Raw genomic sequence first — 57,671 nt, 5'->3', positions numbered from 1 at the left:
AAGCCTACGATGACTTAAAGAAGAAGATGGATGCCCTGGAGGGGGATCTCCCGGACGACTGCAATGCCCCGGTCATCATGGAGATGAACATTGACGAGATGGATACCATGTCTCTGTCGGTCAATAACAAGGCGCAGTCCGACCTTTACAACTATGTAAACAACAAGATCGTTCCGGAGTTTGAGAAGATCACCACCGTTACCGATGTCAGCATCAGCGGCGGACAGAAGGAGTACATTCAGGTACAGCTGATTCCGGAGAAGCTGGAGCAGTATCATTTAAACCTTGCTTCTGTTGCCACCGCCATCGGCAGCGCAGACTTTACCTATCCGGCCGGTGATACCATTGTGGGAGGCCAGAAGCTTTCCGTCAGTGCCGGAACCCAGTATGACACAGAAGAATTATTAAAGAGCATTCCGCTAAATCTTGGAAATGGCAATGTGATCTACCTGTCTGATGTCGCAAACGTTCAGATGGCGAAAGAGGATGCCAGCAGTATTGCGCGTTATAACGGCGAAGATACCATTTCCATCGGTATCAAGAAGCAGCAGAGCGCTTCTGCGGTGGATGTTTCCAAGGCAGTCAAGCAGACCATCAAGAATCTGACCGATGCAGATGAGAATCTGGAGATCATCACCGTAAGTGATACCAGTGATGAGATCAACTCTTCCTTGAAGAGTGTTATGCAGACCATGGTGATGGCAGTTGTGGTTTCCATGCTGATCATCTTCCTGTTCTTTGGTGAGATCAAGGCATCCCTGATCGTTGGTACCTCCATCCCGATCTCCATCCTGGCTGCCCTGATCCTGATCCAGGTTATGGGCTTCTCCTTAAACGTAGTTACCTTATCGAGTCTGGTGCTTGGTGTAGGTATGATGGTAGATAACTCCATTGTAGTGCTGGAGAGCTGCTTCCGTTCCACCAAGGGAAAAGGCATTGTGGGATACCGGGAGGCTGCCCTGGAGGGAAGCGGCATTGTGCTGCAGTCCATTATCGGAAGTACCGTGACCACCTGTGTTGTATTCCTGCCGCTGGCTCTGCTTCAGGGCCTGACAGGCCAGATGTTCAAGCCGTTAGGCTTTACGATCATCTTCTGTATGGTGGCATCCCTCATCAGTGCAATGACCATCGTTCCGCTTTGTTACTGCTTCTACCGCCCGCAGGAGAAGGAGGAATCTCCGGTCGGTGCTTTGATCCGTGCCATGCAGAATGGCTATCGCAGTATCATGAAGGTGCTGCTGAAGAAAAAGAAAACCGTGATCTTCACTTCTGTTGCATTGCTGGTGGCTGCCTTCTGGATGGCTTCCCAGCTGCGCATGGAGCTGATGGTTTCCGATGATACCGGTGAGATCGCTGTCAGCATTGAAACCCGTCCGGGCCTGACCCTGGAGGAGGAAGACAGGATTTACGAGCAGGTAGAGAAGATCGTTACCGCAGATGAAGACCTGGATTCCTATATGTTAACTTCCGGCGGAAGCGGTATGTCTGCCATGACCAGCTCCGGCGCAACGCTGACTGCTTACTTAAAGGATGACAGAAAGCGCGAGACCAATGAGGTCATCAAGGAGTGGAAGCCGCTGTTAAACCAGATCGCAGGCGCAAACATTTCCATGGACATCGCGTCCTCGTCTACGATGACCAGCAGCACCAGTGGTATTGAGTATATTTTACAGGGTACCCAGTACGATGAGCTCAAGAGCGCATCTGACCAGATTACCAAAGAGCTGCTTGCACGTCCGGAGGTTTCCAAGGTGCACAGTACCCTGGAGAATGCGGCGCCGGTTGTCAAGCTGAACATTGATGCCGTGAAGGCAAACGCGGAGAATATCACTCCGCTTCAGATCGCAGGCACCGTCAGCAGCATGCTGGGCGGCAAGGAAGCAACCACCTTAAACGTAGACGGTGATGATGTCAGTGTTATGGTCGAGTACCCGGAGGATGAGTACGACACCATCGACAAGCTGAAGGGCATTGTCCTGACCGGAAATGCAGGCGGCTCCGTGGCACTGGCAGATGTGGCAGATATTGTTTTCCAGGACAGCCCGAACACCATTACCAGAAAGGATAAGCAGTATCAGGTAACCATCACCGGTGATGTTCCGACCGATGATGCCCGCCAGATCGATGCGATCGAGAATAAGTTATACAATGAAGTAGTAAGCAAGCATTTAACTTCGACCATCACCCGTGGATTAAACTCCCAGGATGAGAGCATGAAGGAGGAGTTCGGAAACCTGGGCACCGCGATCATCACGGCAATTTTCCTGATTTTCGTAGTCATGGCGGCACAGTTCGAGTCACCGAAGTTCTCTCTGATGGTCATGACCACCATTCCGTTCTCCCTGATCGGTTCCTTCGGACTTCTGTACCTGGCGGACTGCCCGATCAGTATGGTATCCCTGCTGGGATTCCTGATGTTAGTCGGAACCGTAGTAAACAACGGTATCCTGTATGTCGATACCGTAAACCAGTACCGCAGTGAGATGGACCGCGACACCGCCCTGATCGAGGCCGGCGCGACCCGTCTGCGCCCGATCCTGATGACAACGTTAACGACCATTGTATCCATGATCCCGATGGCGCTGGCCTACGGTGACAGCGGTAAGAGCATGCAGGGCCTGGCCCTGGTAGATGTGGGAGGTCTCGTGGCTTCCACTGTGCTGGCACTCTTAATGCTGCCGATCTACTATGAGGTTATGAGCCCGAAAAAGAAACCGGAACCCCATTACGATTAATAAGCCAGACGGCTTCGGAGGATGTTAGATGAAACGATTAAAACAGGCATTATCTCTGGGAATGGCCGGAGTGATGATGACAGCAGCGCCGGTCACGGCGTTTGCTGCCAGCCCGGAGTTTTCACGCAGTGCGGAGGAGTGGGCCAGATTACAGGACAATAAGATCGAGTACGATGAGATTGCAGATCTGATCCACGAATACAATGCGACCGTCCAGAAAAATGCCATTGACTTAAGCAAGTTCCGTAAGGATTACGGCGAGAGCAATGACGAATGGGCCGACCGCTACCGGGAACTGGCAGACGATCTGGAAGCCAGCTTAAGCTACCCGGATGTGGATGATACTTCCTACGCAAGTATTATGACGGCCATTGTGACAAGTGAGATGCAGATCGATAACTGGAGAAAATCCGCCGATGAAGCGGTGGATGATTACATGACCTACTATTATAATTATGCTTCCGCGGAGGCCATGCTGACCTCCAACGCGCAGCAGATGATGATTGCATATTATGTAAATCAGCTGCAGCTGGAGCTGGATCAGAAGAATCAGGAGCTGCTGACCGAGACGTATCAGAGCGTTCAGACCCGCCAGTCCTTAGGCATGGCAACGGATGTGGATGTCCTGTCTGCGGAGGAAAATTTAAGAAATGCCAACAAGGCGATTCTGGATGATCAGAATACCATTGAGAACAACCAGGAAAAGCTGTTTGTTGCTCTGGGCTGGAAGCATGATGACCGGCCGGAGATCGGCACGCTGCCGGAGCCGGATCCGGACCGGATCGCGGCCATGAATCCTGCTGCGGATAAAGCGCAGGCGGTGGAAAACAGCTACACCATGAAGGTAAATAAACGGAAGCTGGAAAACGCAAAGAGCGATGATACGAAAGAAACCCTGGAGAAAACCATCCGGGAGGATACCCAGACCATCGGAGCTTCCGTAACCGGCAGCTATCAGAATGTGCTGGCAGCGAAGGCTTCCATGGACCTGAAGGGAGCACAGGCTCAGCTGCAGGAAAAGACCATGCAGACGACGGAACGCCAGTATCAGCTTGGCATGATCGGAAAGCTGGATTACCTGAACAGAAAGTATGCATACGATTCTGCCATGATCCAGGCGCAGATTGCAAAGTATAACCTGCTCCAGGCGATCCAGTCCTATGAGTGGGTACTGAATGGCCTGGCAAATGCATCATAAGGCGGTGAACAGGATGAGAAAAAATTGCAGCCGGAAGGCATATCTGAAATGTGTGGGAGCAGCAGTGCTTGCAGGCACCATGCTCCTTGCGGCAATGCCGGGCACTGCATTTGCGGCGTATGCCCCGGTCACCGGAAATCCGGAGGACACCTACGATGCAGAGACCTGGGCAAAGCTTCAGGATAATGTGCTGGAATATGATGAGATTCCGGATCTGGTGCATGTCTATAACAGCAGCATTTCGGAAATCTGGAAAAACCTGCGGGAAAGCAAGGAAAAGATTGACCGGAATATCCAGGAGCTGGACAGTCAGCGCGGCAAGATGAAAAATCTGAAGGACGAGGCGAAAGACCAGGGAAACTGGACAGGATACGGAAATTATACTATGCAGGAAATCATTCTTGGCAAGGTTGCATCGGGCCTGCGCAGCACCGATCTGTACAACCAGAAAACGGTGGCCGGTATTCAGAAGGGCGAAAAGCAGATCACGAAAGCGGCGCAGTCTCTGATGATCACGTATGATTCGCTGTTAAAACAGCGCAATACCCTGGAAAAGCTGCAGGAGCTTTATGCGAAGCAGTATGAGATCGCGGTAAATAAGCATGCCCTTGGCATGGCCACAGACCAGGATGTTCTGACAGCCCAGACCAACCGGCTTTCCGCGGCAAGCTCCGTGGCATCTTTGGACGGCGGACTGCTGCAGTTAAAGCCTACGTTATGTACTCTGACCGGATGGACGGCGGATGCTTCCCCGGAGCTTGCTCCGATCCCGGAGACTGATCTGGCCCAGATCGATCAGATGAATCTGGAGGAAGATACGAAGAAGGCGATCGGCAATAACAGCACCCTGATCAGCCAGCGTACCTCCGCAAAGGGAACCAGCAATGCCAGTATCGAGAGTCGTCTCGGTGTGATCGAGGAAGGAGAACAGAAGCTGACTATTGAGATGAAGCGTCTGTACAACGATGTATATACACAGAAAGAGGCATTCGAAGGTGCGAGAGCCGGTTATCAGGCAGCTCAGAAGACACACGACAAATATACACGCATGTATCAGATGGGACTTCTCGGAGAATCCGATTATATTGGCACCGAGATTTCCTATTATCAGGCAAAGAGTTCCTATGAGAGCGCGGATACTGCGCTGCGCCTGGCCATGGAAACCTATAACTGGGGTGTTCAGGGCCTGGCGTCCATAGAATAGCCTGGGCCAAAACAAGCTCAGCCGCTGCTGTGTGATGGCAGCACCGGCTGAAAATCCGGGAAAAAGAAAAAACGAATATTCAGTTCAGGGCGATGATCCTTAAGCAGGGGATAATCGCCCTGATTCAGTTTTTCCTGAAGCTCTCTGCGGCTTTCCTCCGGAATTTCCCTGCAGGCTTCATCGAGAAAACAGAACCGCGGGTAGAGGACGCACCACCAGTTGTGGCCCTTTCCTTTTCCGAGGATGAGACGGGCGGCATCGTAGGTGCCGCAGGGGATCACCAGATCATCGTAGACTCTTGTGGGAAACCAGGTGCGTTCCAGGGAAAGCGCAGCGCTATAGGGCATTTGCTTTTCGGCAAGAAAACGACTGGCGGCAGTCTCCAGGCTGGTTTTGTTTTTGAAAAGCCAGCCGGAAACCTCGTTCTTGCTGTCTGCGCTTTCCGGCAGGTGGTCCCGGATATAGTCTAAAAGAAAACTGCGCACCTCCAGCTTTACGGCCTGATCGGTTTTGGAATCGCTGTTGGCGAGAATGTGGAAGCGCAGAATGGAAGGGGCGATGCGGTCTGCCAGTGCTTCCCGGCGTTTCTGCAGGTTTCCCATGGAAAGCAGCAGGGAAAGGAGAAGAAGGGGAAGAATTAATTTTTGTTTCATGGAAAAAGCCTCCTTCTGCCAGGGGAAAAGATCTATTCTTGTATACCCTGTCACTTCTTAAGTGTTGACAGATATGGTATAATTAATCAGATATTTTGGAAAAGAGAGGGAATCGTTATGAGCAAAAAGAAAATCGCAGTCCTGTTCGGCGGACAATCCTCAGAGCATGTAGTATCCTGTGTGTCTGCGGCCAATGTGATTGACCAGATAAATAAAGAAAAGTATGACCTGCTCCTCATCGGCATTACCGAGGAAGGACACTGGGTGAAGGCAGAGAGCGTGGAGGATATCCGTTCCGGAGCCTGGAGAGAGAGCAGCGTGGAGGTTGTTATCTCCCCGGATGCAACAAAAAAGTGCGCTCTCATTATGGAGAACGGCGTGACCAGAGAAGAGAGGATCGATGTGGCATTTCCGGTGCTCCACGGCCTTTACGGCGAGGACGGTACTGTTCAGGGCCTGTTCGAGCTGGCAAAGATCCCATATGTAGGCTGTGGTGTGCTGGCTTCCGCGGTATCCATGGATAAGCTGTATACAAAGATCATCGTAGATACCCTGGGCATCCGCCAGGCAAAATATGTTCCGGTGATGCGCTGGGAGATGGAAAAGGATATGGATATTCCGGTAGCGGCAGTGGAGACTCATTTCCAGTATCCGGTATTCGTAAAGCCGTCTAACGCAGGCTCTTCCCGCGGTGTAAACAAAGCAGAAACCCGCAGAGAACTGATCGAAGCCTTAAAGGAGGCTGCGAAGCATGACCGCAAGATCCTGGTGGAGGAGACCATCGTGGGACATGAGGTAGAGTGCGCAGTCCTTGGCGGCGGCCAGAAGCCGGTAAAGGCTTCCGGTGTAGGCGAGATCCTGGCAGCAGCAGAGTTCTATGATTTCGATGCAAAATACAATAATGCAGAGTCCCGCACTGTTATCGGACCGGAGCTTCCGGGCGATTCCGCAGAACGCGTGCGCGAGGCAGCCGCAAAGATCTTTAACGCAGTAGACGGCTATGGCCTGTCCCGCGTAGACTTCTTTGTTACCAACGACGGAGAGGTCATCTTCAATGAGATCAACACCATGCCGGGCTTTACTGCCATCAGCATGTACCCGATGCTCTGGGAGGCTGCCGGTATTTCAAAGCCGGAGCTGGTAGACCGCCTCATTGACCTGGCCTTTGAGAGGTAGGAAGCCATGAGTGACAGAAACGCGCCGGTTGGCGTATTCGATTCCGGTGTGGGCGGCCTGACGGTAGCAAGAGAGATCATGCGGCAGCTGCCGAATGAGCGGATCGTTTATTTTGGAGATACCGCAAGGGTCCCCTACGGAAGTAAATCCCGGGATACGGTCCTGCGTTATTCCCGCCAGATCATCCGTTTCCTGCGGACCAGAGAGGTGAAGGCCATTGTCATTGCCTGCAACACGGCAACGGCTCTGACTCTGGATACTGTGGCGGCAGAGTCGGATATTCCGATCATTGGTGTGATCCATGCCGGGGCAAAGACGGCTGTGGAATCTACCAGAAACGGCCGTATCGGTGTCATTGGAACGGAAGCGACCATCGGCAGCGGTATTTACACGGAGGTCATGAAAAAGATGAAGCCGGGCATTCAGGTGTTCGGCAAATCCTGTCCGCTGTTTGTTCCGCTGGTGGAGGAAGGGTGGCTTCATGATCCGGTGACAGATGAGATCGCTTCCCGGTATCTGAGCATTTTGAAGGAGCGCTATATTGACACCCTGGTGCTTGGCTGTACACATTATCCGCTGCTGCGCTCTACCATGAGACGGCTGATGGGGGAGGATGTCACTCTGGTGAATCCGGCTTATGAGACCGCGATCGAGCTTCGCGGACTTCTTGCGGAGCATGGGCTGAGCCGCGATCCGTTCGCACCGTTTGCAGGGGAGAAGTATCAGTTTTATGTCAGTGACCTGGCGGAGAAATTTACAGATTTCGCAAGCTCCATATTACCGGAAGATGTAAAGGAAACGAAGAAGATCAATATCGAAGAATATTAAAAATGCGATAGAAATGCCATAAGAGAGTTGAGGATTATGACAAGAGATGTACTGATTCGCTTAAGCGGCCTCCAGTCCATGGAGGACGATGAGGGCGTGGTAGAGGTGATCACGGCCGGTGATTACTTCTGGAAGAATAACAAGCATTACCTGATCTATGATGAGGTCATGGAGGGAACGGACGGAACGATCCGCAACACCATGAAGCTGACACCAGATAAGCTGGAGATCAGGAAAAGCGGGCCGATATCTGCCAGTATGGTGTTTGAGGTGGACAAAAAGACCCAGACCCATTATGCGACTCCCATGGGAGAGATGCTGGTGGAGATGACTACGAGCCGGATTGGCTTTGAGGAAGAGGATGATCACCTGAAGGTAGAGGTAGAGTATTCCCTCGATATCAATTACGACCATGTATCCGACTGCCGCATTGTCCTGGATGTGACATCCAAGGGCTGTGCGAAGCTGGAGCTTGGGGAAGCGTAAAGAAAAAGAAGAGGCAGGCGCCTGGCGCTTACCTCTTCTTTTGGCGTTCATGATTTAATTGTCTTTTTTAAATCTTGCGAAGAAACCTTTTTTCTTCGGTGCCTGCGGGATCGCTCCGCCGCGGACGCTCTTGATCTCGGTAATGTAAAGACCGCTTACGACTACTTTTGCCTCGGTCTTAACCGGGAGAGATGCAAACACGCGCTCATCTGCCAGCAGGGTCATAACCTTCGGACCTACCTTCGCCTTTACAACCGGAACCTTCGCCCAGCGCATGTACTTCGGAGTCTGCTCATAGACGATTTTCGGAAGACCGGATTCTTTGATCTTCATCTTCTTTTTGTCGATGACCAGCATGGAAACCGTCTGTTTGGACATTTCCAGAAGCTGCTGCTGCTCAACCTGACGTTTTTCGAGCTTCCTTCCCAAGAAGTACAGAACCGCAAGAGCAATGACTGCGATCACCAGAATCACCAGCAAAACGTTTAAAACAAGATGCATTGGGCAATACCTCCATTAGGTTCTTTTGTGTAACAGGACACACCTGTACGAAAAGTATAGCATTTTCGGCAAAAAAAATCAAGGAAAAACTTGACACCTTGACAGGCGTATGATATTATGGAGTGTGCACTATTGTGGCGTTCTGGGCTTTTTGCGCCCAAAAATACGCCAGAAATTAGATTAGAAAACAGGGGTGAAACGTCAATGGAGAAAAGCAGAATGCGCCCGGTCACATCGGGAAAGAGCGTTAGAATGAGCTACTCAAGACAGAAAGAAGTTCTTGAGATGCCAAACCTGATTGAGATTCAGAAAGACTCCTATCAGTGGTTCCTCGATGAAGGATTGAAGGAAGTATTTGAAGATATCTCCCCAATCTCCGATTTCGCAGGTCATTTAAGCCTCGAATTCGTTGATTTTACATTATGTAAAGATGAAGTCAAATACAACATCGAAGAATGCAAAGAACGCGACGCAACTTACGCTGCACCTTTAAAGGTAAAGGTAAGACTTTACAATAAGGACAAAGAAGAGATCAACGAGCACGAGATCTTTATGGGAGATCTTCCGCTCATGACCGATACCGGCTCATTCGTCATCAACGGCGCTGAACGAGTTATCGTAAGCCAGCTGGTCCGTTCTCCGGGCATTTACTACGGAATCGGACACGACAAGATCGGTAAGGAACTGTACACCTGTACCGTAATCCCGAACCGTGGTGCATGGCTTGAGTATGAGACTGACTCCAATGATATCTTCTACGTTCGCGTAGACCGTACCCGTAAGGTTCCGGTAACCGTACTGGTGCGTGCACTGGGCTATGGCACCAATGCGGAGATCATTGATCTGTTCGGTGAAGAACCGAAACTGCTGGCAAGCTTTGGCAAAGATACTGCAGAGAGCTATCAGGATGGTCTGTTAGAGCTCTACCGCAAGATCCGTCCGGGCGAGCCGTTATCCGTTGATAGTGCAGAAAGCCTGTTAAACAGCATGTTCTTTGACCCGCGCCGTTATGACCTGGCCAAAGTCGGCAGATATAAATTCAATAAGAAGCTTCACTTTAAAAACCGCATCAAAGGCCAGATCCTGGCTGAGGATGTAGTGGATGAGACAACCGGAGAGATTCTGGCAGAGGCTGGTACCAAGATCGACAAAGAGCTGGCAACTACCCTGCAGAATGCGGCAGTTCCGTATGTCATGATTCAGACTGAGGAGAGAAACTACAAGGTGCTGTCCAACTTAATGGTTGACCTGGCAGCATATGTAGACTTCGATCCGAAGGAAGCCGGTGTTACGGAATTAGTATATTATCCGGTATTAAAAACGATTCTGGAAGAAGCTGGTGATGACCAGGAAGAGTTAAAGAAGCTGGTTCATAAGAATATCACCGAGCTGATTCCAAAGCACATTACCAAGGAAGACATCATTGCTTCCATCAACTACAACATGCATCTGGAAGGCGGAATCGGTACCCCGGACGATATCGACCATCTGGGCAACCGTCGTATCCGTGCCGTCGGTGAGCTCTTACAGAACCAGTACCGCATCGGTCTGTCCCGTATGGAGCGTGTGGTAAGAGAGCGTATGACCACCCAGGATATGGACGGCATTACCCCGCAGTCCCTGATCAACATCAAACCGGTCACTGCAGCAGTGAAGGAGTTCTTCGGAAGCTCCCAGCTGTCCCAGTTCATGGACCAGAACAACCCGCTGTCTGAGCTGACTCACAAGAGACGTCTCTCTGCACTGGGACCTGGCGGTCTGTCCCGTGACCGTGCCGGATTCGAGGTTCGAGATGTACATTACACCCATTACGGACGTATGTGCCCGATCGAGACTCCTGAGGGACCGAACATCGGTCTGATCAACTCTCTGGCAACCTATGCAAAGGTCAATGAGTACGGCTTCATCGAGGCTCCGTACCGTATTGTAGATAAAACCGATCCGGCCAACCCGCGTGTAACCGATGAGGTTGTATACCTGACCGCAGACGAGGAGGATAACTTCGTTGTCGCACAGGCAAACACCCAGTTAGACGAGAATGGCTATTTCGTACACAATAACGTAGCCGGCCGTTTCCGTGAGGAGACTTCCGAGTTCCAGAAGAGAGCCATCGACTTAATGGACGTATCTCCTAAGATGGTATTCTCCGTAGCAACCTCCATGATCCCGTTCCTTCAGAACGACGATGCAAACCGTGCTCTGATGGGATCCAACATGCAGCGTCAGGCCGTTCCGCTTTTAAGAACCGAGGCTCCTGCAGTAGGTACCGGTATCGAGGGCAAGTCTGCGGTTGACTCTGGTGTCTGCGTTGTTGCAAAGCATGCCGGTGTTGTTGAGCGTTCCGCTTCCAACGAGATCATCATCAAGAGAGATGACAACGGCGCGAAAGATGTTTACCATCTGATCAAATTCTCCCGAAGCAACCAGTCCAACTGCTACAACCAGAAGCCGCTCGTTTATAAGAACGACCATGTTGAGGCAGGCGAGGTCATTGCAGACGGTCCGTCCACCAGCAACGGTGAGATCGCTCTCGGTAAGAACCCGCTGATCGGATTCATGACCTGGGAGGGTTACAACTACGAGGATGCGGTTCTCTTAAGCGAGAGACTGGTTATGGAAGATGTCTACACCTCCGTTCATATTGAGGAGTATGAGGCAGAAGCCCGTGATACCAAGCTCGGACCGGAAGAGATCACCCGCGACGTTCCGGGTGTCGGCGACGATGCGTTAAAGGACCTGGACGAGAGAGGTATCATCCGTATCGGTGCAGAGGTCCGTGCCGGTGATATCCTGGTTGGTAAGGTTACCCCGAAGGGTGAGACTGAGCTGACTGCAGAGGAGAGACTGCTGCGTGCCATCTTCGGTGAGAAGGCAAGAGAGGTAAGAGATACCTCCTTAAAGGTACCGCACGGTGCTTACGGCGTCATTATCGACGCAAAAGTATTTACCAGAGAGAACGGCGACGAGCTGGCTCCTGGCGTAAACCAGACTGTCCGCATTTATATTGCTCAGAAACGTAAGATTTCTGTAGGTGATAAGATGGCAGGACGTCATGGTAACAAGGGTGTCGTTTCCCGCGTGCTTCCGGTAGAGGATATGCCGTTCCTGCCGAACGGACGTCCGCTGGATATCGTGCTGAACCCGCTGGGCGTACCTTCCCGAATGAACATCGGACAGGTCCTGGAGATGCACTTAAGCCTTGCATGTAAGGCACTGGGCTTTAACATTTCCACCCCAGTATTCGAGGGCGCGAACGAGGTAGACATCATGGATACCCTGGAAATTGCCAACGATTATGTAAACACCTCCTGGGAGGAGTTTGAAGAGAAATACAAAGAGATCCTGAAACCGGAAGTTATGGATTACTTAGGCTCCCATCTGGAGCACCGTGAGCTGTGGAAGGGCGTTCCGCTCCGACGCGACGGTAAGGTAAGACTGCGTGACGGACGTACCGGAGAGTACTTTGACAGCCCGGTAACCATCGGCCACATGCATTACCTGAAGCTGCATCACCTGGTTGACGATAAGATCCATGCACGTTCCACCGGCCCATACTCCCTTGTTACCCAGCAGCCTCTGGGTGGTAAGGCACAGTTCGGCGGACAGCGTTTCGGTGAGATGGAGGTTTGGGCTCTGGAGGCGTATGGCGCATCCTACACCCTGCAGGAGATCCTGACCGTGAAGTCCGATGATGTTGTCGGACGTGTGAAGACCTACGAGGCGATCATCAAGGGCGAGAACATCCCTGAGCCGGGTATTCCGGAGTCCTTCAAGGTACTGTTAAAAGAGCTGCAGTCCCTTGGTCTGGATGTAAGCGTACTGCGTGACGACGGAACCGAGGTTGAGATCGGTGAGAACGTAGATTACGGCGAGACCGATCTGCGTCACATCATCGAGGGTGACAGCCGCTACAACCGTGATGAGTCCTTTGGCGACTACGGCTATCAGCAGCAGGAGTTCAAGGATGGAGAGCTGGTTGGCGTCGAGGGTGACGATGACAGCAGCGATGATTTCGAAGGGGAATCTGACGATTACACCGATGATTCCTTTGATGAAGAATAATAGAAGGGAGTAACGCTCATGCCTGAGACAAATGAAACTTATCAGCCATTGACATTTGATGCCATTAAGATTGGCCTGGCTTCCCCGGAGAAGATTCTGGAGTGGTCACACGGCGAGGTAAAAAAGCCGGAGACCATCAACTATCGTACTTTAAAACCGGAGCGCGACGGTCTGTTCTGTGAGCGCATCTTCGGACCGAGCAAGGACTGGGAATGTCATTGTGGTAAATATAAAAAAATCAGATACAAAGGCGTGATCTGCGACCGATGCGGCGTTGAGGTAACCAAGGCTAGCGTCCGCAGAGAGCGTATCGGCCACATTCAGCTGGCTGCTCCTGTATCTCATATCTGGTACTTTAAGGGTATCCCGAGCCGTATGGGTCTCATCCTGGATATTTCCCCGAGAGTACTGGAGAAGGTTCTGTACTTTGCGTCCTACATCGTTCTGGACGCAGGTCAGACCAGCCTGCAGTACAAGCAGGTACTCTCCGAGAAAGAGTACCGCGAAGAGGTGGAAAAGTGGGGCTACGGCAACTTCCGCGTAGGAATGGGTGCCGAGGCTGTGCTTGAGCTTCTTCAGAGCATCGATCTGGAGAAGGAGTCTGAAATGCTCAAACGCGAGCTGAAGGATTCCAGCGGCCAGAAGCGTGCAAGAATCATCAAGAGACTGGAAGTTGTAGAGGCATTCCGCAATTCCGGAAACAAGCCGGAGTGGATGATCATGACCGTGATCCCGGTCATCCCGCCGGATATCCGTCCGATGGTACAGCTGGACGGCGGCCGTTTCGCAACCTCCGACTTAAACGATTTATACAGAAGAATCATCAACCGTAACAACCGTCTTGCCCGCCTGCTTGAGCTTGGCGCTCCGGATATCATCGTCCGTAACGAGAAGCGTATGCTGCAGGAGGCAGTCGATGCCCTCATCGACAACGGACGCCGCGGCAGACCGGTTACCGGTCCTGGAAACCGTGCACTGAAATCCCTTTCCGATATGCTGAAAGGTAAGCAGGGACGTTTCCGTCAGAACCTGCTGGGTAAGCGAGTTGACTATTCCGGACGTTCCGTTATCGTCGTTGGACCGGAGCTGAAGATCTACCAGTGCGGTCTTCCGAAGGAGATGGCGATCGAGCTGTTCAAGCCGTTCGTTATGAAGGAGCTTGTTCAGAACGGAACCGCTCACAACATCAAGAGCGCAAAGAAGATGGTAGAGCGTCTGCAGTCCGAGGTGTGGGATGTACTCGAGGATGTCATCAAAGAGCATCCGGTTATGTTAAACCGTGCCCCTACCCTGCACAGACTGGGTATCCAGGCCTTCGAGCCGATCCTGGTAGAAGGTAAGGCGATCAAGCTGCATCCGCTGGTATGTACCGCGTTCAACGCAGACTTCGATGGAGACCAGATGGCAGTACATCTTCCGCTGACCCAGGAAGCACAGGCTGAGTGCCGTTTCCTGCTCCTGTCTCCGAACAACCTGTTAAAGCCGTCTGATGGTGGTCCGGTAGCCGTTCCTTCCCAGGATATGGTACTCGGTATCTACTATCTGACCCAGGAGCGCCCGGGCGCAACCGGCGAGGGCATGATCTTCAAGAGCGTAAACGAGGCAATTCTTGCATACGAGAACGCTGCTGTGACCCTGCACTCCCGCATCAAGGTAAGAATCACCAAGACCATGCCGGATGGCACCGAGATGACCGGAATTGTAGAATCCACACTTGGCCGTTTCATCTTCAACGAGATCATCCCGCAGGATCTGGGCTTCGTAGACAGAAGCATTCCGGGCAACGAGCTGCTTCTTGAGGTTGATTTCCACGTAGGAAAGAAACAGTTAAAGAAGATTCTGGAGAAGGTCATCAACGTACATGGCGCTACCCAGACTGCTGTTACCCTGGATGATATCAAGGCGATTGGTTACAAGTACTCCACCAGAGCAGCCATGACCGTATCCATCGCGGATATGACCGTGCCGGCATCCAAGCCGCAGCTCCTGGCAGATGCTCAGGCAACCGTTGACCGTATTGCAAAGAACTTCCGCCGTGGTCTTATCACTGAGGAAGAGCGTTATAAAGAGGTTATTGAAACCTGGAAGGTTACCGATGACCAGCTGACCAAAGACCTGTTAGGCGGTCTGGATAAGTACAACAACATCTTCATGATGGCAGACTCCGGTGCGCGAGGATCTGATAAGCAGATCAAGCAGCTGGCAGGTATGCGAGGACTTATGGCAGATACAACCGGTCACACCATCGAGCTTCCTATCAAATCCAACTTCCGTGAGGGTCTTGACGTACTGGAGTACTTCATTTCCGCTCATGGTGCACGAAAGGGTATGTCCGATACCGCGCTGCGTACCGCAGACTCCGGTTACCTTACTCGTCGTCTGGTAGATGTATCCCAGGATCTGATCGTACGTGAGGTTGACTGCTGCGAAGGCAAGGATATCCCGTACATGGAGATCAAGGCATTCACCGATGGCAAAGAGACCATCGAGAGCCTGGAGGAGCGTATCACTGGCCGTTACATTGCTGAGACCATCACCGATCCGGAGACCGGAGAAGTGGTTGTAAAGGCAAACCATATGTGTACTCCGAAACGTGCTGCAGCTGTTATGAAGGCACTGAACAAGATGGGCCGTGATTCCGTCAAGATCCGTACCGTCCTTAGCTGTAAGTCCCATATCGGTGTCTGCGCAAAATGTTATGGTGCCAACATGGCAACCGGCCAGCCGGTACAGGTTGGTGAGGCAGTCGGCATCATCGCAGCACAGTCTATCGGTGAGCCGGGTACCCAGCTGACCATGCGTACCTTCCATACCGGCGGTGTAGCAGGTGGAGATATCACACAGGGTCTTCCTCGAGTAGAGGAGCTGTTTGAGGCACGTAAGCCGAAGGGTCTTGCGATCATCTCTGAGTTTGGCGGTGTTGTAACCCTGAAAGATACCAAGAAGAAACGTGAGATCGTAGTTACTGATCCGGAAACCGGCAATTCCAAGACCTATCTGATCCCGTACGGTTCCAGAATCAAGGTTCAGGACGAGCAGGTGATCGAGGCCGGTGATGAGCTGACCGAAGGTAGCGTAAACCCGCACGACATCTTAAAGATCAAGGGTGTCCGCGCAGTACAGGATTATATGATCCAGGAGGTACAGCGTGTATACCGTCTGCAGGGTGTAGAAATCAACGATAAGCACGTTGAGATGATCGTTCGTCAGATGTTAAAGAAGATCCGCATTGAGGAGAGCGGCGACAGCGATGTGCTGCCGGGCGTTTCCATGGATGTTCTGGACTTCAATGAGATGAATGAGGCTCTGATCGCAGAGGGCAAGCAGCCGGCAGAGGGCAAGCAGGTTATGCTTGGTATTACCAAGGCATCCCTGGCTACCGATTCCTTCCTGTCTGCAGCATCCTTCCAGGAGACCACCAAGGTTCTGACCGAGGCGGCTATCAACGGCAAGGTTGACCATCTGATCGGTCTGAAGGAGAACGTTATCATTGGTAAGCTGATCCCGGCAGGTACCGGTATGAAGCGTTACCGTTCCGTAAAGCTCAACACAGATGTAGAGCCGCAGGATGAGGTCGCTCTGGAGGATGATGATGAGATCCTGCTTTCCGGCGATGAGGATATGGAGGATGAGGCTCCGGAAGTATTCGATATCGACGACAGCGAAGAGTAAAAAATAATATAGCCTGACCGTAATCTCAGTAGGTCCGGGCATGTAAGAAAACGACTTCCTATATTTTCATGCAGAAAATACCGGAGGTCGTTTTCATACATATCGTTTTATAGAAAGTATGGGAGATATATGAGTCAGATACGTGGGGGAGAGAATTCGAGCAGGAATTTTGTGAGAAATACAGGCGGAAACGCACCCTGGCAGCCTGGCGGAAGGCCGGGGCGGCCGCTTTCGGAGCGGGAGATCCGGGAGATGCGGGCAAGAAAGGCCCGGAAGATGAAGCAGCTGCGCCGGAAACGGCGTATCGTGCTCCTGGGGCTCCTGGCAGTCTGCGTACTGACTGGTGTGCTGGTGGCTGCGGTTTCCGGACGTGTACGAAGCTGGAAGGCAGAGAAGGCAGCTGTACAGGCAGCGGCAATGCAGGAAAGCATGAGCGCGTCCGCGGCAGAGGCAGAAAGCCTGGCTGCAGCGGAGGCTGAGCAGTACCGGGACAATCTACCGGATATGGGAGCCATATATGGTATTGCGGTGAACGGAGTGGGCTGGAGCCATTTCTTTGCGGACAATTCCTACAGCATGGCACCGGCCAATTCTTACATAACAGCACTCCGGGCGACCCTGAACGGGCAGCCGGAGGGCATGAGCGGAACCATCCGCTACCGGGTAAACTTAAGCGGAACCGGATGGCTGGACTGGCAGGAGGATGGCAATGAGGCAGGAGATTCTGCCGGCAGTATGCCTCTTGAGGGCATTGCCATGGAACTGACCGGAGATCTGGCAACCTATTATGAAGTGCTTTACAGTGTACTGCAGGATTCCCAGTGGACAGAATGGGCTTCAGACGGTGCGGAGGCCGGAGCAGTTGGTGTGGGTCTTCGCGTGGATGGTGTGCGGGTTTCTGTGGTGAAGCGGACCGGAGGTGCGGTTTACGCCGGAAATATTGATCCGAACCGGCCCATGGTGGCCCTGACCTATGATGATGGTCCCTCACCTACGGTCACGCCGCGGATCTTAAAGTGTCTGCAGGATAACGGAGGCCGGGCTACCTTTTTTATGGTGGGCAAACAGGTTATCAAGAGTCCGGATGTTTTAAAACAGATGGTGGCTCAGGGCTGTGAGGTGGCAAACCATACCTACGACCATACCCTTATGACGAAGGTGGCACCGGCGGAGCTGGCGAATCAGTTGGTGGCGACAAATCAGGTAGTTTCCGATGCCTGCGGTATCTCTCCGGTGCTGATGCGTCCCTGCGGCGGCGCAAAAACGGTGGAGGGCATGAATATTGCGGGCGCTATCTCCATGCCGGCGATTCTCTGGAGCATTGACACGCTGGACTGGAAAACCAGGGATGCCTCCCAGACGATCCAGACAGTGCTCGAGAAGGTAAAGGACGGAGATATCATTTTGATGCACGATTTGTATGATGCCACCGCAGATGCCAGCGAAACGATCATCCCGGAGCTGGTAAAGCGCGGGTTCCAGCTGGTGACGGTCAGCGAGCTGGCCTCCTACCGCGGCGGTATGATTCCGGGGAGAAGCTATTCGCAGTTCCGGCCTATCTCATAACTTTAACTTGCGGACGCTCCCTGTATATGGTATAATCAACGCGAAAATATGCAATTGCAGCCTTTGAGGGTCAGATAAGGGCGGCAGAGAGCAAGAATAATACAGGAGGCAGATATCATGAAACATGTAAAGACTTTAAACAATAAAACTCTGAAGGAGTCCATGAAGAAGGGCGGATGCGGCGAGTGCCAGACTTCCTGTCAGTCTGCATGCAAGACTTCCTGCACCGTTGGCAACCAGAGCTGCGAGAACGCAAACAGATAATTATAACAATAGTTTCTGTAAAACTGGAATAGTTACACGGTAAAAGATGGCAGAGGTGGATAAGGGTTTCGAAAAACCGGGACTTTTATCTGCGTCTGCCTATGTGTGTGTTAGGGACTTGATTTAAAAAGGAGAAATTGAGTGATTCATCAGTATAAAAATAACGGATATAATATTGTCATGGACATTGCCAGCGGCTCTGTCCATGTAGTAGACGATGTAGTTTACGATGCGGTTGCGCTGTTAGAGCCAGTCATCGGAGAGGTGATGTCCCCGGTGCAGATTCCGGAAACCGCAAGAAAGAATGCAGAGGCTGAGCTTTCCAAGACATACCCGGCTGAAGATGCAAAAGAGGCCCTGGACGAGGTTCAGGAGCTGATCAACGCAGAGGAGCTGTACACGAAGGATATTTACCAGACTTATGTGACAGATTTTAAAGCGAGAAAGACCGTTGTAAAGGCACTCTGCCTGCACATTGCCCATGATTGTAACCTGGGCTGCAAGTACTGCTTCGCAGAAGAGGGTGAGTATCACGGACGCCGTGCTCTCATGAGCTTTGAAGTAGGTAAAAAGGCACTGGATTTCCTGGTAGCCAATTCCGGCAACCGCCACAACCTTGAGGTTGACTTTTTCGGCGGCGAGCCGCTTATGAACTGGGAAGTGGTAAAGCAGCTGGTTGAGTACGGCCGTTCTCTGGAGGAGCCGAACAATAAGCGTTTCCGCTTTACCATCACCACCAACGGTGTGCTTTTAAACGATGAGATCATGGACTTCTGTAACCGTGAGATGAGCAATGTAGTCATGAGCCTGGACGGACGTAAGGAAGTCAACGACTACATGCGTCCTACCAGAAACGGTCACGGCAGCAGCTATGAGATTACTGTTCCGAAGTTCCAGAAGTTCGCGAAGAGCCGCGCAGGCAAGGATTACTATGTCCGCGGCACCTTTACCCGCAACAATCTGGATTTCTCTGAGGATGTGAAGCATTTCGCAGATCTTGGCTTTGACCAGATGTCCATCGAGCCGGTAGTCGGCGCGGAGGATGAGCCGTACGCGATCCGGAAGGAAGATCTTCCGAAGATCATGGAGGAGTATGACAAGCTGGCAGTTGAGTATATTAAGCGCAAAAAAGAGGGAAGAGGCTTCAATTTCTTCCATTTCATGATTGATTTAAATCAGGGACCGTGTGTGGCAAAACGTCTTTCCGGATGCGGATCAGGTACGGAGTACCTGGCAGTTACCCCGTGGGGCGATTTCTATCCATGCCATCAGTTTGTGGGTCAGGAAGATTTCCTGATGGGCAATGTAGATACCGGAATTACGAGAACGGATATCCGGGATGAGTTCAAGCTCTGCAACGTCTACGCAAAAGAAAAGTGCAGAGACTGCTTTGCAAGATTCTACTGCAGCGGCGGCTGTGCAGCCAATTCCTACAACTTCCACGGAACCATTACCGATGCTTATGAGATCGGATGCGAGATGCAGAAAAAGCGTATCGAGTGTGCGATCATGATTAAGGCGGCTCTTGCCGACGAAGAATAAAAGGAGAAATAAGATGAAGAACAGCAAAGTAAAAGGCTTACTGGGCCTGCTGGTCCTGCTGTTCGCAGTAGGACTGTTCGGATTCTTCGGCTATGATACCATGGATGATATCAAGCTGGGTCTTGACCTGGCCGGCGGTGTCAGCATCACGTATCAGGCAGTAGATGAGAATCCGACATCGGAAGAAATGTCCGATACCATTTACAAGCTGCAGCAGCGTGTACAGAACTACAGTACCGAGGCTGTTGTGTACCAGGAGGGAAGTGACCGGATCAACATTGATATTCCGGGTGTTTCCGATGCAAACGCAATTCTGGAAGAACTCGGCAAGCCGGGTTCCCTGATCTTTACCGATGAGACCGGTAAGACCATTTTAACCGGTGACCAGGTGGCTTCCGCAAAAGCGGGAATCATCGAGCAGAACGGTCAGAAATCCTATGTGGTAAGCCTGACCTTCACCGAGGAAGGAACCAAGGCATTTGCTGACGCAACTTCCGCAAACGTAGGCAAGCGCATTGCCATCATTTACGACAACCAGATCTACTCTAACCCGGTGGTCCGTGAAGCCATTACCGGAGGCCAGTGTCAGATCGATGGCATGACCGATTATACCGAGGCTGAGAACCTGGCGGCAACCATCCGTATCGGTTCCCTCTCCCTGGAGCTGCAGGAGTTGCGCTCCAACGTAGTCGGAGCACAGCTTGGTCAGCAGGCCATCTCCACCAGCTTAAAGGCAGGTGCCATCGGCTTTGCGATTGTTGCTGTATTCATGATGGTGGTTTACCTTATCCCGGGTGTGGCTGCTGTCATTGCTCTGGCTCTGTATGTTGGCCTGGTACTCATCATGCTGACTGCATTTGATATCACTCTGACACTTCCGGGTGTGGCCGGTATCATCCTTTCTGTTGGTATGGCGGTGGATGCGAACGTTATCATCTTCACCCGTATCAAGGAAGAAATCGGTCTCGGACACAGTGTAAAATCCGCGATCAAGGCTGGTTTCTCTAAGGCACTGTCTGCGATCCTGGATGGAAACATCACCACCCTGATCGCTGCTGCAGTCCTGTACTTCCGTGGATCAGGTACCGTTAAGGGCTTTGCAAGTACTCTGGCGATTGGTATCGTGCTTTCCATGTTTACCGCTCTGTTCATCACCAAGGGCGCGCTGTATGCCCTGTATGCGGTAGGCTTTGAGGCTCCGAAGTTCTATGGAACCAAGAAGGACGGAAAGATCATCAATTTCCTCGGAAAGAAGAATATCTGCTTCATCCTTTCCATTGCTGTTATCGTTGCAGGATGGGCAGGTATGGCTCTGCACAAGGGCCAGACCGGCTACATCTTAAACTACGGCATGGATTTCACCGGCGGTACCTCCACCAACGTAACCTTCAATGAGGATATGAGCCTGGATGATATTTCTGCAAAGGTTGTTCCGGTTGTCTCCAAGATTACCGGTGACGCAGACGTTCAGACCCAGAAGGTTGCCGGTACCAACGAGGTTATCATCAAGACCAAGACTCTGGACGTAGAGCAGAGACAGCAGTTAGAGGATGCCATGGTTGAGAATTTCGGCGTTGACGCTGAGAAGATTACTGCAGAGAGCATTTCCGGCGCAGTGAGCACTGAGATGAAGAAGGATGCCGTATGGGCTGTGACCATTGCAACAGTCCTGATGCTGCTGTATATCTGGTTCCGCTTTAAGGATATCCGCTTTGCAGCCAGCGCAATCCTGGCTCTGGTACACGATGTCATGGTTGTTGTTACCTTCTATTCCCTGGCGAAGTGGTCGGTCGGCTCCACCTTCATTGCATGTATGCTGACCATTGTAGGTTACTCCATCAATGCGACGATCGTTATCTTCGACCGTATCCGAGAGAACCTGGCACTGAAGAAGGCAGGCAGTAAGCAGACACTGGAAGAGATCGTAAACTTAAGTATCACCCAGACCTTTACCAGAAGCATCAATACTTCTCTGACTACCTTCATCATGGTATTTGTTCTGTTCCTTCTGGGCGTATCCTCCATCCGTGAGTTCGCCCTGCCGCTTATGGTTGGTATCGTCTGCGGAACCTATTCTTCCGTATGCGTGACCGGTGCTCTCTGGTATGTCCTGACTACCAGAAAACAGAAAAAGGCTGAGAAATAATTATGAGATATAAACTGATCACAACGGACGGACGGGCCAAGCGCGCTGAGGTTGAGACCGTGCATGGCACCATCCAGACTCCGGTTTTCATGAATGTAGGCACGGTGGCCGCCATCAAGGGCGCGGTTTCCACCGATGACCTGCGCCAGATCGGCACTCAGGTGGAGCTGTCCAACACCTACCACCTGCATGTGCGGACCGGCGACAAGCTGATCAAGCAGTTTGGCGGACTTCATAAGTTCATGAACTGGGATAAGCCGATCTTAACCGATTCCGGCGGCTTTCAGGTATTTTCCCTTTCCGGTCTTCGCAAGATCAAGGAAGAGGGCGTAACCTTCCGTTCCCATATTGACGGACACAAGATCTTTATGGGACCGGAGGAGAGCATGCAGATCCAGTCCAACCTGGCATCTACCATTGCCATGGCGTTCGATGAGTGTCCGCCGAGCCATGCGGAGCTTTCCTATATTCAGCATTCCGTGGACCGCACTACGCGGTGGCTGGAGCGCTGTAAGAAGGAGATGGCACGCTTAAATTCCCTGCCGGATACCATCAACAAAGAGCAGCTTCTGTTCGGTATCAACCAGGGCGGCGTTGTGGATTCCATCCGGATCCAGCATGCCAAGACCATTGCGGACATGGATCTGGACGGCTATGCGGTAGGCGGTCTCGCCGTAGGTGAGACCCATGAGGAGATGTATCACATTCTCGATGTGACGGTTCCGCATCTTCCGCAGAACAAGCCGACCTACCTGATGGGCGTTGGAACTCCGGCAAACATCCTGGAGGCGGTAGACCGAGGCGTAGATTTCTTTGACTGTGTTTACCCGTCCCGCAACGGACGTCACAGCCATGTCTACACAAATCATGGCAAGCTCAATCTGTTAAACCAGAAGTATGAGCTTGACCCGCGTCCGATCGAGGAAGGCTGCCAGTGCCCGGCGTGCCGTTCCTATTCCAGGGCATACATCCGCCACCTGTTTAAGGCAAAGGAAATGCTGGGAATGCGTTTGTGCGTCTTGCATAATCTGTATTTTTATAATAAAATGATGGAAGAGATCCGCGACGCGATCGAACAGCACCGGTACGCTGAGTACAAGGCTCAGAAGCTTGCCGGTATGGAGGAAGGCCCGCAGGAATAGTTATTCACATTTCGGGGTTTTAAACAAAAACGAATAAGGCTGGCCAGAGCGAGGCGCAGGCGCAGCCGCAAGGAGGACAACATGTTATTAGCAACTTCTACCATGAACCCAACCGTTATGATTGTGTTATATGTGGTAATCTTCGGAGGTATCTTCTACTTCATGGGATATCGCCCGCAGAAGAAAGAGAAAAAGAGAGTAGACGAGATGATGGCAGGTCTTGCTATCGGTGACAGTATACTGACCAGCAGTGGTTTCTACGGTGTAATCATCGATATGACCGATGATACTGTGATCGTAGAGTTCGGCAGCAACAAAAACTGCCGCATCCCGATGCAGAAGGCAGCAATCGTACAGGTTGAGAAGCCGGAGGCATAAAATAAATGAAAAATGAACCGGGAAAGCGCATGTGCGCTGCCCCGGTTCATTTTTTGGTTACAGCAGAACAATCTTGTGTTCTTTACAGATTTTTCTCATATCCTCCGGCCACAGGCTTGCCTGTACCTCGCCGACATGGGCGCGGTCTAACAGCAGCATGCAGAGACGGGACTGTCCGATACCGCCGCCGATGGTGTACGGAAGCTCTCCGTTAAGCAGCATCTTATGGTACGGAAGGTTCTTTCTATCCTCGCAGCCGGCCTTCTTTAACTGCTCTTCTAAGGATTTTTCGTCTACACGGATACCCATACTGGAGATTTCCAGAGCGCAGTTGAGCCGCTCGTACCAGAACAGGATATCGCCGTTTAACTGCCAGTCATCGTAGTCAGGCGCACGGCCGTCGTGCGGCTCACCGCTGGTGAGCTTATCACCGATCTTCATAAGGAATACGCAGCCGTGTTCTTTGGTGATAAGGTTTTCGCGCTCCTTCGGAGTCTTATCCGGGTAGCGGTCTGCCAGTTCCTGGGTGGTGATGAAGGTGATGTGCTCCGGCAGATGCTTGACTGCCTGCGGATATTTGTACCATACTTCATGCTCCATATGCTTGATGATCTTGAAGATGGTCTGGACGGTGGACTCCAGTGTCTCAATGGTGCGGTCTTCTTTTGTGATAACCTTCTCCCAGTCCCACTGGTCTACATAGCAGGAGTGGAGATTGTCTAATTCCTCGTCGCGGCGGATCGCGTTCATGTTGGTGTAAAGGCCCTCACCCGGCTCAAAGCCGTATTCCTTAAGCGCCATACGTTTCCATTTTGCCAGGGAATGTACGACCTCAACGGTCTCTCCTGGGATTGCGGCGATGTCGAACTGGACCGGACGCTCTACGCCGTTTAAGTTATCGTTCAGACCGCTGGACCGGGTGACGAACAGCGGTGCGGAGATACGCTCTAAGTGCATCTCTTTGCCAAATTCCTTCTGGAATGTATCACGGATGTATTTGATTGCTTCCTGAGTCTCCCGAACCGTGAGGTGGGGATCATAGTTTGCTGGAATGATCAGTGCCATGGTTGTTTCCTCCCTGTATTGCGTTAGGTTTCATAAAAAAGGAGCTTTGCCTGAGCAAAACTCCGCATGATACTTAATGGTAGCATTTTTGGGATGAAATCACAAGTGTTTTCTATAGAAATATGAAGCCATAGAAAAACGCAAAAAAATAGGAGCCGCTTTTCCCCCACAGAAAGCAGCTCCTGGTCACGATCAAAAACCGTTACACAATACAGTCTTCGCTTGGTATCCCCATACCAGTTAAGAAAATAAAAGGCGCCGGAGTGATGGCGCGCATGTCTTTCTTACAAAACACACTATAGCATCAATTCCGGGAAGCGTCAAGGAATATTGTGCAATTTTAAGAAGATTGTGCATTTCGGATAGGAAAAACTGCTCAAATTGTATACACACGTCCGCCATACAGAGACGTTCGTTTGCATTATAGAGAAAGACAAAAAATGTGACAGAAAAACTTTTTTTCATATCAAAAAACAGATAGTTATTTGTGCAACTTTCATGAGAGCATACGGTGCATAAGTGAGGGGAATTCTCACATACTAAGTGGAAGCATGAGCTGTAAACGGCAAAAAGACGTGGAAAGGAGCGAACATAGCGTGCAGTTTTCGAAAAATCTGGAAGCTAATCTGGAACATCTGAAGCAAACACTGAGTCTGGAAAAGAATTTTGATGTGGTTTACCGTGTTGTTTCCATAGGTGGAAAAAAAGGCTGCCTGTTGTTTGTGGACGGGCTGACGAAGGATGAAGTCCTCTTAAAGATTTTGCAGGCCTGGTGGAGCATTAAGCCGGAGGACCTTCCGGCGGATGCCCACGGGTTTTCTGGAAAATATATGCCTTACGGGGAGGTGGAGCTGATCGCGAATGAGGAGGATATGATCGTACAGCTGTTAAGTGGCATTACGGCGGTGCTCATTGACGGCTATGACAAATGTATGATGATAGACTGCCGCACCTACCCGGCCCGCGGCGTGGGAGAGCCGGAGAAGGATAAGGTGCTGCGTGGTTCCAGGGACGGCTTTGTGGAGACTCTGATTTTTAACACGGCACTGATCCGCCGCCGGATTCGGGATCCGAAGCTGATCATGGAAATTTTAAGCGCAGGCAACAGCTCCCACACGGACATTGCGGTTTGTTATATGGAAGGACGGGTAGATGAGGAGCTCTTAAAAAATATCCGAAGCCGGATCCAGAATCTGCGGGTAGACGCGTTGACCATGAACCAGGAGAGTCTGGCAGAGGGAATCTTCCCTCATAAATGGTACAACCCGTTCCCAAAATTTAAGTTTTCGGAGCGTCCGGATACGGCGGCAGCCTGTATTCTGGAGGGAAATATCGTGATCCTGGTGGATAATTCTCCGGCGGCCATGGTGCTGCCTTCCTCCGTGTTTGACATCATTGAGGAGGCAGATGATTATTATTTCCCACCGGTGACCGGAACCTATCTACGTTTATCCCGCATGATGACAGGCGTTCTCTGTCTGCTTCTTACACCGACGTGGCTTCTTGGCATGATGCACGCGGATGCGCTGCCACAGTGGCTGGCGTTTACGAAGCTTTCGGATATGACCTATGTGCCGCTGATCTTTCAGCTTCTGATCCTGGAATTTGCCATTGACGGCCTGCGTCTGGCAGCCATCAACACTCCGAGTATGCTGACCACACCTTTAAGCGTGATTGCCGGTATTGTTCTGGGAGAGTACTCGGTAAAATCTGGATGGTTTAACTCGGAAACCATGCTGTACATGGCCTTTGTGACCATTGCAAACTACAGCCAGTCAAGCTTTGAACTTGGCTATGCGCTTAAGTTCATGCGTGTCATTTTGCTGCTGCTCACGGCGGTGTTTGATGTGTGGGGGTATATCACGGGATTTGTGATCGCAGTCTGCGCGATTGTGTTCAATAAGACAATTGCCGGCAAGAGCTATATTTACCCGATCATTCCTTTCAGCTGGAAGGAACTCAAAAAGCGGTTTTTCCGCGGCCGGCTCCCGGTGATACCGGAGAGCCAGAATGTGAAGCGGTGATAATCACAAAACCGGCTGGTCCTGAAGCCTGCTGCTGAGCTTCCAGTACCAGCCGGTTTGGCATTATGTGGAAAGGCAGTCAGGCCTTCCACTTTGTTGTATACAGGATATCCCGGTTGATGGTGCTGTAAAGCATCTCCCTTACGGTGTCCGGGCTGTGGGTCTGTCCCAGGATCCACATGAGCTTTGTGACGGTAGCCTCCAGGGTCATATCGTATGCTTCCAGGAGCCCGAATTCTTTCTTGATGGTTTTGCCGATCTCGTAGACAGACATGTTGCTGCCTTCGTTGGTGACCTGGGTGGTCATGATGACAAACTTGCCGGCATTGATCCAGCGTTCAATAGCCCGGTGGAAGCTGTCGTCCTCGTAGGAAGGGATGCCGCCTACGCCGAAGGACTCAATAATGACTGCATCATAGTGCTTAAACAGGTAATCCAGAATGCCGCCATTCATGGACGGAATCAGCTTTAACAGAGTCACCTTGCTGTCCAGCTTGTGGTAGAAGGTTACATCCTCGCTTACCTGATCCTTGTCATCCAGATAGAAGATGATGTTGCTGTCCTGGATGGTCGCGATATAGGGGAAGTTGATGCTGGAGAACGCGTTGTAGCTCTTGGTGCGTTCCTTTTTGCCGCGGGTTCCGGCAATGACCTTGCCGTCAAACACAATATTGACACCGTGCGCCTTATCGCAGCTTGCAAAGAGAAAGCTGTCGGACAGGTTGGTCTTTGCATCGGTGATCTCCAGGTCGATGGGCTTTTGCGCACCGGTGATCACGATGGGCTTCAGGGAATTCTGGATCAGGTAGGAAAGCGCGGACGCGGTGTAGGCCAGAGTGTCGGTGCCGTGGCAGACCACAAAGCCATCGTACTGATCGTAGAAGCGCTCAATGGTGGAAGAGATCAGCAGCCAGTGCTTTGGCTGGATATTGGTGCTGTCGATGTTAATGACCTGCATGGCAGTCACTTCACAGAATTCCTTTACATGCGGTACGAAGCCCAGCAGCTCTTCGGAGGTCATAAGCGGCTTTAAACCTTCAGCACTGCGCTTTGAAGCAATGGTGCCGCCGGTGGCGATCATCAGGATACGTTTGAGATTCTTTTTTTGGGTTTTCATAGTTGGGTCTGACCTCCTGTAACAAAAAACTTGTGCGTTTTTTAAACATGCTTTATCATTGTATTATATCATTATACAAAAAGAAAGGAAAGGAATAAAATATGGCAGCAATTCCGAAGGACCCGGTGATGCTGATGAGCTTTTTCAATACCCAGCTCCGGGACAATTACAGCAGCTTTGATGATCTGTGCAGCGCGTATGATCTGGACGCGGAGGAAATGAAGAAAAAACTGTCCGCGATCGATTACCATTACGATGCGGACAGAAACCAGTTTGTGTAATTAAATTGTTTTTCCCATGTTTTCCAGCAGCTGGCCGCGCGTATGGTCCGTGCCAAGCGCAATGAAATATTTTTCCGGACGGGTGAGATAGCTGCCTTTCAGAAAGGCAACACTGCGGGTCCAGCGCTCAGCCGGAGCTACGGTAAAGTAGACCATGGGAGCAGACGGATCCACATAAGACTGTGGGAAAAATGCCGGGGCAATCTGTTCCCGCACCATGTTAAGCACCGTGTGGGTGCTGATGGACTCAAATAAAACCTTTGGGTGGAAGCCTGCATACGCAAAGGCATGGTCGATCATGTCGCGCATGCGGGTTTCTTTACTTAACATGATAAAAGGTTCATTCTGTAAAAGGTTCAGATCAAGGAGCGGCAGTTTTTCGTGGCTGTCCTTTCCGGCCAGGTGCGCCAGCGGGTGTGTGACCGGAAGACCAAGAACCATATACTCGGAATCCATATCCATATATTCCAGATCGGGATTTTTAAACCCTTCCACATAGGTCATAAATGCAAAATGAACTTCATTTTGCAATACGAGCTGTTCCATCTTTTTTACACATTCTTCGCGGATGCGGAACAGGATATTCGGATATGTTTCGTGGAAGATCGGGTAGATCTTGGAGAACATGGCGGCTCTGGTCTCCGGTGTGTAGGCAACAGAGATTTCACCGGTGCTTTCTTCTGAAATATCGGAAATGATGCGGTAGGTCTCCTTTTTCATGTCCACAATCTGATGCGCGGTCCGCAGGTAAATGCGCCCGGCAAAGGTCGGGATCATGCTGTGCTTGCGGCGTTAAAAGAGCGGCGTTCCAAGCTCCTTTTCCAGCTTTAAAAGCTGTTGGTTCAGTGCCGACTGGGTCAGAAAAAGCTTTTCCGCAGCCCGGGAAATGCTCTGCTCCTGTTCGATCGCAATGATATTTTCTATCTGTCGTAAATCCATGACAAATCCCCCTCAATAATTTCTCTTAATAGGATTAAGATCTTATGGATGAGCTCATTGCGCCGGATGTCGAGATCCGGGATGGTGATGAGCTTACCTTTGGCAGTGTGAAGATGAAATTTTATCTGGTACCGGGACATACGGAGGGATGCATCTCCTTCTTCTTTGATGTAACGGAGGGAAATCGTACTGTTCGTGCCGGTTATTACGGCGGCTTTGGCTTTAACACACTGGCAGCCGATTATCTGACTGAGATCGGGGACCCGCAGTGCCATATGCGGGAAATCTATCTGGATTCCCTGAAAAAGGTCCGGAATGAACATGTGGATTTCTTCCTGGGAAATCACTGCATCAACAACCATATGGCAGAAAAGCTGGAGAAGATCAAAAACGGAGCAGACAGCAGTGTCTGGATCGACTTGCAGGAGTGGGGCAGCTACCTGGATGAAAAGCGGAATGCCTTGCTGGTCTTCATGAAAGAAAATCCGGCCGCCGAATAAAAAACAAAGCATAACGGATGAATAAAATGCCGGCCGGAGCGTTATATTAATCGTATGAACAGATTACGGCGATTTCTATTTCATTTTTTTCTGTGCGGCATGACAGGCTGGTGCCTGGAGGTTGTGTTTACGTCAATGGAATCCATTCTGATCCATGACTGGCGGCTGATGGGACGGACCTCTCTTCTGATGTTCCCGATTTATGGCTGCGGTGCGATTCTGGCGCCTATCGGCAGCTTTGCAGATCGCTGGATCGGGGATGGTCCCTTAAGCCGGGCGGACCGGATCATCCGGCATGGCCTGCTTTATATGGTACTCATCTTCACGGCAGAGTATCTGTCCGGGGCATTTTTGCAGGGTCTGGGTATGTGCCCCTGGGATTATACCGGTTATCAGACCAGTGTGAATGGTCTGATCCGTCTGGACTTTGCGCCGCTGTGGTTTGCCACCGGTTTATTGTTTGAACAGATATCCAAATTTCCAAAAAAGAGGTGCGAATGACTTGTTTTTGCACCTCTTTTTTTATATACTGGACAGGAATACTTACGAAAAGAATGAGGTGTGGGATGATACGAGTAATTTTGATTCTCCTGGTGCTGATCGTATTTCTCCTGGTGAGTGCGCTGCCGCTCCTGATCGGAGAAAAGTGCGTCTGGAAAAACGATGAAAACCGCCAGAAGGAATATGCCCTGCAGGTTGTAAAGCAGGTGCTGCGCATGGTGTTCCGCCTGACCGGTTCTACGCTGACTGTGAAAGGACTGGAGAACATTCCGGACATGCCGGTTTTGTATGTGGGAAATCACAGAAGCTATTTTGATATCGTGACCGGTTATATTGTAGTGCCGGGGCAGACCGGCTTTATAGCCAAAAAAGAGATGGAAAAGATTCCGCTTTTGCGGGAATGGATGCGCAATGTGAACTGTCTGTTCCTGGACCGCAAGGATATCAAAGCGGGCTTAAAGACCATTCTGGAGGGGATCGAGAAGGTAAAAGGCGGTTCTTCCATATGGATCTTTCCGGAGGGGACCCGCTGCAAGGCGAAGGATCCGGCAGAGCTTCTGCCGTTTAAGGAGGGAAGCTTAAAGATCGCGGAGAAATCCGGATGCCCGGTGGTGCCGGTGGCCATTACCGGAACCGCGGAGATCCTGGAGAAGCATTTTCCGTTTATTCGTCCTTCTCATGTGACGATTGAGTTCGGAAAACCGTTTTATATCAAAGAGCTTCCGGCAGAAGACCGGAAACGTGCAGGCGCCTACAGTGAGGCACGGATCAGAGAAATGCTGGTAAAAGAGCAGGAAGAGCGCCGCAGTTTACGAAAGGCGTGAGCAGCCAGAAAATACCGGCAGAGACAAAGGAGAGAAAAAGTGGATTTACTGGAGTGCAGAAATAAATTGGATGTGATCGACAAACAGATCGTAAAATTATTCGAGGAGCGCATGGATATCTGCGGCAAGGTGGCAGAGACCAAGATCGCCACAGGAAAGGCTGTCTATGACGCAGAGCGCGAGAAGCAGAAGCTGGAGGCGGTCAGTGCCATGGCAGGCAGTGACTTTAACCAGATCGCGGTGCGGGAGCTGTTCTCCCAGATGATGTCCATCAGCCGCAAATACCAGTATTCGATCCTGGCAGAGCATGGCCGGTCCGCAAAGTTGGGCTTTGAGCAGCTGGACAGACTGCCGGTAGAGGGAGTGCGCGTGGTGCATCAGGGCGTGGAAGGTGCCTACAGCCATGCGGCAGCCATTCAGTATTTTGGAAGGGATGCTGAAATCTATCATGTGGCACGCTTCGAGGACGCCATGAAGGAGGTACAGCTTGGCAACGCGGATTACGCGGTGATGCCGATTGAGAATTCCTCCGCGGGAGCTGTCATCGACATGTACGATCTGCTGACCCGTTACGACAACTACATTGTGGCAGAAACCTTTCTTCCGGTGAATCATGCGCTGCTTGGTGTGCCGGGAGCCAGACTGTCGGATGTAAAGACCGTATTTTCCCATCCGCAGGCACTGATGCAGTGTTCCGTCTTTTTAAATGACAATGGCCTGAAGCAGATCAGCGTGGAGAATACGGCAGTGGCCGCAAAGCGCGTGGTGAAGGAGGGAGACAAGTCCCAGGCAGCGATCGCCAGTGAGATCGCGGGGCAGCTGTACGGACTGGAGCTGTTAAAGCCGTCCATCCAGAACAATCAGGGCAATACGACCCGCTTTGTGATTCTGGCAAACCGCAAGGTCTATCAGAAGGCTGCCGGCAAGATCAGTCTCTGCTTTGAACTGCCGCATACCAGCGGTTCCCTCTATAACATGCTGGGAAACTTCATCTTCAATCATGTCAACATGATCATGATCGAATCCCGGCCGATTCCGGGGAAAAACTGGGAATACCGGTTCTTTGTGGATATTGAGGGAAATCTGCAGGATGCAGGCGTGCAGAATGCACTGCGGGGCATCGGTACGGAGGCACAGAATTTTAAAATCCTCGGCAATTATTAATGTGACAGTTTTGCGCTTTCACAGTTACTATCAGTTTACATAACGGTTCGGTGAAAGGGCACGAAGCGGTGCGTTTTGCCGGACCGTTCTGTATATGCGGACAGCTGTCGTGCACTGCGGGGGGAGAACAGGCAGTATTTTAATAGGAGGAATAGCATATGGTACGGACATTCGCGGCAATTGATGTCGGTTCCTTTGAACTGGAGCTGGGCATTTATGAAATTACGGACAAGGGCACGGTCCGCTCAGTGGACCAGGTGAAGCATATGATCGCGCTGGGCAAGGATACTTACAATACCGGCAAGATCAGCTACCGGCTGGTGGAGGAGATGTGCCAGGTTCTGCAGAATTTTGTACGGATCATGAAGGAATATCAGGTGAAAGAATACCGGGCTTATGCAACCAGCGCCATGCGGGAGGCAAGAAACAGCCAGATCGTATTAGAGCAGCTTCGGGTGCGGACCGGAATTGATGTAAAGATCATCAGCAATTCGGAGCAGCGTTTTATCAGCTACAAAGCCATTGCGGCAAAGGACGCAGAGTTCCAGAAGAATATCCGGCGCGGTATGGCAATCGTGGATGTGGGCTTTGGAAGCATGCAGGCATCCCTGTTTGACAAGGATGCACTGGTTTCCACCCAGAACCTGCCGCTTGGCGTGCTGCGCCTCCGGGAACTGATCGCCCATGAGAAGCTGACCCAGCAGGGTGCCCAGAACCTGATCGCAGAGCTCATCGACAATGAGCTGGTGACTTACCGGAAGATGTACTTAAAAGACCGGGAAATCAAAAATCTCATTGCCATCGGTGAGCCGATCCTTTCCCTTTATTATAAAATGGCAGAGGGAAACCGTTCCGAGCAGATCACGATCCAGGAATTTAATCGTTTTTATGAGCGCTTAAAGAGCATGACTCTCGCGCAGACGGAAGACTTTTTTGATGTGAACGAGGAGTATGCAAGCCTGATGTTCCCGGCCGCCGCTATTTATAAGCGTATGCTGGAAATCACGGAAGCAGAATTTATCTGGGTGCCGGGCATCCGCATGACAGACGGTATGGCGGCGGAATACGCGGAGGATAAAAAACTCATCCGTTTTAACCACAGCTTTGAGAATGATATCATCGTTGCTTCCCGAAACATGGCAAAGCGTTACAAATGTTATATGCCTCATATCCAGAACGTGGAGGAGGCGGCCCTGAAGGTCTTCGACAGCCTGAAAAAGTATCATGGCCTGGGACCGCGGGAGCGGCTGCTTTTACAGATCGCAGCGAACCTGCATTCCTGCGGAAAGTTTGTGACCATGCGCGGGGCTGATGAATGCGCCTATAATATGATCATGGCAACCGAGATCATTGGCCTGTCCCATGTGGAGCGTGAGATCGTAGCGAATATCGTGAAGTATCATCAGCAGAAGTTCCGTTACAATGAAGTGGAGGTATCGGCAAAGCCATCCAAGGACAACCGTCTGGTGTCTACGGAGGATCTTTCTATTGTCATTGCCAAGCTGACGGCGATTCTGCGGCTGGCCAATTCCATGGACCGTGGACATACCGGGAAATTAAAGGACTGCCGTCTGAATGTGAAGGACGGACATCTGGTGATTCAGACGGACTGCCCGGCAGATGTAACGCTGGAGTCCATATCCATTGTGGATAAGGGCGAGTTCTTTGAGGAAATCTTTGGGATCCGTCCGGTCTTAAGACAGAAAAGGAGGGTGTAAGCCATGCCGGAGATTGATGAGAAGTATTTGAAATCGGAAAATTATGTAAATCGCGAAATGAGCTGGCTGGAATTTGATTTCCGCATTCTGGGGGAGGCCAGGGACAAGGCAATTCCGCTGTTTGAGCGACTGAAGTTTTTAAGTATTACATCGTCCAACCTGGATGAGTTTTTCATGGTGCGTGTGGCATCCTTAAAGGACATGGTACACGCCAAATATAAAAAGGCTGATATTGCAGGCTTAAGAGCCGATCAGCAGCTGGAGCTGATCGGGGAGAAGACCCATGAGCTGGTCAATCTCCAATATTCCACCTATAACCGTTCTCTGCTTCCGGCCTTGAGGCAGCAGGGACTGCAGCTCATCTGCGAGCATGAGGAGCTTTCGGAGGCAGATGGTGCCTTTGTGGACAAGTTCTTCCATGAGGATGTTTATCCGGTACTGACGCCTATGGCAGTGGATTCCTCCCGCCCGTTCCCGCTTATCCGCAACAAGTCCTTAAATATTGCGGCACTGGTGCAGAAAAAGGACAGCCGGGATGAGGAACTGGAATTTGCCATGGTGCAGGTTCCGTCAGTGCTGCCGCGAATCGTGGAGCTTCCGGCAGGACCGGATGGTGAGCGCAGGGTGATCCTGTTAGAGGAAGTTATTGAGCGCAATATCAAGGATCTGTTTTTAAACTACAACATTGTCACTGCCCATCCGTTCCGGATCATGCGGAACGCGGACTTTACGCTGGATGAGGAAGAGGCAGAGGATCTGCTGGAGGAAATCCAGAAGCAGCTGAAGAAGCGCCAGTGGGGTGAAGTCATCCGTCTGGAGGTTGAGGAAAAGGTAGACAAGCGTCTGCTTAAGATCTTAAAGAGAGAGCTTTCTGTCAGCACTGAGGATATTTACGAGATCAGCGGTCCGTTGGATCTTACATTTCTCATGAAGATGTATGGCATGAGCGGCTTTGACCACTTAAAGGAGCCGTCCTATACACCGCAGCCGGTTCCGGCCTTTATGAATGAAGATGACATTTTTACCAATATCCGAAAAGGTGATATTCTCCTGCATCATCCATACCAGACCTTTGATCCAGTGGTAAATCTGGTGCAGAAGGCAGCAAAGGACCCGGATGTCCTGGCAATCAAGCAGACCCTGTACCGCGTCAGCGGTCATTCTCCGATCGTGGCGGCCCTGGCTGAGGCAGCCGAGAACGGCAAGCAGGTATCGGTCCTGGTAGAATTAAAGGCGCGGTTTGATGAGGAGAACAACATCAACTGGGCGAAGAAGCTGGAGAAGGCCGGATGTCATGTGATCTATGGTCTGGTGGGCTTAAAGACCCACTGCAAGATCACACTGGTGGTGCGCCGGGAGGAAGACGGTATACGCCGTTATGTGCATCTGGGAACCGGAAACTACAACGATTCCACAGCAAAGCTCTACACGGACTGTGGCCTTATGACCTGCCATCCGCTGATCGGTGAGGATGCTACCGCGGTATTTAACATGCTTTCCGGCTATTCCGAGCCACCGACCTGGAATCGCCTGATCCTGGCTCCGCTGTGGCTGAGAAACCGCTGCGTCCGTATGATCCGCAGGGAAACCATGCGGGCAAGAGAGGGAAAACCGGCCCACATCATGGCGAAGATGAACTCCCTCTGCGACCAGGAGATCATTGCATGTCTGTATGAGGCATCCTGCGCCGGTGTGAAGATTGAGCTGGTAGTCCGTGGTATCTGCTGTCTGAAGGCAGGCGTACCGGGCTTAAGTGAAAACATCAGCGTGCATTCCATTGTCGGAAACTTCCTGGAGCATGCCCGCATTTTCTACTTTGAGAACGGCGGAAGCCCGGAGGTGTACATGGGAAGCGCCGACTGGATGCCGCGCAACCTTGATAAGCGCGTGGAGATTATGTTCCCGGTGGAGGATCCGGCTTTGAAGGAGCAGGTTGTTCATATCTTAAAAGTACAGCTGGAGGACAATGTGAAAGCGCATATCCTGCAGCCGGACGGCACTTATGAGAAGATTGATAAGCGGGGCAAGGTTCTTGTGACTGCCCAGAAGCAGTTCTGTGAGGAGGCCATAGCCATGGCGGAGGCTGCCGTGCAGCAGGATGACGTGCACAATACCCGGGTGTTTGTACCGGCGGAAAGCAATTAGTATTTTGTCTGTCCCTGGTATTCTGCTTCGTAATTTGTTACCAGTTCAATAAAATATTTTTCCGGCTTGCTTAAGTAGGTTCCCTTTAAGTAAGCCACGCCCCGGTGCCATATCTCATGGGGCGAAACGGAGAAGAAGACAATGTCCGGATTCGGCTGCGCGTAAGACTGCGGCAGGAATACCGGACATTGCTGGTTTTTGGTCATGTTCAGCATCGTGCGGTTGTTGCCGGTCTCAAAGAGAATTTTGGGGCGGATGTTGTTGTAAAGGAAAGTACGGTCCGCCAGTTCCCGGCTCAGGGTGTCACGGGTGGGGAGCACAAAGTAATCCTGACTCAGCAGGGATAAGTCCAGATCCGGCAGTGTTTTCCAGCTTTCTTCCCCGGCCAGATGGGCCAGCGGGTGACTGGCAGGAAGCGCAAGGACCAGATACTCCGCGCCAAAATCCCGGTATTCCAGATCCGGGTTCTGCTTGCCGGTGGCGTAGGCCACGCAGGCCAGAGTGATTTCTTTCTGTAAAAGAAGCTGTTCCATCTTTTTGATGCGGGCCTCATGAATGCGGAAGGTGATGCCCGGGTAACGTTTGTGGAACACCGGATAGAGGTCGGAAAACATCATGGAACCGCGCTCCGGGGTGTAGGCCAGTGCAATCTCCCCCACGGTTTCATCCGCAATATCATGAATGATTTTATAGGTTTCTTCTTTCATATCTATCATCTGATGGGCAGTCGCCAGATAGATCCGGCCGGCAACGGTGGGGATCATCTGGCGTTTTTTTCGTTCAAAGAGCGGCATGCCAAGCTCTTTCTCCAGTTTTAGAAGCTGCTGGTTTAAAGCAGACTGGGTGATAAATAATTTTTCTGCCGCTTTGGAGATGCTTTCCTCCTGTTCAATGGCAATGATGTACTCGATTTGTCTCAGATCCATAAAAAACAATTCCTCCACTCTGTTAATTATCTGACAATGCAAAAACCCGGATTTTAATGAAAAACTATTAATTTAACTAAGATTTTGAATAAAAACACATAAGTTGAATTAAGAATATTTCTCAATTATACTAGGGCCATACAAAGAACTCAAGCAGAAAATGAGAAATAAAGAGCAGAGTGAAAGGGGAATATTCAAATGGCATTTCGTTGTACACCGCCGACCAAGGATCCGGTAGCTACCCTGGCTTACCGTCCGTGGGAACTGGCAATCAAACCGTTCCAGGTTGCGCCGCAGACCTGGTATGTAGCAGGACAGACCTGGGTGGGCTGTTATTTAATTGACACAGGGGACGGGCTGATCCTCATCGACACGGCAATCGCGGAGAGTGCTTACATGCTGGTGGATTCCATCTACCGTCTGGGCTATCGTCCGGAGCAGATCAAAAAGATCCTCATCAGCCACGCGCACTTTGATCACTGTGGAGCCGCAGCTATCATGAAAAAGCTGACCGGCGCAGAGATGTACATGTCTAAAGAGGACTGGGAATTCATGAAGGCCTGCCCGAAGGAGACCATCGACATCGACAAGGATTCCCATCCGCAGTATTTCGAGCCGGATTGTTTCTATTCCGATGAGGAGCCGATTACCCTGGGCAATGTCACCATACACAGCATGCTGACTCCGGGTCACACCATTGGCTGCACCTCCTTCTTCTGGGAAGTGACTAACCCGGCAAACGGAGAGCGCTATGTGGTGGGCATGCACGGCGGTGTGGGCGCCAACACCATGAATGACAAGTATTACGCTCAGAGTGAGTATCTGACTCCGGACCTGCGTGACCGCTTCCTGGCAGACGCGGAGAAGGTCGGCAATATCCATGTAGACATTGCCCTGCCGAGTCATCCGAACCAGATCGAGATCACAGACCGGGCCGGACAGTACACCGACGAGTCTCAGCCGTTTTTGGATGACACCATCTGGAAACAGTTCGTGGAAGAGCGTGTGCGCCAGGTACGCGCGATGATGAAGTAACAGAGAGAAAGCATTCAAAGGAGAAGAGAACATGGAAATGTATATTGTACTTGCGATTACACTGTTCATGATGGTGATGTTCATCTGGAACAAAGTGCCGTTCGGCGTTACCACCATGACCTGCTGTCTGCTGCTGGCTATGTTCGGAATCGTAGATATTCCGAAGGCGTTTGGCGGATTTGGAAACAAGATTGTTGTATTGATCGCGCCGATGCTGGTACTCAGTGGCGCACTTGGCAAGACCAGTCTGGTTATGAAGATCAGCAGCGTGCTGAACGCAGCAAAGGGAAAACGCGGAACCGTCCTGATTCTTGTTTTCTATGCAGTCGGCATGGTAATGGCTCAGTTTATCCCGACAACCGCAGCAATCTCCATTCTGGTTATTTTCCTGTTAACCCTGGACAATGCCGGAGATATTACACCGAAGCGTCTGCTTCTTCCGCTTCTTGGTGTTATGGTCGGATGTAAATTCCGTTTCCCGGTGGGCCTGGGTGCTACCACCTTTGCTACCTTAAACGGTATGTATGAGGGAGTCATCGGTGATCATCCGGAGTATATGCTTTCCATGCTGGATCCCTTCAAGGTTGCCATCATCCCGATGGTGGTACTGACCATTTACTGCCTGTTCGCATGGAAGCTGATGCCGAAGGAAGAAGGAATCAATCAGGATGCCCTGAAGAAAACATCCACCGAAAAACAGCTCACCGATGCGCAGGAAATGATTGTATACGGAGTATTCGTAGTCGTTATGCTACTGATGCTGTTAAACAAGTACACTGGCAATATGCTTTATCTGGCTCCGGCCGCAGGCGTTCTGGTTCTGATCTACACTAAAGTAGTTTCCGTTCCGGAGGCAGTAAAAGGCCTGACTGCGGATATGACCTGGATGCTGGCTGGCGTTCTGATCGTGGCAGACGCCCTCGGTTCCACCGGTGCTGGTGATATGATCGGAAACGCGATCTTATCCATTCTGGGTGAGAATCCAAGCTCTGTAACCGTTATGTTTGTATTCTCCTTTGCAACCGTTATCATGACTACTTTCCTGTCCAACATGGCAACCCAGTCCGTGCTGATCCCGATCGCGGCATCTGTAGCACTGGCAGCCGGATGGGATCCGAGAGGCCTGGTTCTGATCATCGGTACCTGCAATTACTATGCTCTGGGCTTCCCGTCCGGTTCCGGTGAGGCAGCTGTCTGCTTCGCAGCCGGTGGTTACAACCCGTTAAAGGTTATGAAATTTACCTTCCCTTATATGATCATCGCAGCGATCAGTACCGCGGTTTCCGCGCAGCTTCTGTTCCCGCTGTACTAATTGAAAATATGTTCAGAGAGGCGTCCCGCTTTTGGGGCGCCTTTTGACGTTTCCGGCTTTTCCTCTTCTTACCGGAAATGTAATAAAAAAGTAAGACGGGAAGGCTTCTTTTATGGTACACTAGAGAAAGAATAAAACGGGATCCGCATAGCCTGGCGGTTTCCCGAATAACGATAGATACACGAGGAGGAATCAGTCATGGCAGAAACCAACATTCTGGTAGTAGACGATGAGCAGGAGATCGCGGATCTGGTAGAAATTTATCTGGTCAGCGACGGCTATAAGGTATTTAAGGCATCCAATGCCCAGGACGGTCTGGATATATTAAATAAGGAGGATATTCATCTTTGCCTTCTGGATATTATGATGCCGGGTATGAACGGCCTGGAGATGTGCAAGAAGATCCGTGAGACCAACAACATTCCGATCATCATGCTGAGTGCCAAGTCCACCGATCTGGATAAAATCCTTGGTCTTGGAACCGGTGCAGACGATTATGTGGTAAAGCCCTTCAACCCGCTGGAGCTGACAGCCCGGGTTAAATCCCAGCTGCGCCGCTACACGCAGTTAAACCCGAACAGCAATGTGCATGAGACCGTAAAGAACGAGATCAGCATCCGAGGCCTTACGATCAATAAAGACAACCACAAGGTGACGGTGTACGATGAAGAAGTCAAGCTGACCCCGATCGAGTTTGACATCCTTTATCTTCTGGCCTCCAACCCTGGCAAGGTGTTCAGCACGGATGAAATCTTTGAGAAGGTCTGGAATGAGAAGGTCTATGAAGCCAACAACACTGTTATGGTACATATTCGTCGCCTTCGCGGTAAGATGAAGGAAGACGAGCGCCAGGACAAGATCATCACCACAGTGTGGGGGGTAGGATACAAAATTGAAAAATAACGGCAGAAAAAGTGATTTAAGCCACCGCTATCATACGCGGGTCATAGCCAACATCATCTACAGCACCCTGGTAGCCTGCCTCATCGATGTGTTCCTGGTCACAAACCTGACCATGCTGGCCGAGTATGCGAAACGCTCCGAGCAGTCCAGCGCTTTCTTAAATATGGTGGCGCAGTCGGATGTAGTGGTGGTTCTGGTTTATGTGCTTGTCGGCATTCTGGCTTTTGCTGTGACATTTCTGCTTCTTCAGGAAAAATCTGCTGCCTATATCAGCCATATTTCCGATGCGATAGAACGAATTTCCGATGGAGACTTAAATACGCAGGTGGAAGTAGTGGGGGATGACGAGTTTTCTTCCATGGCTTCCAACTTAAATAAGATGGTGGAGGATATCCGCCGCCTGATGGATAAGGAACGCGAATCTGAGCGCACCAAAAATGAGCTGATCACCAATGTGGCTCACGACCTGCGCACACCGCTGACTTCCATCATCGGCTATCTGGAGCTGTTATCCGGCCCGGTAGTCCTGCCGCCAGAGATGCAGAAAAAATACATAGACATTGCCTACAGCAAGGCCAAGCGTCTGGAAAAGCTCATTGAGGATCTGTTCGGATTCACTAAGATGAATTACGGAAAGCTGGCCATGCACGTGTCTAAGGTAGATATCGTCAAGCTTCTGGGACAGCTTTTAGAGGAATCCTACCCGAATTTTGCCAACAAGGGCCTTTCCTATGAGCTCCAGAGCAATGTGCCGGCCAAGATGATCACGGCAGACGGCAACCTTCTGGCCCGTCTGTTTGATAACCTGATCGGCAATGCCATCAAGTATGGCGCGGAGGGCAAACGGATCCTGGTGAAGGTCATGGCTGATACCGATGAGGTACAGGTTTCCGTGACCAACTATGGTTATGTGATCCCGGCGGAGGAGCTTCCCCTGATCTTTGACAAATTCTACCGGGTTGAGCAGTCCCGCTCCACCCACACCGGCGGAACCGGGCTTGGACTTGCTATTGTAAAAAATATCGTAGACATGCATGGCGGGACCATTACGGTAAAGAGCGACTTAAACGGTACCGTATTCACGGTAACCCTGCAGGTGGATTTTGATGTAGACAAGGAACATTTTTAAACAATTTTTTGGAGAATTTTGATGTGGATGAATAAAAAAAATTTTTCAGGCATCCGGATGGTCAGACCTCTGAAAAGGATAGCAGTCTGTTTGGTGGCTGCCGGCCTTTTGGGTGGTCTGGCTTTTTGTGCTCCGGCCCGGGCGCAGGATGATCCGGTAAGTATGGGTGTGAGCTATGGCTATGAGGACAGCGCCAAGGGCGGACGTTACCTGCCGGTGAATGTCACCATACAGAATAACCAGGAGACTCCGGTTGAGGGTACCCTGCAGATCAAGACCCGGGAGTCAGACCAGACGATCTACCGTTACGATTACAGCGTGGAGCTGGAGGCAAAGGGTACTGCCGATACGCGCTATTATATCCCGCTTGGCACGGCGGCGGATGAGCTGGTGCTGTCTCTGGTGGATGATTCCGGAAGCATACTTCTGAACCACAAGGTAAAGCTGAATGTAAGTCGCGATGTGCCGGAGCTTTTTGTGGGAGTACTGTCGGACAAACCGTGGGAGCTTCATTATCTGAATGGTGTGGGAATCAACTACAGCACCCTGCGCACCCGCACTTTCGAGCTGGACGGCAGCAATTTCCCGGAGGATGAGGTAGGCTTAAGCCTTTTTGATGTGCTGGTGGTCAATGACTACAGGCTCCGCGATCTTTCCGGGACCCAGACAGCTGCGATCATGAACTGGGTCCAGGACGGAGGTGTGCTGATCCTGGGAACCGGCGACCGGGTAGATGACACTCTGGGCCGTTTTGCGCCGGAGCTTCTGGACGATTCTTATGGAACTCCGAATATTACCCATATCAATCTGGCGGAAGAGTTCACTGCGGTGAACGAGCCGGGAGCCGGGATGTTAGCGATCTCCTGTGTGGATGTGCCGCTGCACGGCGGCAACGTAATCCTCTCCAGCAACGGTTTTTCGCTTTTAACGGCAGCGGCGAAGGAGCAGGGGCTGGTGGCTGTGGCGGCCTTTGACCTGGGAGATATCGCAGAGTTCTGCGAAAAACAGACCTCCTATGTGGACTACATGTTTACCAGCCTTCTGGGGGAGGAGCGCATCAACCAGCTTGCCGAGGTGGTTTACAGCGGCAATTCCGGCCGGTTCTGGGCAGTTCAGGGTCTCATCAACACAGGAGATGTGGATAAGCTGCCTAATCTCTGGCTCTATGTGGGGATAACCGGTCTGTATCTGCTGCTTCTTGGCCCGGGACTTTATCTGTTCCTACGCGGTCGCGGCCTTCAGAATCTGTACCGCAGAGGTGTGGTGATCATGGCTCTGGGCTTTTCCGGTCTGGTGTATGTGCTTGGCATACCGACCCGCTTTCGTTCTACCTTTTATACCTATGCGGCCATTCAGGATGTGACTGATGACTATATTACGGATACCACATACATCAATATCCGCAATCCATATAACCGCCCATACACTGTGGAACTGGATCCGGGATACCGTCTGCTTCCGATCACGCGGAGCAGTCAGTACACCGTGGGTGGCCAGTCTCTGGATGTGGATGAGCCATATCAGATCGCCATACAGACCAGTGAGGATGGGCTGACGGTAAAGGGGCAGAATATATCTGCATTTACACCGCGCTACTTCTGCCTGGAGCGGCGCACGGAGAATACCGGACGGGTGGGAATCACCGGGGAGGTGGATTATTTTGAGGGGCAGATCCGGGGAAGTCTGACAAACCAGTTTCCGTATCCGATCGAAAATGTGACTCTTGTGCTGTACGGAAACATGGTGCAGCTCGGGCGCATGGAATCCGGCGAGACTAAAAATCTGTCAGATCATGAGCTGCTCCGTTATCCGCTTGGTGATTCCTATCTGGCCGCAGAGCATATCTCCGGAGAGGATGCCTACGCTTCGGCAGATATCCGCAACCGCAGCTATATGCTGGCGGTGGAGCGCTCCAATCTGACCCGGTTTTACCTGGATAACTACTTAAACGGCTACACGGCAGATGCCCGCGTCATTGCATTCAGTACGCAGAAGGAAGAAAGCCAGTTCTTAAAGAATCCGTCCGAGGAGACCTATGGCATTACCATGCTTACCCAGACGATTCCGGTCAATGCTTCCAGAGACCGTTCTATTTACCGTTCCGTGCTCATGAAGAAACCAAAGGTAATGGGCGGCAGCTACGATGCGGAGACCAACTCTATGAGCGGTGCAGAACCGCTGACGCTGGAGTATCAGTTTGGAACCGACATCGAGGTGGAGAGCCTGACATTTGAGAGCGTTTCGGAAGAATTTGCTGCAGCCGGAAACGGCCTAAGCCGTATTTTTACCGGAAGCATTTATTTCTATAACTACGCGACCGGAAATTTCGATAAAATGGAGCTGGAAGAAACTACGCTGGATGTAGAGCAGCTAAAGCCATATCTTTCACCGGGCAACACGCTGACAGTGCGTTACGCCTACAATGGAGGAGGATTTGATGCGATTCAGCTTCCGATGCCGATGGCAGCAGGGAGGGAACGCTGATGTTAAAAATTCAGGGATTACATAAAAAATATGGAAATTACCATGCCCTGGACGGACTGGACATGGAGATAAAGAACGGCGCCCTGTTTGGCTTTGTCGGACCAAACGGTGCCGGAAAGACGACCACCATCAAGATCATGACCGGTTTGTTAAAGCCGGATCAGGGCGTGGTGGAGCTGGATGGCAAAAATATGCTGACGGATACGCTGGATCTGCGCAGGCGGATTGGCTACGTGCCGGATCATTTTGGCCTGTATGACAACTTAAAAGTATCCGAATACATGGAATTTTTTGCAGCCTGCTACCATCTGGAGGGCTTTGCGGCACGGAAACGAGCCAGCAGCCTTTTAGAGCAGGTTGGGCTGGGAGAGCGCAAGGATGCGTTTGTGGACGGACTTTCCCGCGGCATGCAGCAGAGACTATGCCTGGCCAGGGCACTGATCCATGATCCGGAGCTTCTGATCATGGATGAGCCGACGGCCGGACTGGATCCGAGAACTCATCTGGAATTCAGGCAGATGGTCTGGGAGCTGCATGAGCAGGGCAAGACCATTCTGTTAAGCTCCCATAACCTGGCAGAGCTTTCTGAGCTCTGCACGGATATCGGCATCATTGATGCCGGGAAGATGGTGCTCTCCGGCAGTATGGATGAGATCATGGAGCGGATCTACACATCAAAGCAGATCATCATCAGTGTGCAAGATCAGATGGAAAAGACTCTGGCCTTTTTAAAGGAAAGTCCTATGGTGCGGACCATTTCCATCTGCGAGAAAGACATTATGGTGGGATTTATCGGCGATGAGCGCCGGGAGAGTGAACTGTTAAAGCAGATGATCGAGGCAGGCATTCCGGTACGCGGTTTCATGCGGGAGCCGGGCAGCCTGGAGTCTATCTTCATGCAGATCACAGATCATAATAAGGAAAAGGTGGTGCTGTCCTATGAAGACGAATCCGGTCTATAAGCGGGAGTGCATGGTGAGCGCCAGAAGCTTTAGACTGGCGCTGGTGCTGCTGGTTTTTAACGGGATCCTGGCGCTGGTGGCACTGTTAAACATGTATTCGGCGCTGGCCCAGGTACGGCTGACAGCAGAAGTGCAGTATACAGGCTTTCTGGATCTGTATATGTTTGTGGCGTCGCTGGAATTTCTGATGCTGATCCTGATCATGCCGGCACTGACGGCGGGAAGCATCAGCGGAGAACGGGAGCGTCAGACACTGGATCTGATGCTGACCACCTGCATGACACCGGCAGATATTGTGCTGGGTAAGCTGGAGGCAGCCTTGGGGACCATGTCCCTTATGGTGGTGTCCAGCCTGCCGATCCTGGCGATGGTGTTTGTGTACGGCGGTGTGGCGGCATCAGATCTGATTCTTCTGGTGTGCTGCTTTTTTGCGGCGGCGGTGTTTATGGGAAGCATCGGTCTGTGCTGTTCTGCCCTGTTTCGCCGGACTACAGCGGCCACGGTAGCGGCTTATGCGGTAACGGCGGTGCTGACAGCAGGAACCTGCGGTATCAATTACCTGGTAACCTATATCAACCAGATGCGGATCGGGGAATATCTGGCATCGGCGGAAGTCGGAGGGGGATCCGGCGGATCCGGAAGCCTGCTGTATATGCTGCTGCTGAACCCCATTGCCACCTTCAGCCAGGTTATCGGACGGCTGACCGCCAGCAATCAGAGCTGGGCACAGGTGGGAACCTGGTTCGGCAACGAGGCAGACAACCTCCTTATCGGCCAGTGGATGGGCGTGAGCATGGTGCTGCAGATGACGCTGGCCATTGTGCTTGTGCTGTGGACGGTACGGAGTGTGGAGCGGAGTAAATAAAAACAGGCCCGTGAAGCTGCAGAAAATGCAGCTTTACGGGTCTGTTTTTACAATTTACATGAGATGAAATTTCCGGCACAGACGCAGGATACGCATGCCGAACGGCATATCCGGCAGCTCCTGTGCAGTTACCGTCCGGGTCAGCACGATCAGGAGGCCGTAGACAATCATAGCCACCGGAACACTGATGAGGAGTCCGATCTGGTAATAGCCGGTCACTTTATTGACCAGCGCATAAATCAGGAATGCGATCGCGCCCATGACAGCCGCGCAGATACAGGGAAGCAGGAAGGTGGTCCTTACCTCCTGGCGGTAATGCAGGGCTTTGCCGATAGCATGCCAGTTCAGCAGACACACTACCAGGGCAAAGGTCACATTGCCGATGACAAGGCCGTACACGCCCAGGTTTAAATACTTTAACATCACATACACCAGTGCCGCGTGAATCACCAGGGAGATGGCGGAGTGGGTGACGGATTTTCTCATCAGGTCAATTCCCTGAAGCACCGCATTGGTAACGGTAGAGAGGGAGAAGAAGATGACGGCTGGTGCGCCCAGCATCAGCAGGTTTCTGGTCAGATCCCGGCTGTCGCGGAAGATGAGCCGCAGGACCGGAGAAGCCAGTGCCGCCATGCCAAAGGCACAGGGAATGGCGATCAGCATATTGAACTTGATGGTCAGGCGGATCTTGTACATGACATCGGTGTGGTTCTTCTGGGCGCGGGAGCGCACAATGCTTGGGATCATGGAAGTTCCAAGGGAAGAAGCCACTGCCACCGGTACATTGGAAAGCAGGCGGTACTTGCCGCCGTAGATGCCGAGCAGAGAGAGACGTTCTTTCTCAGTCAGACCTTTTCCACTCATCAGGAAGCCGAACATGGAGTTATCCACAGAACCGCTTAACTGATACACAAACTGGCTGAGGATGATAGGTGTCAGTGTCAGAAACAGTGCCGTGTATACATGATTCCAGCTTTCCAGGCGGTCGGCCTGGGGACGATGCAATGCCTTTGCATTTTGTCTGCGGTATAAAAACATCAGAAGAGCCAGGAACACGAAGGCAGCCAGTGCACCGGAAAGTGTACCCAGAGTACCGCCTGCAGCACCGTAAGCCGCCGGAGTTTCCCGGTTCGCGAACCAGTGCATGAAGGTGAAGGAGGCAGCCACACTGATGATGGCATTGACAACCTGCTCAATGACCTGGGAAATTGAGGTCGGCACCATGTTGCCAAGACCCTGGAAATAGCCGCGCACCACGCCCATAACGGAAAACACCAGAATGGTCGGTGCCATGACCTTTAATGGCAGGGCGCTGTTGGGGCTGTTGAAGATATGAACCGTGATCCAGTCTGCGCCAAATAGTAAAATCGTGGTCATTAGGCCCCCGGCCACAAGACCAAAGAGCAGTCCGGCCTGAAAGACCCGCTGCACATCCTGGTTTTTGCCGTGCACACGCCGTGCCGCGATCAGCTTGGAGATTGCCAGCGGCAGGCTGTAGGAGGACAGGATCAGTCCAATGTTGTAGATTTCGTATGCGGTGTTATAATAACCGATTCCCTCATCGCCGATGGCCCGGGTCATGGGAATCTTGTAGAGCAGTCCGATAAAACGGACAATGATACCGGCCGCGGCCAGAATACTCCCCTGGACCAGGAAGTTGCCGGAGTCGGATTTTTCCTTATTGTTACTCATACCTAAGCTTCTCCTTTTGTAATTGCGCCTGGACAAAACCACATCGTATATTGAAAGTTTTGCCGGAACAGTAACAGTATATCCCATTGGGGTTCTGAATGCAATGCACAAAAGAAACAGGAAGCAGCCCTGCGCATGGAAATGAAACCGGAGATATGCTATAATGAGCGATACGTGATTTATATTTTGTTTTACGAAAGGAATTGCTGCAATATATGAGAAATAATCAGGAATCTGTCTGGATGCTTCAGACCAAGCGGGCAGATTTTAACGCGATTGCCGCCCGGTTTCACATCAGCCCGGTAACGGCCCGTATCATAAGAAACCGCGATGTGGAGGGAGAAAAAGCCATTGACCGTTATTTAAACGGTACCCTGGACCAGCTTTATGATCCGCATCTCATGAAAGATATGGATAAGGCAGCGGCCCTGATCCTTGAAAAAATCCGGGCGGGTGTCCGTATCCGGATTGTCGGTGATTACGATATTGACGGAGTGTGTTCTACCTATCTTTTATACCGCGGCCTGACCCGTTGCGGTGCAGACGTGGACTACCAGATCCCGGAGCGCATCCGGGATGGCTATGGCATCAACGAATCCATCATCCGCAAGGCGAAGGAAGAAGGAATCGATACCATTGTCACCTGCGACAACGGCATTGCGGCCCTGGAGCAGGTGCATCTGGCCAAAGAACTGGGCATGACAGTCATTGTGACAGATCACCATGAGGTGGTACGGGATGAGGATGGCAGTCAGGTCCTGCCGGAAGCGGATGCGGTGGTAAATCCCCACCGGGATGACTGCACGTATCCGTTTGCCGGCATCTGCGGCGGTGTGGTGGCCTACAAGCTGGTACAGGTGCTCTACGAAAAGAACGGAATTCCAGAGCAGGAATGGAAAGATATGCTGGAGTTTGCGGCCATTGCCACCGTGGGTGATGTCATGAAGCTGCAGGACGAAAACCGCATCATCGTGCGCTGGGGATTAAAGCAGATCCCGCACACAGCCAGTGTCGGGCTGCGCGCCCTGGTGGAAGCCTGCGGGCTGGACATCTATGACCTGACGGCCTACCATATCGGATTTGTGATCGGGCCGTGCCTGAATGCCAGCGGACGATTAAAGACTGCGCAGCTGGCGCTGGAGCTTCTGCTCTGTGAGGAATCGAATGTCAGCGGAAGTATGAGCGGGCTTTTGGAGAAGCGTCCGGGTTCGGAAATGCAGTGCAGCTCCCGTGCTGAAGAAATGGCCGCAGAGTTAAAACTCCTCAACGAGGAACGCAAGGATATGACCCAGTCCGGCATGGAGCAGGCCTTTGAGCAGGTGGATGCTGAGCTTGCGGACGATGATGTGCTGGTGGTTTATCTGCCGGACTGTCATGAGTCTCTGGCCGGGATCATTGCCGGGCGGGTGCGGGAGGCCTACAACAAGCCCTCCTTTGTACTGACAAGGGGTGAGGACTGTGTGAAGGGCTCCGGGCGCTCTATAGAGAGCTACCATATGTATCAGGCCCTGTGCGGCGTGCAGGATCTGCTCCTGAAATTTGGCGGCCATCCCATGGCAGCCGGCTTTTCTTTAAAGGAAGAGAATATCGATGAGTTCCGCCGCCGTTTAAATGAGCAGTCCCAGCTCACCAAAGAGGATTTCATCCCGAAAATCTGGATCGATGTGGCAATGCCGCTGGAATACATATCGGAAGCACTGGTCAATGAACTGAAGGGCCTGGAACCCTTCGGCCAAGGAAACGAAAAGCCTCAGTTTGCCCAGAAGAATCTCCGCATCCGAAGCGTGCGTGCCATCGGACGAAACAACAATGCGGTCCGCATGACGGTGGTAACCGAACAGGGCCGTCCTATGGAGGCCATGGTGTTTACCGTGGCAGATCAGTTTGTGGAAGAAGCAAAGCAAAGCAGAAGTATCGATGTGATCTACTATCCGGATATCAATGAGTACAATGGAAACCGGACACTGCAGATCGTGGTGCGGGCGTACAAACTGCATTCTTAAAGATTTTTCTTTATGATTCTCACAATTTTTTGTACAGACTCATAATTGCTTGACACTTAGAAAACGCTGTACTATAATCGAGCGTAAATAACCGCGAAGGCGCTGGGCTGACCAGTGCCTTTGTCACAACGTGGCGGCCTGTATTCTACGGGAATCGTTGTGTCACAACAAATGCAAAGGAAAGCAACTGCCTGAAAGGTATCAGAGAGGGTATTTGCGGAAAAGGAGACAAAGCCCATGGTTAATGAGGTAATGAAATTTATCGAAAACTATGACCCGGAAGTCGGCAAGGCAATTGAGCAGGAAGCCGCACGTCAGAGAAGAAATCTGGAGCTTATCGCTTCAGAAAATATCGTATCTGAGCCGGTCATGATGGCAATGGGAACCGTGCTGACCAACAAATACGCAGAGGGTTATTCCGGAAAGCGTTATTATGGTGGATGTCAGTATGTAGACGTGGTAGAGACTATCGCAATTGAGCGTGCAAAGAAGCTGTTTGGCTGTGAGTACGCAAACGTTCAGCCGCATTCCGGCGCACAGGCAAACATGGCAGTATTCCTGGCAATGTTAAAACCGGGAGATACGGTGTTAAGCATGAGCCTTGACCATGGCGGCCATCTGTCCCACGGAAGCCCAGTTAACTTTTCCGGCCTTTACTTCAACATCGTGTCCTACGGTGTTAACGATGAAGGCTTCCTCGATTACGACCAGGTAGAGCGTCTGGCAGTTGAGCACAAGCCAAAACTGATCCTTGCAGGTGCAAGCGCATACGCAAGAGAAATCGACTTCAAGAAGTTCCGCGAAATCGCAGACAAGGTTGGCGCATATTTAATGGTAGATATGGCACACATCGCAGGTCTGGTAGCAGCAGGCGAGCATATGAGCCCGATCCCGTACGCAGATGTGGTAACCACCACCACTCACAAGACCCTGCGCGGACCGAGAGGCGGCATGATCCTAGCAAGCAAGGAGTCTGCTGACAAGTTCAACTTCAACAAAGCCATCTTCCCGGGAACCCAGGGCGGTCCGTTAGAGCATGTGATCGCAGCAAAGGCAGTCTGCCTGGGTGAGGCATTAAAGCCGGAATTCACCGAGTACCAGAAGCAGGTCCGCAGGAATGCAAAGGCACTGGCAGCAGCACTGGTGGAGAAGGGATTTAAACTCTTAACCGGCGGCACTGACAACCACTTAATGTTAGTAGACCTGCGCGGCATGGACATCTCCGGTAAGGAGCTTCAGAACCGTTGTGATGAAGTCTTCATTACCCTGAATAAGAATACTGTTCCGAATGAGCCGAGAAGCCCGTTCGTAACCTCCGGTGTCCGCATCGGAACCCCGGCTGTTACTACCCGCGGCTTAAAGGAAGAGGATATGCCGAAGATCGCAGAGTGCATCTGGCTGGCAGCAACCGATTTCGAGAACAAGGCAGATTACATCCGCGGCGAAGTAACCAAGCTGTGCGAGAAATATCCGCTGTACGAATAATTTATATGTAATTTATTACAGACCCGTGAGACCGCAGAAAATGCGGCTTCACGGGATTTTTTTTGATTGTTAAACGGTTTTACACCGATTTTACATTCCCCCTCTTTTTGATTTTACATTCGGATTTTACAATGCAGTTGTGGTTGAGAGATGGAGAACATGAAAGCCACGATAACATAGAACGTAATAAAGAATATTCATAAACAGAGAGAAGAGGAGAGAACGTATTATGAAGAAAACATTAGCAATGGTATTAGCAATGGGTATGACAATTGCGAGCCTGACAGCATGCGGCGGAAGCAAACCGGCAGAGACGACTGCTGCAGCAACCGAGGCAGCAAGTTCTGCGTCTGACACTAAGGCAGAGGCCACTGAGCCGGCCGGCGGCAAGGCAGAGGGCCCGATTACCGTAGTTTCCCGTGAGGATGGTTCCGGTACCAGAGGCGCATTCATCGAGCTGTTCGGCATTGAGAGCAAGAATGATGCTGGCGAGAAGGTAGACAACACCACCGAAGATGCTGAGATCACCAACAGTACCTCCGTTATGATGACCACTATCGCAGGCAATAAGGGCGCTATCGGATATGTTTCTCTGGGTTCCTTAAATGATACCGTAAAAGCAGTTGCCATCGATGGTGCAGATGCAACGGTAGATGCTATCAAGGCAGGCGAGTACAAGGTAGCACGTCCATTCAACATTGCAGTCAAGGATGGTTTAAGTGATGCTGCTTCTGATTTCATCAGGTTCATCATGAGCGAGGATGGCCAGAAGGTGGTTGAGGACAACGGTTATATCAGCCAGGGCAATGAGGGTGCATACACCGCTACCGGCTTAAAGGGCAAGGTTGTTGTAGCTGGTTCTTCTTCTGTAACTCCGGTCATGGAGAAGCTGAAAGAGGCCTATGCAGCTGTAAACCCGGATGTTGAGATCGAGGTTCAGCAGTCTGATTCTACCACAGGTATGACCTCTGCGATCGAGGGCGTATGTGATATCGGTATGGCATCCAGAGACTTAAAGGACAGCGAGCTGGAAGCCGGCTTAACCCCGACTGTCATCGCTATGGATGGTATTGCAGTCGTAGTCAACAATGAGAGCCCGGTTAGCGAGCTGACCAGCGAGAACGTAAAGGACATCTTCACAGGCGAGATCACCGACTGGGCAGATGTTCAGTAAACAGCATGACTGTGAATAGCAGTCTGCCAGAACGCTACTGAAACGAAAAAACAGGAAGCAGGGCAGCAGGAAGACATCGTTGTGGCAGGATATAACCCGTGACGAAATAACACTGCGGCCCTGTTTCTATGTAAAGCATGCCGGATATGATGTAATTTCTTCTCCCGGCAACAGAAAGAAAGTGAGAATCATGAAAAATCTGAAAGAACAGCTTATGCATATGGTGTTTCTGCTGAGTGCCTGCGTATCCATTCTGTGTGTGGCCATGATCTGTGTCTTCCTTTTCGCAAACGGAATTCCGGCCATCGGAAAGATTGGCATATTCCAGTTTCTGGCCGGTGAAAAGTGGAAGCCGGGCAACAATATCTTCGGTATTCTGCCTATGATCCTCGGCAGCATTTATGTCACTGCGGGCGCGGTCCTCATTGGTGTGCCGATCGGAATCCTGACGGCGGTATTTATGTCAAGATTCTGTCCGAAGCCGGTGTATAAGGTAGTAAAACCGGCGATCGATCTGTTGGCAGGTATTCCATCGGTTGTATATGGCTTCTTCGGTATGGTCGTTATCGTGCCGGTCGTATCCCAGCTTTTTGGCGGAAGCGGAAAAAGCATGCTGACTGCATCGATCCTGCTCGGAATCATGATCCTGCCGACCATCATCGGTGTTTCGGAATCTGCCATCAATGCGGTGCCGTCCAGCTACTATGAGGGTTCTCTGGCACTGGGAGCCAGCCATGAGCGCAGCGTATTCTTTGCAACACTCCCGGCAGCAAAATCCGGTATCCTGGCCGGTGTGATCCTGGGTGTGGGCCGCGCCATCGGCGAAACCATGGCCGTCATTATGGTAGCCGGAAACCAGGCACGTATGCCGAAGGGTATCCTTCAAGGTGTCCGCACCATGACTGCCAACATTGTTCTGGAAATGGGCTATGCAACGGACTTACACCGGGAAGCGCTGATCGCCACGGCGGTAGTTCTCTTTGTATTCATTCTGATCATTAACCTGTCGTTTTCAATCATCAGCAGAAAGGCGAATGCATAATGGAAGCAGCTATGGAAAAGAAAAATATGGAAATTCAGGCAATCAACCATCAGACCATTGGTCAGCGGTTGAAATCCTATAAACGCAGTCCGCTGTCACTGGTGCTTTTACTTCTGGTATCGGTATCTGCACTTCTGACAGTGCTGACACTGCTGTTTTTAATCGCGTATATTCTGATCAAGGGAATCCCCTATCTGACTCCGAGCCTGTTCGCATGGGAATACACAACGGAAAATGTATCCCTGATGCCGGCTCTGGTCAACACGATAGTCATGACAGGGCTTTCTCTGCTGATCGCAGTTCCTCTCGGCATTTTCGCAGCCATCTACCTGGTAGAATATGCGAAGCGCGGCAACCGGCTCGTGAGCATTGTGCGGATTACCGCTGAGACCCTGACCGGCATTCCTTCTATTGTATATGGTCTGTTTGGATTTCTTTTATTTGCCGTGGCACTGGGCTGGTCTTACACCATCCTGGGAGGTGCCATGACGCTGGCGATCATGATCCTTCCGACGATCATGAGAACCACGGAGGAGGCTCTCAAAGCTGTCCCGGATTCTTACCGGGAAGGAAGCTTTGGCCTTGGAGCCGGACGTCTCCGCACCGTTTTCCAGGTAGTTCTGCCGTCGGCAGTACCTGGAATTCTGGCAGGTATCATTCTGGCAGTCGGCCGTATTGTAGGCGAAACTGCGGCACTGATGTATACAGCGGGAACCGTTGCAGGTATTCCATCCAACCTATTCGGCTCAGGCCGTACTCTGGCAGTACACATGTATGTGCTGACCAATGAGGGACTTTATACCAACCAGTCCTACGCCACCGCAGTTGTCCTGCTGGTGATCGTAGTCTGCATCAACGCAGTATCCGGATTTATCGCAAAGAAAGTGTCCGGAAAGGCTGCTTAAAAGGAGAACAAAATGGATAAGCTCACAATCAGCAATATGGAATTGTATTACGGCGATTTTAAAGCCTTAAAGGGAATCAATCTGAACATCCAGGCCAACGAGATTACAGCTTTTATCGGTCCATCCGGCTGTGGTAAATCTACCTTATTGAAATCCTTAAACCGCATGAATGACCTGGTCGAGGGCTGCCGCATCACCGGAAGCATCCTCTTAGACGGTGAGGATATTTACGGAGACATGGACATCAATCTTTTGAGAAAACGGGTTGGTATGGTATTCCAGAAACCGAATCCGTTTCCAATGAGCGTTTATGACAATATTGCCTACGGCCCGCGTACCCACGGCATCCATTCCAAGGCGCAGCTCGATGACATTGTAGAGAAATCCCTGCGTGACGCGGCAATCTGGGATGAGTTAAAGGACCGACTGAAAAAGAGCGCCCTCGGACTTTCAGGAGGACAGCAGCAGCGTCTGTGTATCGCGAGAGCCCTGGCTGTACAGCCGGAGGTGCTTTTGATGGATGAGCCGACCTCTGCACTGGACCCGATCTCCACATCCAAGATTGAAGACCTTGCAGTAGAACTGAAAAAAGACTATACTATCGTCATGGTAACCCATAATATGCAGCAGGCAGCACGAATCTCCGACAAGACCGCCTTCTTCCTGCTGGGTGAAGTGATCGAGTTCGGTGAGACCGAGCAGATCTTCTCCATGCCGAAGAATAAGAAGACAGAAGATTACATTACGGGGAGGTTTGGTTGATATGCGCAATCGATTTGATGAACAGTTAGAGCTTTTGAATGTAGAGCTGATCCGTATGGGGGCCCTCTGTGAGGATGCCATTTCCTATGCGTCCCGCACCCTGATGGGAGAGGGAGATTTTGCGGAAGAGGTCTACAAAGTCGATCATGAGATCGATCAGAAGGAGCGCGATATCGAGAATCTCTGCATGCGGTTGCTTTTGCAGCAGCAGCCGGTGGCAAAGGATCTGCGCCAGGTTTCCTCAGCCTTGAAAATGATCTCTGATATGGAACGAATCGGCGATCAGGCATCGGATATTGCAGAGATCTGCGGCTTTGTGGATGACCGCGAGGCAAAGAGCCGTCTTCATATCCGTGATATGGCAGACGCTACCATGCGCATGGTGACCCAGAGCATCGATTCCTATGTAAAGCGTGATCTGAACATCGCAAAAGAAGTGGTTCAGTATGACGATGTGGTCGATGAGCTTTTCGGAAAGGTAAAACAGGAACTGATCGGCATGCTGGGTTCCGGAAATATTGATGAAAAACAGGGTGAATTCTGCATTGACATGCTGATGATCGCCAAGTACTTTGAGCGGATCGGAGATCATGCAACGAATATTGCAGAGTGGGTGGAATATTCCATCACGGGAACCCATCTGGAATAGAAGGAGAACAGAAATGATCTATCTGGTTGAAGACGATGAAAGTATCCGGGAACTGGTAATCTACACTTTGCAGACCACAGGACTTACGGCAAAGGGCTTTCCCTGCGCAAAGGATTTCTGGAATGCCATGAAGCAGGAATATCCATCCCTGGTGCTTCTGGATATTATGCTGCCCGACGAGGACGGCCTGACCATCCTGAAAAAGCTTCGGGATAATGGTCCGACCAGGCGCCTTCCGGTCATCATGCTGACTGCAAAGGGAACCGAATATGATAAGGTGGTAGGGCTGGACAGCGGTGCCGATGACTATATACCAAAGCCATTTGGCATGATGGAGCTGGTATCCAGAGTACGTGCGCTTCTGCGCCGGACCGAGCCGGAAAAACGGGCGGACAGCTGTGAGGCCGGCGCCATCCATGTGGATTTAAACCGGCACGTGGTCATGGTTGACGGTCAGATCGTCAATCTCACCTTCAAGGAATTTGAACTGCTTTGTTATCTGATTGAAAACAAGGGCATGGTCTTAACCAGAGATCAGCTGTTATCCAAAATATGGGGTTATGATTTTGACGGAGAAACCCGCACGGTGGATGTCCATATCCGGACATTACGACAGAAGATTGGCGAGGCCAGCCGCTGCATTGAGACCATCCGCGGAGTCGGCTATAAGCTGGAGGATGAAACATGAAAATCAAAAGAAAAATCTACTGGAATCTGTGTCTGGTAGCGCTTTTGACCATGGTTGTATCTGCACTGATCACAGCGCTCCTGTTATGCCAGGATCTGCAGACCCAGATGCGTCATTCCGTTATGACGGAGGTCCGTTATCTGGAATCTGCCATGGAGGTGTCCGGAGAAGATTACCTGGCACACTTAAAGAGCCGCGGAGACGGTAACAGTGAGAACCGGATCACCTGGGTTGCTCAGGACGGTACGGTGCTCTATGACAGCTTTGCAGACAGTGAAAGCCTTGAAAATCATAAAGACCGGCCGGAGATCGCTGCGGCATTCAAAAACGGCCGGGGACAGAGCGTCCGCACATCCAGAACCCTTGCGGAGCAGACCTATTATTACGCAGCCCGTTTGAGCGATGGAAGCGTGATCCGGGTAGCAAGTACCACAAAAAGCGCACTGGCCACGGTCTTTCATACCGTTCCGGTCATGATCGCCATGGGTATTCTCATTGTGTTTGGTGTGCTGATCCTGGCGGAGCTTCAGACAAAGCGGATCATAGCACCGATCAACAAGATGGATCCGGACAATCTGCAGGCCGGTGAGGTTTACGATGAGCTGGCTCCGCTGGTACGCCGCCTGGAAAAGCAGAAAGAAACCATCCGTGGGCAAATGCAGATCCTACGGGAAAAGCAGGAGGAATTCTCTGCGATCACGGAAAACATGCAGGAGGGCTTTCTTGTCGTGGACAGCAGAGGCGATGTCATGTCCTACAATAAGAGTGCCACGAGGCTGCTGGGAATTCCGGTGGAGCAGACAGAGGATCACAAGGCCAATATCAATATCATCAGCCTCAACCGATCTGAGAAATTCCGACAGGTGGTAGACGGCGCCTTAAAGGGTTCCCACTGCGAGCAGATGCTGGATGTGGGTAACCGCCATTATCAGATCATTGCCAATCCGGTTGCAGAGTCAGAGGAAAGAAGCGGTGCGGTGGTCGTCATCCTCGATGTCACCGAGCAGCAGAGCCGGGAAGAGCTTCGCCGGGAATTTACCGCCAACGTCTCACACGAGCTGAAAACTCCGCTCACCTCAATTTCCGGATATGCCGAGATCATGATGAACGGGCTGGTTCAGCCGTCCGATATGGGCCGTTTCTCGGGCAAGATCTATCAGGAGGCGCAGCGCCTCATTACCCTGGTGGGTGATATTATCCGCCTGTCCCAGCTTGACGAAGAAAAAGCCCAGCTGGAAAAGCAGCCGGTGGATCTGCATATGATCGCATCGGATGTGGTAAAACGCCTGCAGGATGTGGCAAAGAAAAATCAGATCACTCTGATGCTTACCGGAAAGCCGACGGTAGTAAACGGCAATCCGCAGATCCTCGATGAAATGATCTACAATCTTTGTGACAATGCCATTAAGTATAACAAACCGTTTGGTGAGGTGGAGGTTAATGTGTCTGTGGCCAAGGAACATCCGGTGCTGACTGTCGAGGATGACGGCATCGGTATTCCGGTGGACGACCAGGCCCGTATTTTTGAGCGCTTTTACCGGGTAGACAAAAGCCACTCCCGCCAGATCGGAGGAACCGGTCTGGGACTCTCCATTGTAAAGCATGGAGCCATTTATCATAAGGCAAAGGTGGAGCTTAAGAGCGCACTGGGCGAAGGAACCACGGTGCGGATCGTATTCTGAAATAAAAATATTGAGACGGAACCACTAAAAGGTCCGAAGTTCCGGAAACCGCGTACAGAAACGCAGAAACGGTGGAATTTTGCGCTTTGTTCACTGCGCCGCTTATTGTCAGACCTGCGACCCAAACTCGCACGCCCTGCGT

Annotated in this window: 46 protein-coding genes (1 of these 46 running past the window's edge); 38 read left to right on the top strand and 8 right to left on the bottom strand. The window is 51.4% G+C overall.

Features of this window, described 5'->3' with window-relative positions; translation table 11 throughout:
• The 3 genes in view from ACMP1L_RS03965 to ACMP1L_RS03955 are tightly spaced (at most 28 nt apart) and all read left to right on the top strand, a layout consistent with a single transcriptional unit that may run on beyond the window.
• A protein-coding gene (locus ACMP1L_RS03965) for an efflux RND transporter permease subunit (RefSeq protein WP_418452059.1) crosses the window boundary here: on the top strand, window positions 1-2,735 show its 3' portion. The gene continues 307 nt to the left of window position 1, outside the view; 2,735 of the gene's 3,042 nt are visible here — the last part of the coding sequence; the start codon falls outside the window, past its left edge; it ends in the stop codon at window positions 2,733-2,735.
• A gap of 28 nt (window positions 2,736-2,763) precedes the next feature.
• Window positions 2,764-3,933, top strand: a complete 1,170-nt coding sequence (locus ACMP1L_RS03960) for a TolC family protein (protein WP_418452058.1) — start codon at window positions 2,764-2,766, stop codon at window positions 3,931-3,933.
• A gap of 13 nt (window positions 3,934-3,946) precedes the next feature.
• Window positions 3,947-5,137 (top strand): TolC family protein, encoded by a 1,191-nt coding sequence (locus ACMP1L_RS03955; RefSeq protein WP_418452057.1) that lies wholly within the window; start codon window positions 3,947-3,949, stop codon window positions 5,135-5,137.
• A 17-nt stretch (window positions 5,138-5,154) separates the two neighbouring features.
• Here ACMP1L_RS03955 and ACMP1L_RS03950 read toward each other — a convergent pair whose 3' ends face one another.
• On the bottom strand, window positions 5,155-5,790 hold the full coding sequence (locus tag ACMP1L_RS03950) for a stage II sporulation protein R (protein WP_373242315.1): 636 nt from the start codon (window positions 5,788-5,790) through the stop codon (window positions 5,155-5,157).
• A 117-nt stretch (window positions 5,791-5,907) separates the two neighbouring features.
• Between ACMP1L_RS03950 and ACMP1L_RS03945 the strand changes: the two genes are divergently transcribed.
• The 3 genes from ACMP1L_RS03945 to ACMP1L_RS03935 are packed head-to-tail and all read left to right on the top strand — an operon-like array spanning window position 5,908 to window position 8,280.
• A complete protein-coding gene (locus ACMP1L_RS03945) occupies window positions 5,908-6,966 on the top strand; it encodes a D-alanine--D-alanine ligase family protein (protein WP_418452056.1) in 1,059 nt (352 codons plus the stop codon).
• Between the two features lie 6 nt (window positions 6,967-6,972).
• Complete coding sequence (gene murI, locus ACMP1L_RS03940) at window positions 6,973-7,794, top strand: glutamate racemase (RefSeq protein WP_373242317.1); 822 nt, start codon at window positions 6,973-6,975, stop codon at window positions 7,792-7,794.
• 36 nt (window positions 7,795-7,830) lie between these two features.
• Entirely contained in the window at window positions 7,831-8,280 is a 450-nt protein-coding gene (locus tag ACMP1L_RS03935) for a YwiB family protein (RefSeq protein WP_118732634.1), read from the top strand.
• 54 nt (window positions 8,281-8,334) lie between these two features.
• On the opposite strand, the gene ACMP1L_RS03930 is transcribed toward ACMP1L_RS03935, so the two are convergent.
• Entirely contained in the window at window positions 8,335-8,781 is a 447-nt protein-coding gene (locus ACMP1L_RS03930; RefSeq protein WP_118732633.1) for a hypothetical protein, read from the bottom strand.
• Window positions 8,782-8,985: 204 nt separating this feature from the next.
• Here ACMP1L_RS03930 and rpoB point away from each other — a divergent pair, with 204 nt between their 5' ends.
• The 8 genes from rpoB to yajC all read left to right on the top strand — a co-directional run bounded on the left by rpoB (window position 8,986) and on the right by yajC (window position 23,553).
• Window positions 8,986-12,843 carry a DNA-directed RNA polymerase subunit beta gene (gene rpoB, locus ACMP1L_RS03925; protein ID WP_418452055.1) on the top strand — a complete coding sequence of 1,286 codons (3,858 nt, stop codon included), beginning with the start codon at window positions 8,986-8,988 and terminating at the stop codon, window positions 12,841-12,843.
• An 18-nt stretch (window positions 12,844-12,861) separates the two neighbouring features.
• Window positions 12,862-16,515: a DNA-directed RNA polymerase subunit beta' gene (gene rpoC, locus ACMP1L_RS03920; protein ID WP_118732631.1), complete on the top strand. Its 3,654-nt coding sequence runs from the start codon at window positions 12,862-12,864 to the stop codon at window positions 16,513-16,515.
• Window positions 16,516-16,686: 171 nt separating this feature from the next.
• Window positions 16,687-18,081 carry a polysaccharide deacetylase family protein gene (locus tag ACMP1L_RS03915; RefSeq protein WP_418452054.1) on the top strand — a complete coding sequence of 465 codons (1,395 nt, stop codon included), beginning with the start codon at window positions 16,687-16,689 and terminating at the stop codon, window positions 18,079-18,081.
• A gap of 117 nt (window positions 18,082-18,198) precedes the next feature.
• Window positions 18,199-18,345, top strand: coding sequence for a six-cysteine ranthipeptide SCIFF (gene scfA / locus ACMP1L_RS03910; protein ID WP_118531699.1), 147 nt, complete (start codon window positions 18,199-18,201; stop codon window positions 18,343-18,345).
• A gap of 141 nt (window positions 18,346-18,486) precedes the next feature.
• The gene (gene scfB / locus ACMP1L_RS03905) at window positions 18,487-19,887 is read left to right on the top strand and encodes a thioether cross-link-forming SCIFF peptide maturase (RefSeq protein WP_118732629.1); all 1,401 of its coding nucleotides are present in this window, start codon (window positions 18,487-18,489) and stop codon (window positions 19,885-19,887) included.
• Window positions 19,888-19,900: 13 nt separating this feature from the next.
• Complete coding sequence (secD, locus tag ACMP1L_RS03900; RefSeq protein ID WP_118732628.1) at window positions 19,901-22,033, top strand: protein translocase subunit SecD; 2,133 nt, start codon at window positions 19,901-19,903, stop codon at window positions 22,031-22,033.
• Window positions 22,034-22,035: 2 nt separating this feature from the next.
• Window positions 22,036-23,175 carry a tRNA guanosine(34) transglycosylase Tgt gene (gene tgt / locus ACMP1L_RS03895; RefSeq protein WP_418452053.1) on the top strand — a complete coding sequence of 380 codons (1,140 nt, stop codon included), beginning with the start codon at window positions 22,036-22,038 and terminating at the stop codon, window positions 23,173-23,175.
• An 81-nt stretch (window positions 23,176-23,256) separates the two neighbouring features.
• Complete coding sequence (gene yajC / locus ACMP1L_RS03890; protein WP_118732626.1) at window positions 23,257-23,553, top strand: preprotein translocase subunit YajC; 297 nt, start codon at window positions 23,257-23,259, stop codon at window positions 23,551-23,553.
• A gap of 57 nt (window positions 23,554-23,610) precedes the next feature.
• On the opposite strand, the gene asnA is transcribed toward yajC, so the two are convergent.
• On the bottom strand, window positions 23,611-24,618 hold the full coding sequence (asnA, locus tag ACMP1L_RS03885; protein ID WP_418452052.1) for an aspartate--ammonia ligase: 1,008 nt from the start codon (window positions 24,616-24,618) through the stop codon (window positions 23,611-23,613).
• Window positions 24,619-25,214: 596 nt separating this feature from the next.
• Between asnA and ACMP1L_RS03880 the strand changes: the two genes are divergently transcribed.
• Window positions 25,215-26,642 (top strand): spore germination protein, encoded by a 1,428-nt coding sequence (locus ACMP1L_RS03880; RefSeq protein WP_418452051.1) that lies wholly within the window; start codon window positions 25,215-25,217, stop codon window positions 26,640-26,642.
• A 79-nt stretch (window positions 26,643-26,721) separates the two neighbouring features.
• Here ACMP1L_RS03880 and ACMP1L_RS03875 read toward each other — a convergent pair whose 3' ends face one another.
• Window positions 26,722-27,759 carry an asparaginase gene (locus tag ACMP1L_RS03875; RefSeq protein ID WP_418452050.1) on the bottom strand — a complete coding sequence of 346 codons (1,038 nt, stop codon included), beginning with the start codon at window positions 27,757-27,759 and terminating at the stop codon, window positions 26,722-26,724.
• Window positions 27,760-27,860: 101 nt separating this feature from the next.
• Between ACMP1L_RS03875 and ACMP1L_RS03870 the strand changes: the two genes are divergently transcribed.
• Window positions 27,861-28,040 (top strand): DUF4250 domain-containing protein, encoded by a 180-nt coding sequence (locus ACMP1L_RS03870; RefSeq protein ID WP_177304200.1) that lies wholly within the window; start codon window positions 27,861-27,863, stop codon window positions 28,038-28,040.
• Here ACMP1L_RS03870 and ACMP1L_RS03865 read toward each other — a convergent pair whose 3' ends face one another.
• Together ACMP1L_RS03865 and ACMP1L_RS03860 are read right to left on the bottom strand one after the other, a co-directional pair.
• Window positions 28,041-28,817, bottom strand: coding sequence for a LysR family transcriptional regulator substrate-binding protein (locus ACMP1L_RS03865; protein ID WP_418452049.1), 777 nt, complete (start codon window positions 28,815-28,817; stop codon window positions 28,041-28,043).
• Between the two features lie 15 nt (window positions 28,818-28,832).
• On the bottom strand, window positions 28,833-28,979 hold the full coding sequence (locus ACMP1L_RS03860) for a LysR family transcriptional regulator (protein ID WP_418452048.1): 147 nt from the start codon (window positions 28,977-28,979) through the stop codon (window positions 28,833-28,835).
• Window positions 28,980-29,023: 44 nt separating this feature from the next.
• Between ACMP1L_RS03860 and ACMP1L_RS03855 the strand changes: the two genes are divergently transcribed.
• The 6 genes from ACMP1L_RS03855 (at window position 29,024) to ACMP1L_RS03830 (ending at window position 35,831) form a co-directional block, all read left to right on the top strand.
• Window positions 29,024-29,479, top strand: coding sequence for an MBL fold metallo-hydrolase (locus ACMP1L_RS03855; protein ID WP_418452047.1), 456 nt, complete (start codon window positions 29,024-29,026; stop codon window positions 29,477-29,479).
• A gap of 54 nt (window positions 29,480-29,533) precedes the next feature.
• On the top strand, window positions 29,534-29,980 hold the full coding sequence (locus ACMP1L_RS03850; RefSeq protein WP_177304203.1) for a putative ABC transporter permease: 447 nt from the start codon (window positions 29,534-29,536) through the stop codon (window positions 29,978-29,980).
• 65 nt (window positions 29,981-30,045) lie between these two features.
• Window positions 30,046-30,804: a lysophospholipid acyltransferase family protein gene (locus ACMP1L_RS03845; RefSeq protein WP_373242334.1), complete on the top strand. Its 759-nt coding sequence runs from the start codon at window positions 30,046-30,048 to the stop codon at window positions 30,802-30,804.
• 39 nt (window positions 30,805-30,843) lie between these two features.
• Window positions 30,844-31,968, top strand: a complete 1,125-nt coding sequence (locus tag ACMP1L_RS03840; protein ID WP_177304205.1) for a bifunctional chorismate mutase/prephenate dehydratase — start codon at window positions 30,844-30,846, stop codon at window positions 31,966-31,968.
• Window positions 31,969-32,126: 158 nt separating this feature from the next.
• On the top strand, window positions 32,127-33,686 hold the full coding sequence (locus tag ACMP1L_RS03835; protein WP_418452046.1) for a Ppx/GppA phosphatase family protein: 1,560 nt from the start codon (window positions 32,127-32,129) through the stop codon (window positions 33,684-33,686).
• A gap of 3 nt (window positions 33,687-33,689) precedes the next feature.
• A complete protein-coding gene (locus tag ACMP1L_RS03830; RefSeq protein WP_418452045.1) occupies window positions 33,690-35,831 on the top strand; it encodes an RNA degradosome polyphosphate kinase in 2,142 nt (713 codons plus the stop codon).
• Here ACMP1L_RS03830 and ACMP1L_RS03825 read toward each other — a convergent pair.
• Complete coding sequence (locus tag ACMP1L_RS03825) at window positions 35,828-36,757, bottom strand: LysR family transcriptional regulator (protein ID WP_118531494.1); 930 nt, start codon at window positions 36,755-36,757, stop codon at window positions 35,828-35,830. The two genes, ACMP1L_RS03830 and ACMP1L_RS03825, sit on opposite strands and share 4 nt — an antisense overlap.
• 198 nt (window positions 36,758-36,955) lie before the next feature.
• Between ACMP1L_RS03825 and ACMP1L_RS03820 the strand changes: the two genes are divergently transcribed.
• The 7 genes from ACMP1L_RS03820 to ACMP1L_RS03790 all read left to right on the top strand — a co-directional run bounded on the left by ACMP1L_RS03820 (window position 36,956) and on the right by ACMP1L_RS03790 (window position 45,447).
• Window positions 36,956-37,792, top strand: coding sequence for an MBL fold metallo-hydrolase (locus ACMP1L_RS03820; protein ID WP_177304208.1), 837 nt, complete (start codon window positions 36,956-36,958; stop codon window positions 37,790-37,792).
• A 31-nt stretch (window positions 37,793-37,823) separates the two neighbouring features.
• Window positions 37,824-39,104 carry an SLC13 family permease gene (locus ACMP1L_RS03815; protein ID WP_177304209.1) on the top strand — a complete coding sequence of 427 codons (1,281 nt, stop codon included), beginning with the start codon at window positions 37,824-37,826 and terminating at the stop codon, window positions 39,102-39,104.
• A 198-nt stretch (window positions 39,105-39,302) separates the two neighbouring features.
• Entirely contained in the window at window positions 39,303-40,007 is a 705-nt protein-coding gene (locus tag ACMP1L_RS03810; RefSeq protein ID WP_118732613.1) for a response regulator transcription factor, read from the top strand.
• Window positions 39,997-41,136, top strand: coding sequence for a sensor histidine kinase (locus ACMP1L_RS03805; protein WP_118732612.1), 1,140 nt, complete (start codon window positions 39,997-39,999; stop codon window positions 41,134-41,136). Before ACMP1L_RS03810 ends, ACMP1L_RS03805 begins: the two co-directional genes overlap by 11 nt.
• 27 nt (window positions 41,137-41,163) lie before the next feature.
• A complete protein-coding gene (locus ACMP1L_RS03800) occupies window positions 41,164-43,620 on the top strand; it encodes a type 1 glutamine amidotransferase family protein (protein WP_418452044.1) in 2,457 nt (818 codons plus the stop codon).
• Window positions 43,620-44,582 (top strand): ABC transporter ATP-binding protein, encoded by a 963-nt coding sequence (locus ACMP1L_RS03795; protein ID WP_418452043.1) that lies wholly within the window; start codon window positions 43,620-43,622, stop codon window positions 44,580-44,582. Before ACMP1L_RS03800 ends, ACMP1L_RS03795 begins: the two co-directional genes overlap by 1 nt.
• Window positions 44,560-45,447 (top strand): ABC transporter permease, encoded by an 888-nt coding sequence (locus ACMP1L_RS03790; RefSeq protein WP_418452042.1) that lies wholly within the window; start codon window positions 44,560-44,562, stop codon window positions 45,445-45,447. Before ACMP1L_RS03795 ends, ACMP1L_RS03790 begins: the two co-directional genes overlap by 23 nt.
• 54 nt (window positions 45,448-45,501) lie before the next feature.
• Here ACMP1L_RS03790 and ACMP1L_RS03785 read toward each other — a convergent pair whose 3' ends face one another.
• Window positions 45,502-47,139: a putative polysaccharide biosynthesis protein gene (locus tag ACMP1L_RS03785; protein WP_177304212.1), complete on the bottom strand. Its 1,638-nt coding sequence runs from the start codon at window positions 47,137-47,139 to the stop codon at window positions 45,502-45,504.
• Between the two features lie 215 nt (window positions 47,140-47,354).
• Here ACMP1L_RS03785 and recJ point away from each other — a divergent pair, with 215 nt between their 5' ends.
• The 9 genes from recJ (at window position 47,355) to ACMP1L_RS03740 (ending at window position 57,529) form a co-directional block, all read left to right on the top strand.
• The gene (recJ, locus tag ACMP1L_RS03780; protein WP_418452041.1) at window positions 47,355-49,142 is read left to right on the top strand and encodes a single-stranded-DNA-specific exonuclease RecJ; all 1,788 of its coding nucleotides are present in this window, start codon (window positions 47,355-47,357) and stop codon (window positions 49,140-49,142) included.
• Window positions 49,143-49,379: 237 nt separating this feature from the next.
• Complete coding sequence (glyA, locus tag ACMP1L_RS03775; RefSeq protein WP_373242343.1) at window positions 49,380-50,627, top strand: serine hydroxymethyltransferase; 1,248 nt, start codon at window positions 49,380-49,382, stop codon at window positions 50,625-50,627.
• A 229-nt stretch (window positions 50,628-50,856) separates the two neighbouring features.
• Window positions 50,857-51,801, top strand: coding sequence for a substrate-binding domain-containing protein (locus ACMP1L_RS03770; RefSeq protein WP_418452040.1), 945 nt, complete (start codon window positions 50,857-50,859; stop codon window positions 51,799-51,801).
• 190 nt (window positions 51,802-51,991) lie between these two features.
• Window positions 51,992-52,843, top strand: coding sequence for a phosphate ABC transporter permease subunit PstC (gene pstC / locus ACMP1L_RS03765; protein ID WP_118531538.1), 852 nt, complete (start codon window positions 51,992-51,994; stop codon window positions 52,841-52,843).
• Entirely contained in the window at window positions 52,843-53,748 is a 906-nt protein-coding gene (gene pstA / locus ACMP1L_RS03760; RefSeq protein WP_118732602.1) for a phosphate ABC transporter permease PstA, read from the top strand. The genes pstC and pstA overlap by 1 nt, the downstream gene beginning before the upstream one ends.
• A 12-nt stretch (window positions 53,749-53,760) precedes the next feature.
• Window positions 53,761-54,510, top strand: a complete 750-nt coding sequence (pstB, locus tag ACMP1L_RS03755; protein WP_118531463.1) for a phosphate ABC transporter ATP-binding protein PstB — start codon at window positions 53,761-53,763, stop codon at window positions 54,508-54,510.
• 1 nt (window position 54,511) lies between these two features.
• Window positions 54,512-55,159: a phosphate signaling complex protein PhoU gene (phoU, locus tag ACMP1L_RS03750; RefSeq protein WP_118531462.1), complete on the top strand. Its 648-nt coding sequence runs from the start codon at window positions 54,512-54,514 to the stop codon at window positions 55,157-55,159.
• 13 nt (window positions 55,160-55,172) lie between these two features.
• Window positions 55,173-55,847: a response regulator transcription factor gene (locus ACMP1L_RS03745; protein WP_118732600.1), complete on the top strand. Its 675-nt coding sequence runs from the start codon at window positions 55,173-55,175 to the stop codon at window positions 55,845-55,847.
• The gene (locus ACMP1L_RS03740) at window positions 55,844-57,529 is read left to right on the top strand and encodes an ATP-binding protein (RefSeq protein WP_418452039.1); all 1,686 of its coding nucleotides are present in this window, start codon (window positions 55,844-55,846) and stop codon (window positions 57,527-57,529) included. Before ACMP1L_RS03745 ends, ACMP1L_RS03740 begins: the two co-directional genes overlap by 4 nt.
• Window positions 57,530-57,671: the final 142 nt, after the last annotated feature.

The organism is Ventrimonas sp., from assembly GCF_048380235.1.
GTDB lineage: Bacteria > Bacillota > Clostridia > Lachnospirales > Lachnospiraceae > Brotaphodocola.
Note: the sequence above shows the minus strand (reverse complement) of the source record. Positions and strands in the feature narration are given on the sequence as shown.

Bases quoted from the DNA above. Each gene is read 5' to 3' on its own strand.
- ACMP1L_RS03810 (WP_118732613.1), top strand. From the start codon at position 39,303: ATGGCAGAAACCAACATTCTGGTAGTAGACGATGAGCAGGAGATCGCG.
- ACMP1L_RS03825 (WP_118531494.1), bottom strand. From the start codon at position 36,757: ATGGATCTGAGACAAATCGAGTACATCATTGCCATTGAACAGGAGGAA.
- secD (WP_118732628.1), top strand. From the start codon at position 19,901: ATGAAGAACAGCAAAGTAAAAGGCTTACTGGGCCTGCTGGTCCTGCTG.
- ACMP1L_RS03865 (WP_418452049.1), bottom strand. From the start codon at position 28,817: ATGATCCCGACCTTTGCCGGGCGCATTTACCTGCGGACCGCGCATCAG.
- rpoB (WP_418452055.1), top strand. From the start codon at position 8,986: ATGGAGAAAAGCAGAATGCGCCCGGTCACATCGGGAAAGAGCGTTAGA.
- ACMP1L_RS03800 (WP_418452044.1), top strand. From the start codon at position 41,164: ATGAATAAAAAAAATTTTTCAGGCATCCGGATGGTCAGACCTCTGAAA.
- pstB (WP_118531463.1), top strand. From the start codon at position 53,761: ATGGATAAGCTCACAATCAGCAATATGGAATTGTATTACGGCGATTTT.
- ACMP1L_RS03955 (WP_418452057.1), top strand. From the start codon at position 3,947: ATGAGAAAAAATTGCAGCCGGAAGGCATATCTGAAATGTGTGGGAGCA.
- ACMP1L_RS03930 (WP_118732633.1), bottom strand. From the start codon at position 8,781: ATGCATCTTGTTTTAAACGTTTTGCTGGTGATTCTGGTGATCGCAGTC.
- recJ (WP_418452041.1), top strand. From the start codon at position 47,355: ATGAGAAATAATCAGGAATCTGTCTGGATGCTTCAGACCAAGCGGGCA.
- ACMP1L_RS03830 (WP_418452045.1), top strand. From the start codon at position 33,690: ATGCCGGAGATTGATGAGAAGTATTTGAAATCGGAAAATTATGTAAAT.
- ACMP1L_RS03960 (WP_418452058.1), top strand. From the start codon at position 2,764: ATGAAACGATTAAAACAGGCATTATCTCTGGGAATGGCCGGAGTGATG.
- ACMP1L_RS03855 (WP_418452047.1), top strand. From the start codon at position 29,024: ATGGATGAGCTCATTGCGCCGGATGTCGAGATCCGGGATGGTGATGAG.
- murI (WP_373242317.1), top strand. From the start codon at position 6,973: ATGAGTGACAGAAACGCGCCGGTTGGCGTATTCGATTCCGGTGTGGGC.
- ACMP1L_RS03820 (WP_177304208.1), top strand. From the start codon at position 36,956: ATGGCATTTCGTTGTACACCGCCGACCAAGGATCCGGTAGCTACCCTG.
- phoU (WP_118531462.1), top strand. From the start codon at position 54,512: ATGCGCAATCGATTTGATGAACAGTTAGAGCTTTTGAATGTAGAGCTG.
- scfA (WP_118531699.1), top strand. From the start codon at position 18,199: ATGAAACATGTAAAGACTTTAAACAATAAAACTCTGAAGGAGTCCATG.
- ACMP1L_RS03935 (WP_118732634.1), top strand. From the start codon at position 7,831: ATGACAAGAGATGTACTGATTCGCTTAAGCGGCCTCCAGTCCATGGAG.
- glyA (WP_373242343.1), top strand. From the start codon at position 49,380: ATGGTTAATGAGGTAATGAAATTTATCGAAAACTATGACCCGGAAGTC.
- ACMP1L_RS03785 (WP_177304212.1), bottom strand. From the start codon at position 47,139: ATGAGTAACAATAAGGAAAAATCCGACTCCGGCAACTTCCTGGTCCAG.
- ACMP1L_RS03845 (WP_373242334.1), top strand. From the start codon at position 30,046: ATGATACGAGTAATTTTGATTCTCCTGGTGCTGATCGTATTTCTCCTG.
- ACMP1L_RS03795 (WP_418452043.1), top strand. From the start codon at position 43,620: ATGTTAAAAATTCAGGGATTACATAAAAAATATGGAAATTACCATGCC.
- ACMP1L_RS03815 (WP_177304209.1), top strand. From the start codon at position 37,824: ATGGAAATGTATATTGTACTTGCGATTACACTGTTCATGATGGTGATG.
- ACMP1L_RS03870 (WP_177304200.1), top strand. From the start codon at position 27,861: ATGGCAGCAATTCCGAAGGACCCGGTGATGCTGATGAGCTTTTTCAAT.
- ACMP1L_RS03740 (WP_418452039.1), top strand. From the start codon at position 55,844: ATGAAAATCAAAAGAAAAATCTACTGGAATCTGTGTCTGGTAGCGCTT.
- ACMP1L_RS03875 (WP_418452050.1), bottom strand. From the start codon at position 27,759: ATGAAAACCCAAAAAAAGAATCTCAAACGTATCCTGATGATCGCCACC.
- pstC (WP_118531538.1), top strand. From the start codon at position 51,992: ATGAAAAATCTGAAAGAACAGCTTATGCATATGGTGTTTCTGCTGAGT.
- rpoC (WP_118732631.1), top strand. From the start codon at position 12,862: ATGCCTGAGACAAATGAAACTTATCAGCCATTGACATTTGATGCCATT.
- ACMP1L_RS03835 (WP_418452046.1), top strand. From the start codon at position 32,127: ATGGTACGGACATTCGCGGCAATTGATGTCGGTTCCTTTGAACTGGAG.
- ACMP1L_RS03860 (WP_418452048.1), bottom strand. From the start codon at position 28,979: ATGGATTTACGACAGATAGAAAATATCATTGCGATCGAACAGGAGCAG.
- ACMP1L_RS03745 (WP_118732600.1), top strand. From the start codon at position 55,173: ATGATCTATCTGGTTGAAGACGATGAAAGTATCCGGGAACTGGTAATC.
- ACMP1L_RS03945 (WP_418452056.1), top strand. From the start codon at position 5,908: ATGAGCAAAAAGAAAATCGCAGTCCTGTTCGGCGGACAATCCTCAGAG.
- ACMP1L_RS03850 (WP_177304203.1), top strand. From the start codon at position 29,534: ATGAACAGATTACGGCGATTTCTATTTCATTTTTTTCTGTGCGGCATG.
- ACMP1L_RS03770 (WP_418452040.1), top strand. From the start codon at position 50,857: ATGAAGAAAACATTAGCAATGGTATTAGCAATGGGTATGACAATTGCG.
- asnA (WP_418452052.1), bottom strand. From the start codon at position 24,618: ATGGCACTGATCATTCCAGCAAACTATGATCCCCACCTCACGGTTCGG.
- ACMP1L_RS03950 (WP_373242315.1), bottom strand. From the start codon at position 5,790: ATGAAACAAAAATTAATTCTTCCCCTTCTTCTCCTTTCCCTGCTGCTT.
- tgt (WP_418452053.1), top strand. From the start codon at position 22,036: ATGAGATATAAACTGATCACAACGGACGGACGGGCCAAGCGCGCTGAG.
- ACMP1L_RS03790 (WP_418452042.1), top strand. From the start codon at position 44,560: ATGAAGACGAATCCGGTCTATAAGCGGGAGTGCATGGTGAGCGCCAGA.
- yajC (WP_118732626.1), top strand. From the start codon at position 23,257: ATGTTATTAGCAACTTCTACCATGAACCCAACCGTTATGATTGTGTTA.
- pstA (WP_118732602.1), top strand. From the start codon at position 52,843: ATGGAAGCAGCTATGGAAAAGAAAAATATGGAAATTCAGGCAATCAAC.